Raw genomic sequence first — 56,948 nt, forward strand, 5'->3', positions numbered from 1 at the left:
CCGTGAGTGTGACGCCCAGATTGACGAGCAAGGCGGCCTGCCCACGCGCAACCCCGAAGAGCTTTTGGATGTGTTCACCTTGCTGACATGGGCCGCTGCGGCGCTTGCGGATGCGGGGCGCGGCACGCCGCAACCCCATCTGGCTGCCATTGAGCGGATTGCGCCAACGCTGCGCACGCTGCGGCATTCTGACGGCGGGTTGGCGCGGTTTCATGGTGGCGGGCGCGGGGCCGAGGGCTGGCTGGATCACGCACTTGCAGCCTCCGGGGTGCGCAGCATGCAGCCAAGCGGTTTGTCGATGGGCTATGCCCGCCTGTCTGCTGGCCGCACCAGCGTGATCATTGACGCAAGCCCGCCGCCGGATGGGGCGGCGTCGGCCAATGCGCACGCGTCCACATTGGCGTTCGAACTTACTTCGGGGCGCAGGCCGCTGATCGTGAATTGCGGCTCGGGCGCATCTTTTGGTCTGGATTGGCGGCGGGCGGGCCGTGCGACACCTTCGCATTCCGCGCTAAGCCTTGGCGGCTATTCCAGCGCGCGGCTGGATTTGGCGGACAAGCGCACAGGGGTCGAGACACTGATCGACGGGCCGACGCATGTACCGGTCGAAATCATACCGGTCAGCGACGGGATCAAGTTTCAGGGGGGGCATGACGCCTATGTGCTGACCCATGGCCTGACCCATGCGCGTTCGATCGAATTGACGCTAGATGGGCGCGCTGTTGCGGGCGAAGATATGCTGCTGGCGCTGGAGGATGTGGAGAAACGGCGTTTTGACCGCGCTCTGGACCGCACAAAACTAAGTGGCATCCGGTTCGAGATCCGCTTCCATCTTCATCCTGAGGTCGACGCCACGCTCGATCTGGGCGGGGCGGCTGTTTCTATGGCGCTAAAGTCTGGCGAAATATGGGTTTTCCGCCATGATTGCAGTGCCGAATTGACGCTTGAGGCGGGTGCCTATCTTGAAGCAACACGCTTGAAACCACGGGCATCCAGCCAGATTGTCCTGACCGGCCGTGCGATAAATCCTGCCACTCGGGTGCGCTGGTCCTTGTCCAAAGCGCAGGAAACTGCGATTGGCGTGCGTGATCTGGAACGGGATGACCCGTACCTTGACGACGATACCTGACCAAAGGAGCCCTGCCATGGCTGATCTGTACCCCGTTAAACGCGCCCTTCTTTCTGTGTCCGACAAAACCGGACTGCTGGATTTCGGCAAATCGCTGGCCGCTGCCGGTGTTGAGCTGCTGTCGACAGGCGGGACCGCCAAGGCGCTGCGCGATGCGGGGCTCGAGGTAAAAGACGTGGCCGAGGTCACAGGCTTTCCCGAGATGATGGATGGCCGCGTCAAAACGCTGCATCCGGTTGTACATGGCGGCCTGCTGGCGCTGCGCGACGATGCGGGGCATGTCGCCTCGATGGATGAACACGGGATCGGCGGGATCGATCTGGTGGTGGTGAACCTTTATCCGTTTGAAGAAACCGTGGCCAAAGGCGCGGAATACGCCGAGGTGATCGAGAATATCGACATCGGCGGTCCTGCGATGATCCGCTCTGCCGCGAAAAACCACGGCTTTGTCAGCGTGATTGTCGATGTAGAAGATTACGCCCCCTATATTGCCGAGCTTGAGGCGAATAACTGCCAGACCACCTATGCGATGCGCCAGAAGCTGGCCCAGATCGCTTATGCGCGCACGGCGGCTTATGACACCGCAGTGAGCACGTGGATGGCCGAAGCCGTTGGCGGCACACCGCGCCGCCGCACCTTTGGCGGAACGCTGACGCAAACCCTGCGCTATGGTGAGAACCCGCACCAATCTGCGGCGTTCTATTCCGATGGCAGCAGCCGCGCAGGCGTAGCCACAGCCAAGCAGCACCAAGGCAAAGAGCTGAGCTATAACAACATCAACGACACAGATGCCGCGTTCGAGCTGGTGTCGGAGTTCGACCCTGTAAACGGCCCCGCAGTGGCGATCATCAAACACGCCAACCCTTGCGGCGTGGCGACAGGTGCCACCATGGCCGAGGCCTATACCCGCGCATTTGATTGCGACCGCACCTCTGCCTTTGGCGGGATCATCGCGTTGAACCAAACGCTGGACCTGCCCACCGCCGAAGCAATCTCCGAGATCTTTACCGAAGTCGTCATCGCGCCAAATGCTGACGCCGATGCGATCGAGCTGTTCCAGAAGAAAAAGAACCTGCGTTTGCTGACAACAGGCGGTCTGGCCGACACACGCATGGCCCGTCTGGCCCCGCGTCAGGTGGCCGGTGGCTGGCTGGTGCAGGACCGCGACATTGGCCGTATCAGCATGGATGATCTGAAAGTCGTGACCAAGCGTCAGCCGACCGAGCAGGAACTGAGCGATATGCTGTTTGCGTGGACTGTCGCCAAACACGTCAAATCCAACGCCATTATTTATGTCAAAGATGGCGCAACAGTCGGCGTTGGCGCAGGCCAAATGAGCCGCGTTGACAGCACGCGCATTGCGGCGCGCAAAGCGATTGATATGGCCGAGGCGATGGGCCTGCCGGCGCCACTCACCCAAGGGTCGGTTGTGGCATCTGATGCCTTCTTCCCCTTTGCCGATGGTCTGGTCACCGCAGCAGAGGCAGGGGCCACGGCCCTGATCCAGCCGGGTGGCTCTATACGCGACGATGAAGTGATTGCAGCGGCTGACGAGGCCGGCCTCGCAATGGTCTTTACCGGCATGCGCCACTTTAGGCACTAACAGAGGCGGTTGTGGGCATGCGTTTGATTTTCTGGGCCGGTTTCGGGGCCTTTGTCATTGACCAGATCAGCAAATATGTGGTGATCCACATGATGGAGCTTGCCCGCATCCGCAGCATTGATGTCCTGCCACCGCTGGTGAATTTCCGGTATGGTGAAAATCGGGGCATCAATTTCGGCCTATTCGGGGACGGATCCGAGGCAAGCCGCTGGATATTGATTGCGCTTGCGATTGTTATCTGCGGCTTTGTCCTTTGGTGGGCGCGCAAGAATGTGCAAACGCGGCTGGCCGCAATCAGCGCGGGCATGTTGGTGGGCGGTGCGCTGGCGAATGTGGTGGATCGCTTGATCTATGGCTATGTCCTTGATTTTCTGAACATGTCTTGCTGCGGGATCAATAACCCCTTCGTGTTCAACCTTGCAGATGTGTTCATTTTTGCAGGTGCGCTGGGCCTTGTACTGTTTACAGATGACCCAAAAGCCAAGCCCGCTGCGAAGGGCGGGAAAAGGCCGCGAAAGACCACAGGCAAAAAAGCTGGGTGACAATGCGGCCTTGCCTGCGATATTGAGAGAAAACGGCGCTGTGGAGGCCTGAATGCGTAAACTTGCTTTGATGTTTGTACTGTCCGCCTTTACCGCGGGGTGTGCTGATGTAGGCCTTCGTGATTTGCGTAGCGATTCAGAGGGCCCCGATGAATTCGGAATCGCACCGGTAGCGAGCCTTCAGGAACCCGAAAACTATACGGAACTCCCCACGCCAACGCCCGGGGGCGTTAACCGTGCAGACCGCTCTGCCCTGAGTGAAGGGGCCGCAGCCTTTGGTGGCCGTTTGAGTGATCCGAACGCACCGATCCCTGCAGCGGACGGTGCATTGGTTCAATACGCAAGCCGTCTGGGGGTGAGCCCGGGTATCCGTGAAACGCTGGCGCAAGCAGATGCCGAGTTCCGCCGCCGTAGATCGCGCCTGACCCGCATCCGTATTGTTCCGGTGGACCGCTACCGCGAAGTGTACAGCCGTGAGGCATTGGACCCGCAAGCTGAACGTGAACGCTGGCGTAATGTCGGTGCGCGCACGCCGTCCGCGCCGCCAGCAGGCCAGTAAACCCGCATTACAAATCTGTGATATTGCGCCGTGCGGCTTGAACCTGCGCGTGGCGGACGTACCTATGTGTTATCCGCTCAACTGCGATGTCTCTTGAGTGTCTGACCCAAAAAGGACCCGCCCTATGTTGCGATACGCCCGAAACGCGGCTTTGTTTGCTTTACTGTTGCCCGCCGCTGCCCAAGCCGAAACAAGCGGTAAGGTCACCGATTTCAAGCTTGATAACGGGATGCAGGTGGTTGTCGTTGAAGATCATCGCGCACCGGTTGTGCAACATATGCTGTGGTATCGCGCTGGCTCGGCGGATGAGCCAAAGGGATCGTCCGGCGTGGCGCATTTTCTAGAGCATTTGTTGTTCAAGGCCACCGATACATTGGAAGCGGGCGAGTTTTCCGCGGTTGTGGCGGCGAACGGCGGGCGCGACAATGCTTTTACCAGCTACGATTACACCGCCTATTTCCAGCGCATCGCAGCAGACCGGCTTGGTCTGATGATGACGATGGAAGCAGACCGGATGAAGAATATCCAGCTGACGCCCGAAAACATCGCGACAGAGCGTGACGTAATCATCGAAGAGCGTAACCAACGCACTGAAAACAACCCTCAGGCCCTGTTCGGAGAGCAGATCAGCGCGGCGCAATATCTCAACCACCGCTATGGCACGCCGGTCATCGGCTGGATGCACGAGATGCAAGAGCTCGACCTTGACGATGCGCTTGGCTTTTACGAGCTATATTATTCGCCCAATAATACGGTTTTGGTGGTGTCCGGCGATGTAACTCCCGAAGAAGTTCGCGCATTGGCCGAAGAACACTATGGCCCGATCCCGTTGAACCCTGACCTGCCCGAGCGTCTGCGCACCGAAGAGCCGCGCCAGAACGCAGAACGGCGCGTGATTTTCCGCGATGCGCGTGTGGCACAACCCTATGTCTACCGCAGCTATCTGGTCCCTGAACGTGACAGCGGCGCACAGGAAACGGCAGCGGCGCTGACGATACTGGCGGAAATCCTCGGCGGTGGGACAACCTCTTTTCTGGCCGAGAAGCTCCAATTCGATACGCAGACTGCCACCTACACCACCGCTGGCTATTCCGGCGTGTCACTGGATGACACGACCTTTCGCATGATTGTCGTCCCCACCCCGGGGGTGAGCCTTGAGGACGGCGAAGCAGCGCTGGACGGGGCATTGGCGGAATTCATGGAGGCCGGTGTGGATACGGATCAGCTTGAGCGGATCAAGCTCCAGCTACGGGCCTCTGAAATTTATGCGCAGGATAACGTAGACGGGATCGCCAACCGCTATGGTCGTGCGCTGACTTCAGGACTGACGATCCAGGATGTGGAGGCGTGGCCTGACATTCTTGATGCTGTGACTGCCGATGACATCATGCAAGCCGCAACCCTGCTGCGCCGTGAGGCCTCTGTCACCGGCTGGTTGATGCGCCCCGAAGGAGTTTCCCAATGATCCGTTTTGCAACTGCCCTGTTTTTGGGAGCCACAGCAGCTTTGCCTGCGCGTGCCGAAGTCGACATCCAGTCCGTAACCTCCCCCGGCGGGATCGAGGCATGGCTGGTCGAGGAACACTCACTGCCATTCGTGGCAATTGATATCGCTTTCCTTGGCGGCACCTCATTGGATGTGGCCGGCAAGCGCGGCGCGGTTCATCTGATGACGGGTCTGCTAGAGGAAGGATCAGGGGATCTGGACGCCCGCGGGTTTGCCCGCGCAACCGAAGCCTTGGCAACGGATTTTGGCTTTAGCTCCAGCCCGGAAGAAGTATCCATATCGGCGCGCTTCCTGACCGAGAACTTTGATGAATCTGTCGCCTTGATGCGTGATGCAATCCAGAAACCGCGATTTGATGCGGCCGACATAGAGCGGGTGCGTGCGCAGGTTCTGTCGGGTCTGTCCTATAGCGAAAATGATCCTAACGACATCGCGTCCAAGACATTCGCTGCAATGGCCTATGGTGATCACCCCTACGGCACCGCAGAAGAAGGCACGCCCGAAAGCGTCGCTGCCCTGACTCGCGATGACCTGCTTGAGGCGCATAAGAATGTGCTGGTGAAAGACCGCGTGCTGGTTGGTGCGGTGGGTGACATCACTCCAGAGCAATTGGGCAAGCTACTCGATGCGGTTCTGGGTGATCTGCCACAGAGCGGCCCCGCGCTTCCGCCTGAGGTAGAGCCGAAGATCGCAGGCGGCACAACCGTGGTCGAGTTTGACACGCCACAATCCGTGGCGCTGTTCGGGCAGCGGGGTATCTCGTTTGATGATGAGGACTATTTTGCCGCTGTGCTGCTCAATCAGGTATTGGGCGGCGGCGGTTTTGAAAGCCGTCTGATGCAGGAGGTTCGCGAAAAGCGTGGGCTGACCTACGGGGTTTATTCTTCGTTGCAATCGCGCGATCTGTCTTCGGCTTACATGGGCTCTGTCAGTTCCGGCAATGACCGGATCGGCAAGGCAATCGAGGTCATCCGCGACCAATGGCGCATGACCGCCGAGCAGGGCATCACCCAAGAAGAGCTGGACGGAGCCAAAACCTATCTGACCGGCGCCTATCCGCTGCGTTTTGATGGCAACAGCACCATCGCAGGCATCCTTGTAGGGATGCAGACGATCGGGCTGGATATTGATTATGTAAAGACCCGCAATGAGCGGGTCGAGAAGGTAACACTCGATGACGTCAAGCGCGTCGCGGGTGAGTTGCTTGATCCTGACCACTTGCATTTTGTTGTGGTGGGCAAGCCGACCGGTGTTGTTAACGAGTGACTTGTTCTTGGATCACCGCTCCTTTAAGGGGCGGTGATCATTGTATTTTTAGGTGCTATTCCCCGTAGGGAACCCAGATATTTTTGACTTCCGTCGCATGGCGCAGGAAGGTTTTGCTGTCTGGTGCGTGCCAATCCACCGCGGCACCGTTTTGCACCCATGTGCGTTTGAGATTGCCCGCCGAGGCATGTTCGATCTGTTGATCCAATGCCGGATCGCCAAAACTCCACACTGCATCTACATCCAGATGGCCTGCGAGTGCAGCGGCCACATCGACATGGGGCCCTGTCAGGATATTGACTACGCCAGCAGGCACATCCGAGGTTTCCAGAACCTGCATAAAGTCGGTTGCCGCCAGCGGGAAAGGCTCTGACGCGCACAGCACGGTGCGGTTGCCCATCGCAATGGCGGGGGCCATGACGCCAACCAGACCCGCCAGCGGTGCCGTGGCCGCACAAAGCGCACCGATGACACCCACGGGTTCTTTCATCGCCAAGGCGACGCCGCGAATGGGCACGCCATGGGTTTGGCCATCGTATTTGTCGGCCCATGCGGCATAGGTGAACAGGGTATTTACCGCCGCTTCGACCTCTTGTTTGCCGGATTTGCCGCCCTGCATGGCGTCCAGTGTGCTGGCGAATTCGGCACCGCGGGCAGAGAGGTTCTCTGCGATATAATAAAGAATTTGTGCGCGCAGGTGGCCGGTGGTTTTGCTCCACCCTTTGGCGGCATGGGCCGCCTCAACGGCATTGCGCACATCCTTGCGTGAGGATTGCGGCACATGGCCCAGCAAGGCACCGCTTTTGCCCCAGACGGGTGCGGAATAGCCGCTATCGGGGCGGGCCTGTTTACCGCCGATATAAAGCTTGGCCGTGCGGTCGATCCCTTCTGCGGGAGCGCCGTTGCCGGTCATGGCTTTGACCGCTTTCAGCGCCTTGGGTTTTGCCTTGGGCTTGGTATAGGCGCTTAGGCCTTCCCATCCGCCTTCGCGGCCAAAGCCGCTCATCCGGACGCCGCCAAATCCTGCTGCTGCATCCAGCATGTTGGTGCCGTTGATCCAGACCACGCCCGCCGCCAGCTTTGGCGCGATGTCGAGCGCGAGGTTGATGTTCTCGCTCCAGATCGTGGCGGCAAGGCCATAGCGGGTGTTATTGGCGATGCTCACCGCCTCTTCGGGCGTGCGGAAGGTGGTGGAGACCAGAACGGGACCAAAGATTTCTTCCTGCATCAGCGTATCGGCAGGATTGAGATCGGTGATGAGCGTGGGAGGGTAAAACGAGCCGCCCGTAGGCATGTCACAGGCGGCGACATGGGTTTGCCCCGCGCTATTGGCGTCGACCATGCGCGCAATGGTGTCGCGCTGAACGGGGTCGACGATGGCACCGATGTCGATGCTTTTGTCCATAGGCGCGCCCACGCGCAGCTTATCCATGCGCGCGCGCAGCTTGGCATAGAACATATCGGCGATGGGTTCATGCACCAACAGGCGCGAACCGGCACAACAGACCTGGCCCTGATTGAACCAGATCGCATCAATCAGCCCCTCAATAGCGGAATCGATATCGGCGTCGTCAAAGACGATATAGGGCGATTTGCCCCCCAGCTCGAGCGAGAGCGCCTTGCCGCTGCCAGCGGTCTGTTCGCGGATGCGTTGGCCCACGGCGGTGGAGCCGGTAAAGGCGATTTTGTCGACGTCAGCAGCCACAATCATTTCGCCCACGGCACCATCACCGGTCACGATATTGACCACGCCCTTTGGCACGCCGGCCTCGGTGCAGATCTGTGCAAACAGCAGTGCGGTGAGGGACGTATATTCGGCAGGCTTGAGAACAACTGTGTTGCCCATCGCCAGCGCAGGCGCGACTTTCCACGCGAGCATCAGCAGCGGGAAGTTCCACGGAATGATCTGGCCACACACACCAAGAGCGGCGGCATCTGGGAGCTCGGAGTGCATGAGCTGCGCCATGCCCGCGTGGTAATAGAAGTGGCGTTGTGCGAGCGGCACGTCGATATCACGGGCTTCGCGGATGGGTTTGCCGTTGTCGAGGCACTCCAGCACGGCAAACAGGCGGCTGTGTTTTTGCAACAAGCGCGCCAAAGCATAAAGGACGCGCGCGCGGGCGGCGCCGCCTGCGGCTTCCCATGGGCCTTGGGCGCTGCGGGCGGCCTTCACGGCGCTGTCCACATCGGCTTGGGTGGCTTGGCTTAGATCGGCCAGTACTTCCCCCGTGGCGGGGTTGCGGCTTTGGAAGACATCGGCGGGTTCGGTCATTTTGCCATTGATGAAGTGGCCAAAGCGCCCGCCCTGATCGACAATCCATGCCAGCGCTTGCGCGGCGGATTCGGGGGCTGTGCCATAGTCCATGGACTCGAAAATTTCGGATACGGTCATGTGTGTCGCCTTTTGGCTCAGGAAATGGGGTGGCGGTGGCCAGCGGAGTAGCTTCCGGTCACGTGATGCTCTAGCTGCCGCTCGATGTCGCCCAGCAGTGAGGACGCGCCAAAACGGAACAGATCGGGCTGCAACCAACGGTCGCCCAGCTCTTCCTTGATCAGCGCCAGATAGGTGATCGCGTCTTTGGCTTTGGAGATGCCGCCGGCGGGTTTATAGCCCACGCGGTAGCCTGTGCGGGCGTAATAGTCGCGGATCGCGCGGATCATCACCAGTGTAACGGGCAGGGTTGCGTTCACGGTTTCCTTGCCGGTGGAGGTTTTGATGAAATCGGCCCCTGCCATCATGCACACCAGACTGGCGCGCGCGACATTGCGCAGGCTGCCCAGCTCCCCCGTGGCGAGGATCGCTTTGACGTGGGCCTCACCGCACGCGGCGCGGAAGGCGCGCATCTCGTCATAAAGCGCCTGCCAGTTGCCCTCGAGTACGTGACGGCGCGAGATGACGATGTCGATCTCGGCGGCACCGGCAGCGACGCTTTGCTCGATCTCGGCGATGCGCAGGGGCAGGGGTGACAGGCCTGCGGGAAAACCGGTGGAGACAGCAGCAACGGGAATGCCTGTCCCTTGAAGGGCTTGGACCGCGGGGGCGATCATCTCGTGATAGACGCAGACGGCGCCGGTGGTGAGCGGGGCGTCCCATCCCAGCGCGTCCAATGTGGAGGCGGCAACGGGTTGGCGTGCCTTGGCGCAGAGCCGCCCGACACGGCGCGCCGTGTCGTCACCGGACAGGGTGGTCAGATCAATGCAGGTCACTGCCTTGAGCAGCCAAGCGGCCTGATGCTCTTTTTTCACCGACCGGCGCGCGGGCAGGGATGCGGCGCGGCGTTCAATCGCCGAGGTATTGGCTTGGGCACCAAGAACCCAGTTCAGATCGAGCGGCATGCCTGCATTGCGCGGCTCGGTCACTTGGGGCAGCTGCGTTGCAGTAGCGAGGGATTGGGCGCGTGTATCGACAGACATGGGCGGACCTTTCGGGAAGACTTTGCGTCAAACTCGCATGCACTGGGGGGCAGGTGCAAGATGTGCCGCCGCGTCGGAAGGTTAGCTGCCGCGGTAGGTGGAATAGCCGAAGGGCGAAAGCAAAAGCGGCACGTGGTAATGCGCGCTTGGGTCCGAGATGCCGAAACGGATCGGTATCTCATCCAGAAAGCGGGGGTTTTCAGCCGCAACACCGCTGGCATCAAGATATGCACCCGCCTCAAAGACCAGCTCGTAAGTGCCAAGGGCGAACCCGTCGCACGGGAGGATTGGCGTGTCTGTGCGCCCATCCGCATTGGTCTGCATCCGGCCAAGTGACTGACGTGAGGCACCATCAATGCGGAAGAGGCTGATCCAAAGGCCCGCAGCAGGGCGGCCCAAAGCGGTGTCCAGAACATGTGTGGTCAGGTATCCTTCAGGCATCTGGATGCTCCTATCTGATTTGTCACGAGAGACGGTTTCTCTCCTAGGTATATCAGTCATGTCTGAATGCAAAAGGACAAGCGAATCATCGCGCGCCTGAATTTGCCTCCGAAACGACTCACATGGATAAAATCTGCGAATCGATTCGTTTTTACTTTGACCTGCGTTAACCTATCGGCCTATATCTTGGTCCAAATTCTCCGAACGGCCGTTTTTGTGGCAGCAAAAACTAAATGTGGTGTTCGGGGGCTGGGGGACAACATGAAGTCATTTGTAGCGATTTTCGCGACAGCGATGGTGTTCAACATAACGAGTGCACAGGCCCGGGACGCAATGTCCGAAACACAGGCCGAATTGGTTTTTGGTGGGGCAAAATTGAACATCCAAACCGGATCTGAGGCGGCGGTATTTGCGGCGCGCTTTGAGGGAATTATGCCCGTCTGTAACCTGCTGTGCATTGCGCCTCATGGGGCGGTTGCCGGTGCCCAAACATTGAACGAGTCCGATGTCGGTGTTTTGCGTATTTGGCCTTACAATTCAGGAATAATTCATTGAACCGGTCTTCTCCGAAAATCTCATTTGATGTGCAACAACGGGTGATCCCGAAAACAGCCAAAGCTGACCGTGATGCTGCGGTAGAGCCGGGTGCACGCGCTGATGTTGATGGCGATGTTGATAAGGTGACAAAGAACCTGCCTTTGCCGCCGGTTTTTTCATCCACCGATACGAAGCCCGCAGCGAAAGTTGCGCCACAGCCGAAGATTGACGCGCAAGCGGCCGATGATGCACCCAAGGCATTTCGTCCGCCGACACCCAAGCCGCCGCTTTTTGCAGCGACAGGCCTGATGGGGCCGCAGCAAGCGGGTTTTTTCCGCCGTCATGCAAAGCCGCTTGGTTTGGCGGGCAGCGTTGCATTGGTATTTGTGTTGGGTTTGATGACGGTCTCTTCCTTGGTGGATGATGAAGCGCCACAGTCATTTTCTGCTGCGGCCGCATTGCCCGTTCAGGATACGCCAACCCGCAGTGTGGTTGCCGACCTGACCGACGTGAGCGCGGCCACCGATACGATCGTCGCGACCGACGAGATCGTTGAGGGCGACACCGCTGGGCAGGCGGTATTGGCCGGACTGCGACCACAAGCCCGGCAGGCAAGGCCGCAGGCCGAGGCCCCCCGACAGGTTGAGGGCGAAACACTGCTGAGTGCGAACAAGTTGCGCCAACTGCGCGAGGGCGTGTTGGGTGGTGTATACAGTGTGGTTGTCGTCGAGAATGATGGTGCGCGCCGCGTCGAGCTTGTGACGCATAACATTGAAATGGACGCGGGCTATGAGGAAGAGCTGTTAGTTGAGGCCGCCCAGAACGGCCTGCTTGAGCTGTCGGGAGCCTTGCGGACACCCGAGGGTAAGCTGGACAGCAAAACCATGATTTTTGATGTGGTCCAGCGGTCCTTGTTGGCCGATGAAACAAGCGAAAGCTCGAAGGCCGCTCTTGATATGTCGCGCAAGGTTTTTGCGGCATCTGTGGCGCGTACCCAGTTTGTGGACGGGCAGCGCATCTACACGGTTCAACCCGGCGACAGCCTTGCTTATATCGCCCTTCAATTCTTCGGAATGCCGACAGAATACACTCGTATTCTTGAGGAAAACCGGAGCACGCTACAATCGCCCGATAAGATCCAGATAGGCCAGCGGTTAATCATACCCAGCTGATATAATAATAAAAAGCAACGTCTCAGTGACATTCGGGCGAGCGGCGGGCTGGACAGAAATGTCCGGCCCGACTGTATTTTCGGGGGTGATAAATTGTGCAGCATGCAGGTAGCGAGGGTTTGTAAATTGCGGTGGTATGGCCAATGTGTAAGGTGGATCAAATGATCGCCCGTAAAGGACATTGCATGAACCGCTATCCCAGAGATTTTTCCGGCTATGGAGCGACGCCACCGGATGCCTGTTGGCCGAATGCTGCGCGCATTGCTGTGCAGTTTGTGGTGAACTACGAAGAAGGTGGCGAAAATAATATCCTGCATGGTGACGCGGCATCAGAGGCGTTTTTATCCGAAATCGTGGGCGCAGCCCCATGGCCCGGGCAGCGACATTGGAACATGGAAAGCATTTATGACTACGGTGCGCGGGCGGGGTTCTGGCGGCTGCACCGTCTGTTCACCGATGCGGATGTGCCGGTCACGGTCTACGGTGTGGCCAGCGCACTTGCCCGCGCGCCCGAGCAGGTCGAGGCGATGCAAGTGGCGGGGTGGGAGATTGCAAGCCACGGCTTGAAATGGATCGACTACCGCGACCACAGCGAGGCAGACGAGGCCCGCGATATGGCCGAGGCGATCCGCTTGCACACCGAGGTTACGGGCGAAGCACCGCGGGGGTGGTACTGTGGTCGTACCAGCGTCAATACGGTGCGCATGGCGGCGCAAACCGGCGCGTTTGATTATATCTCAGATACCTATGACGATGATCTGCCTTATTGGTCGGACATCGCAGGCACGCAGCAGTTGATCATTCCCTACACGCTGGATTGCAACGACATGCGCTTTGCCACGCCGCAGGGGTTCAATTCGGGCGACCAGTTTTACACCTATCTGCGCGACACATTTGATGCGCTTTATGCCGAAGGGCAGGCGGGCAGTGCCAAGATGATGAGCGTGGGGCTTCATTGCCGTCTGATCGGGCGACCAGGGCGAATTCAGGCGCTCAAGCGGTTTGTGGAATATATTAAGGGTTTTGAGGGTGTTTGGACGCCGCGCCGGATTGATATTGCGGAGCATTGGAAGGCGGCTCATCCTAGCGGTGCGCAGGGTCTTCGGCCCAGCCGGATGGGACGGGAAGAATTCGTCGACCGGTTTGGCGGCGTTTTCGAGCATTCGCCGTGGGTTGCCGAACGGGCCTTTGAGTTGGAGCTGGGGCCGGCCCATGACAGTGCGGCAGGGATGCACAATGCGCTGTGCCGGATGTTCCGCTCGGCCAGCGCAACCGAGCGTCACGGCGTGCTCACGGCGCACCCCGATCTGGCGGGGAAGCTGGCGGCAGCGGAGCGGCTGACCGCCGAAAGCACGGCAGAGCAGGCAAGCGCGGGGCTTGATGCGCTCACCGATGCGGAGCGCGCGCGGTTCACCGAGTTGAACACCGCCTATGTGGCCAAACACGGCTTTCCTTTCATCATTGCGGTGAAAGATCACAGCAAGGACGGTATTCTGCGCGCGTTTGAGGCGCGGATTGCCAATGACACCGACAGCGAATTCGCCACAGCCTGCAATCAGGTTGAACGGATCGCACGCATCAGATTGGAACAAATCCTATGAGCTATGCCTTCCCTACAGGCGGCCTGCCCGACCAAAGCGGCGATCCGGAGAGTGCTGCGGTGATGACGCCCGCCTATGCGGTGATCCCTGCATCGGTGCAGCGCGATATTGTCACCAGCTTCCTGCCCGGTTGGAAGGGCATGCGCATGTGGGTGCTGGCGCGCCCCATGTCCGGCTTTGCCGAGACATTCAGCCAATACGCGGTTGAGCTAGCCGCAGGCGGCGGATCGGACAGGCCGGAAGTGGATGAAGAGGCACAATCGGTGATTTTTGTCGCTGCTGGGCAAATCACGCTGCACATCGACGGCGCGCGCCATGTGCTCGAGGCGGGGGGCTATGCCTATATCCCGCCGGATACGCTTTGGACCATCTGGAATGACAGCGACAGCGTGAGTCAGTTTCACTGGATCCGAAAACGCTATGTCGGGGCCGAGGGTGTTGACCTGCCGGAGGCGTTTGTGACCTCTGATCAGGCGGTCGATCCGATCCCGATGCCTGATTGTAACGGTGTTTGGGCCACTACGCGTTTTGTGGAGCCCGATGATTTGCGCCATGACATGCATGTCAATATCGTTACCTTCCAGCCCGGCGGGCGCATTCCATTTGCCGAAACCCATGTGATGGAGCATGGGCTTTACGTCCTGCAAGGCACCGCTGATTATCTGCTGAACAAGGATTGGGTACCGGTTGAGCCGGGTGATTTCATGTGGCTGCGCGCCTTTTGTCCGCAGGCCTGTATCGCCACAGGCGACGCGCCGTTCCGCTATTTGCTGTATAAGGACGTGAACCGTCATATGCCGTTGTGAGTGTCGAGATCAGATCAGAGACATTGACCGCTGCGGCCTTTGCCCCCTTCGGGGATGTGTTAGAGGCTGCGGGCCCTGCGGATAAGATCATCAATGCGGGCCTGTGCGGGCGCTTTCATGACCGTGCGCAGATGGATTTTGGCGCAGGCGGTCGTGCGGGCATCAGCATCTTTAACGCCGAGGCGCGCAGCCTGCCTTACAGTTTTGATCTGATGGAACGGCATCCCGACGGCTCCCAAGCGTTCCTGCCAATGACGCAGCATCCGTTTCTGGTGATTGTGGCACCCGACGAGGGAGGTGCCCCCGGTGCGCCGCGTGCGTTTTTGACGGCACCGCATCAGGGGGTGAATTTTCACCGTGGTACATGGCACGGTGTTCTGACGCCTCTTTTTTCGCCCGGTCTGTTTGCGGTTGTCGACAGAATTGGCGCAACGCCCAACCTCGAAGAGGTAACGCTTGCCAAGGTGCATACAGTTATCCCTTAATAAACCCAAGGTTGCCGGGCACACGGCACGTGGACGAAGGGACGAATTGAATGACAGCTACACAAATCTATGCGGACCCGAATGAGACGCCGCCACTGGCTCAAGCCATCCCGTTGGGATTACAGCATGTATTGGCGATGTTCGCGTCCAATGTGACCCCGTCGATCATCGTGGCGGGTGCTGCGGGGCTTGCGTTTGGTGGGCCCGAGCAGGTGTATCTGATCCAGATGGCGATGTTGTTTGCCGGTGTGGCCACTTTGTTTCAGACGGTCGGATTTGGGCCTGTAGGCGCGCGACTGCCGATCATGCAGGGCACCAGTTTTGCCTTTGTCGGTGTGCTGGCGGGGATTGCGGCGACGATGGGTTTGAACGTGGCGTTGAGCGCGTGCATCATCGCGGGCGTTATCCACTTCTGCCTTGGTGCGGTGATCCAGCATTTACGTTGGCTGTTTCCGCCGCTGGTGACGGGGCTCGTGATCCTTGCGATTGGTCTGTACCTGATCCCTGTTGCGATTAAATACGCCGCAGGCGGTGCTGCGACATTCCAGATGGAGGCAGAGAGCTTTGGCTCGCTCATGCATTGGAGCGTGGCGTTAACGGTTGTGGTTGTCTCGCTTGTGCTCAAGTTTTTCACCAAAGGCGCACTGAGCAATTCGGCCATTCTGATTGGCTTGATCGCAGGCTACCTGCTGGCGCTGGCCTTTGGGATGGTGAATTTTGGGGCGGTCAGCAATGCAGGCTGGTTTACCGCGATTGCGCCGCTGCCCTACGGGTTTGAGTTCAACCTTGGCGCTGTGATTGCGGTCACGTTAATTTCTGTTGTGTCGGCCATTGAGACGGTCGGCGATGCCTCGGCCACGACCAAAGCGGGCGCAGGCCGTCAGGCCACAGACCGCGAAGTCGCGGGGGCAACTTATGCAGATGGGTTGGGCACAGCTGTGGCCGGTGTATTTGGCGGGCTGCCCAATACTTCCTTTAGCCAGAATGTCGGCATCGTTGGTATGACCGGCATCATGAGCCGCCATGTGGTGACCATTGGCGGGTTGATCCTGATCCTATGCGGGCTGGTTCCGAAAATCGGTGCCGTGATTGCGTCCATGCCGCTGCCTGTGCTGGGCGGCGGGGTGATTGTGATGTTTGGTATGGTGGCCGCTGCGGGGCTGAATATGTTGACCGAGGTCGACATGAATCGCCGCAACATGGTGATCATCGCTGTCTCATTGGCGGCTGGGCTGGGCCTTAATCTGGTGCCGGAGGCGGTGCAGTATCTGCCCGGTGTTATCAAAACGCTTGCCACTTCGGCGGTGGCACCCACCGCATTGGTGGGGATTGTTCTCAACCTCGTCTTGCCAGACGAAGTTTAATCTGCAAACCAGAGGTGCGCCGATACATATCCAGCGCGCCCACCCCTCAGCGTCGGAGCCTTCATGTACGATTTTGCCGCCCTTTCCTCATGGCTCGAATTTGCGGTGCGCTGGGTGCATGTGATCACGGCAATCGCGTGGATCGGCAGTTCGTTCTATTTCATTGCGCTGGATCTGGGGCTGCACCGTGATCGCAATCTGGAATCAGGGGCGGACGGGGAAGAGTGGCAGGTCCATGGCGGCGGTTTCTACCACGTGCAGAAATACCTCGTGGCGCCTGACCAAATGCCCGGCGATCTTATTTGGTTTAAATGGGAGAGCTATGCGACGTGGCTGTCCGGCTTTGCGATGCTCATCCTCGTTTATTATCTGGGGGCAGAGTTTTATCTGGTGGACCCTGCGGTGGCCGATCTGGCGATCTGGCAGGCGGTGCTTATCTCGCTTGGTTCCTTGGCCTTTGGCTGGGTGGCTTATGACCGCATTTGCAAAAGCCGCTTTGGCGATGACAATACGCGGTTGATGCTGTTGCTATATGTCATCCTTGTGGGGATGGCGTATTTTTACACCCATGTGTTTTCGGGGCGCGCGGCGCTGCTGCATCTGGGGGCCTTCACCGGCACCATCATGAGCGCGAATGTGTTTTTCATTATCATGCCGAACCAGCGCATCGTGGTGGCGGACCTCAAGGCGGGGCGCACGCCGGATGCGAAATACGGCAAGATCGCCAAACAGCGCAGCACGCATAACAATTACCTGACGCCGCCGGTGATTTTCCTGATGTTGAGCAACCACTACCCGCTCGCTTTTGCCAGCGAGATGAATTGGCTGATCGCGTCTTTGGTTTTCTTGATGGGCGTCACGATCCGGCATTATTTCAACAGCCTGCACGCGCGCCAAGGTAACAAGCACTGGACGTGGCTGGCGACGGCGTTGTTGTTTATCGCCATCATCTGGCTGTCCACTGCGCCGATGTTCCGCGCGGATGAGCCGCAAGAGGCGCAAGGCCCTGCGTTGCGCTTTGCTCAGGCCGAAGGCTTTGGCGAGGTGCAGGATATTGTGATGGGGCGTTGCTCGATGTGCCATGCCTCTGAGCCTGCTTGGGAGGGGCTTCATTGGGCCCCCAAAGGGGTGCGGTTGGAGACAGAGCACCAGATCGCGCTGGCGGCCAAGCAGATCTACCTTCAGGCTGGCCTGACCCATGCCATGCCGCCCGCCAACCTCAGCTTTATGCAGCCGCAAGAGCGCGCAAAGATTGTCGCGTGGTACCGCGCGGCCACAGGCGGCTGATCCGCTCAATTAGCCTGCGCCGCCGCTTTTAGAATCGCCGCTTGCTATGCTAGGTATTGCGGCATGACACAGCCGAACCCCAATATACGCGCCACACAGCCGGTAATCCGCCAGTTGGACGAAACCGCCATCAACCGCATCGCTGCGGGGGAGGTGGTCGAGCGTCCGGCCTCGGCTGTTAAGGAACTGGTTGAGAACGCGATTGACGCAGGTGCCACACGTATCACCGTGGAATATGCCGATGGGGGCAAGACGATGATCCGCGTCACGGATGATGGCTGTGGCATTGCTGGCGGTGATTTGCCGCTGGCCCTATCGCGCCATGCGACCTCCAAGATTGACGGAACCGACCTGCTCAACATCCATTCGTTTGGCTTTCGCGGAGAGGCTTTGCCCTCGCTTGGGGCTGTTGGGCGTTTGACAATCACCAGCCGCGCGGAGGGGCATGAAGGTGCCGAGATTTCCGTAACCGGCGGCAAACATGCGGCGGTCAAGCCAGCGGGTTTGAGTGCAGGCACTGTTGTGACCTTGCGTGACCTATTTTTTGCGACCCCTGCGCGGCTCAAGTTTATGCGCACGGACCGCGCTGAGGCGCAGGCGATCTCGGATGTGATCAAGCGGCTGGCCATGGCGGAACCTTTTGTGCGGTTTGTGCTGCGCGATGTATCTGGCGAAGGTGCGGGCCGCGAGGTGTTTCGCGCGGATGCCCAGCAGGGCGATTTGTTCGACGCGCTGCACGGACGGCTGCGGCAGGTATTGGGCCGCGAATTTGCCGAGAACTCCCTGCCGATTGATACAGAGCGGGACGGATTTCACCTGACCGGCTTTGCCGCCTTGCCGACCTATTCGCGCGGTTCTGCGGTGTCGCAGTATCTGTTCGTGAATGGCCGCCCTGTGAAAGATAAAATGCTGACGGGCGCGCTGCGCGGCGCGTATTTCGATTTTCTCAGCCGTGATCGCCATCCAGCGGCGGCGCTGTTTGTGGATTGTGATCCCAATTTGGTGGATGTGAACGTTCACCCCGCAAAATCCGAAGTCCGGTTTCGCGAGCCAGGTGTAGTGCGTGGCTTGATCGTATCGGGCTTGCGCCATGCGCTGGCCAATGCAGGCCACCGCGCCTCTAGCACTGTGGCGGATGCCACGTTGGGCGCGATGCGACCTGAGCCTGTGGGCGAGGCGCGGGTCTATCAAATGGACCGTCCCTCTTTGGGGGCGCGCACCGCTGCCTATACGGGCCAAGCCCCGCAAGGCTTTGCCGAGACCGCAGGCATGTGGGCGCGGGTCGAAACCCCTAGCGAAGAGCCACCAAAAGTGCCCGAAGAGCGGACCGAGTACCCGCTTGGCACCGCGCGGGGGCAGGTGCATGAGAATTACATCATTGCGCAAACCGCCACGGGCATGGTCATCGTTGATCAACATGCCGCTCACGAACGCCTGGTCTATGAAAAGCTCAAGAACCAGATGGCGGCCAATGGCGTGGCATCCCAAGCCTTGCTGATCCCTGAAATCGTCGAGCTGACCTCAAGCGCGCGTGCCGCAATCCTTGCGGTTGCCGATGATCTGGCGCGTTTTGGTCTGGGGGTTGAGGCCTTTGGCGGTGATGCCATCGCTGTGCGCGAAACCCCTGCGATATTGGGTGAGGTTAACGCGGCAGCCATGATCCGCGACATCGCGGATGAGCTGGAGGGCGAGGGCGAAAGCCTGTTGGTGCAGGCCCGCATCGAAGCCATTCTGAGCCGTGTTGCCTGCCATGGTTCTATCCGTTCGGGACGCTGGATGCGTGCCGAAGAGATGAACGCATTGCTGCGCGAAATGGAGACGACGCCGCATTCCGGCCAGTGCAACCATGGCCGCCCGACCTATGTGGAGCTGAAGCTCTCTGATATTGAACGGTTGTTTGGCCGTACATGATCCAGCTTGGTGGCGTTCAAATAGATTTCTCCAATCCAGTGATGCTGGCCCTCGCGGTTTGTGCGGGGGTGTTGGTGCTGATCTTGGTGGCCCTGATTGCGTTGCTGTTCCGTCCTGCCCGTATTCCGGCACCTTTGGCGCATCAGCTACACGGGTTGAGCAGTGGCCAAGAGCGTTTGCGCGGCAATCTGCAAACCGTATCTGAAACGCAGGCCCACGCGCAAACGCAATTGGTGCAAAGCCTTGAGACCCGCCTTGCCACGGTACAGTTACAGATGCAGCAGCAATTGGCCCAGATGCAGGAACGCACAAATCAGAGCCTGCATGGCTCGGCCCAGCGGACCACGACCAGCCTGACACAATTGCAAGAACGGCTTGCCGCCATCGACAAGGCGCAGAACAACATCACCAAACTGTCGGGGGATGTGCTGTCGCTCCAAGACATCCTGAGCAACAAGCAAACGCGTGGCGCATTTGGTGAAATCCAGCTGAACGATATTGTCTCCAAGGCGCTGCCCAAAGACAGCTATACGATGCAACACACACTGAGCAACGGGCGACGGGCCGATTGCCTGATCCATCTGCCTAACCCGCCCGGCCCGATTGTGATTGATGCCAAATTCCCGTTGGAAGCCTATGAGGCGCTGCACCGTGCGGGCACTGATTGGGAGCTGAAGTCGGCCGTGACCAACATGCGGACCTCGGTGCGTAAACACATCCGCGATATTTCAGAAAAATACATTCTGGATGGGGAAACTGCCGATGGCGCGTTGATGTTCCTACCATCCGAGGCCGTTTACGCCGAGTTGCACGGGAATTTTCCCGAATTGGTGCGCGAGGGTTTTGATGCGCGGGTCTGGATCGTTTCTCCGACCACTTGCATGGCGACGCTCAACACTATGCGAGCGATCCTGAAAGATGCGCGTATGCGCGAACAGGCAGGCGAAATTCGCAAGACCCTGCGCCTGTTGCACCGCGATGTGGAGCTGGTGGTCGCACGGGTGGGTAAGCTCGACACACATTTTCGGCAGGCACGCGAAGATCTCGAAGGGATCGGGACAGCGGCAGAGCGTGCGGGCAAACGCGCGGCGCGGCTTGATAATTTCGATTTTGAAGAGGTCGCGCCAGAGGATACCCCCTTGCCTTTGGCACCGGCAAACGGGCGCGTGCCCTCGTGAAGTCACAGCTCTGAGCAAAAGTTTTTTGAAACTCGGGGGCATCCACCTAAGTAGACTGGGAAGGGTGCCCGACATCGCCATCGACCTATCAAGGAACCGACCACTTCATGACTTCTCCTACATCCGTAGCTCCTGTCCCCGGCACACCGCGCCGTATTGCGGTTGTGGGGGCAGGTATTTCAGGCATGGGGGCTGCGCATAAGCTTGCTGCCGCGAACCACGTTACGTTGTTTGAGGGCGGTGCGCGTCTTGGTGGTCATGCGCGCACTGTTATGGCGGGCAAGAACGGGGACCAGCCGGTAGATACCGGATTTATCGTCTTCAATTATGCGAATTACCCCCATCTGGCTGCCCTGTTCAAAGAGCTGGAGGTGCCGGTTATCCCCTCTAATATGAGCTTTGGCGCGTCTTTTGATGGCGGGCGGTTGGAATATGCGCTGACCAGTCTGAACGCGATTTTTGCGCAGCGGCGCAATCTGGTGAACCCGGCGTTTCTGGGCATGATCCGCGATATCGTAAAGTTTAATAAACATGCCTTGCGGCTGGCCGAAGATAAATCGCTCAGCTTGGGTGATTTTCTGGCCAAGCTCGGGACCGGCGATTACTTCCGCGACCATTATCTGCTGCCTTTTTCGGGGGCGATCTGGTCGACGCCGACTGACAAGATTATGGATTTCCCCGCCCATGCGCTGATCAAGTTTTTCGAGAACCACGCGCTGTTGGGCTATTCGGGCCAGCATCAGTGGTACACGGTGCAGGGTGGTTCGATTTCTTATGTGAACCGGCTTGAGGCCGCCATGCGCGCGAATGGTGTGGATATCCGTCTTAATGCGGCGATTAGCGGCGTGCGCCGCGATGTTGGGGGTGTATTGCTGCGGACGCAAGGCGGCGAATGGGAGCGGTTTGACGAGATCGTTTTGGCCACTCACTCTGACGATACTTTGGCCATGTTGTCGGATGCGACACCGGCAGAGGCAGCGGCGCTGGGCGCTGTGGCGTATCAGCCCAACGACATCGTGTTGCATGCAGATACCTCCATTATGCCAAAGCGCCGCGCGACATGGGCATCGTGGGTTTATACCGAGGATGCGCGCGCCAGATCTGACCGGATTGATCTGACCTATTGGATGAACTCCCTGCAGGATATTCCGCAGGATGATCCGCATTTTGTCACGCTCAATACCAAACGCCGAATCCGCGAAGACCTGATTTATGATCAGGTCACGCTGCGGCATCCGGTTTATGATTTGCCCGCCTTGGCAGCGCAGGACGATATTCGCGCGATGAACGGGCAGAACCACACATGGTTCTGCGGTGCATGGATGCGCAACGGCTTCCACGAAGACGGGCTGGCCACGGCGGTGGATGTGGTAAACGGGATCAATGCTTCGGGTATCAAGGCCTTGGCCGCAGAGTGACCGGACGCGTCGATCATATCGTCGGCGAGACCTATCATGGCCGCAAGGGAGCGGTTCAGAACAGCTTTCGCTACTCGGTCGATTATATGCTGTTGGATGCCGAAGCTGAATTGGACACGCCGGCACTGTTCGCGCGCAATGCGTCCGGGCTGACTTCGTTGCATGATGTGGATCATGGCGGTGCGCCCAAAAAGGGCCGCGGTGCCGCTTGGGTGCGCGATGTGCTGGCGCGCCACGAGATTGCTGGCATCTCGCAGGTTCAGCTTTTGACCCAACCGCGGGTGTTGGGCCATGTCTTCAATCCGGTGAGCTTTTGGCTGTGTCGCAGTGCAGACGGAGCGTTGCGGGCTGTGATTGCCGAGGTGAATAATACCTTCGGTGACCGCCACAGCTATTTGTGCCATCACCCCGATCAGCGCCCGATCACGCGGAGTGACCAGCTGGGCGCGACTAAGCTCATGCATGTCTCACCCTTTCAGCCCATCGAGGGGGGCTATACTTTCCGCTTTGATATTACGGATACGCGTGTCGGCATCTGGATCGACTATGGCCGTGATGCGGGAGGGATATTGGCGACGCTGACAGGAAGGCGGCAGCCGCTAACCAACGCCGGTATCTTGCGCAGCATGTTGCGCAGACCCTTTGGGGCACGGCGGGTATTGGCATTGATCCATTGGCAGGCGCTCAAGCTGTGGATCAAAGGTGCCACGTTCCGCAGTCACACTGAAGCACCGCAAGACGAGATCTCGAAGGGATGAGGGATCGGTTGTGGTCTTACGCGCTGTTTGCGGCATTGCTCGCTTGCGCAGGGCTACCGATCTATATTCATGCGCCAAAATTCTATGTCGATGAATATGGCGTATCGCTTAGCGCGCTGGGGGCTGTGTTGTTTGGTCTGAGGCTGCTGGATGTGGTGCAGGACCCGCTGTTGGGGCGTTTGTCAGAGCGGCTTCGTGATCAGCGGGGGCAGGCTGTTGGGATCGCCTGTGCAGTGATCGCCTTGGCGATGGTGGGGCTTTTTGCGGTGCCGCCGCTTGCGGCACCGTTGGTCTGGTTCGCGCTTATGCTGACGTTGGTTTTCTCGGCCTATAGTTTCCTGACGATCTGTTTTTATGCCCAAGGCGTGGCCAAGGCCGACCGTTTGCAGGGGCAGGGACATCTGCAGCTGGCGCGCTGGCGCGAGACCGGCGGGCTGTTAGGGGTCTGTGTGGCCTCGGTTGCACCTGTGGCATTAGGTTTGTTTACGGGGGCGGCTTTTGCGGGGTTTGCAGTCGGTTTTTCGATATTGGCAGTGGCGGCAGCGCTGGCCATGCGTGGCGAATGGCTGTCGGTTGATGTGCCTGAAGGAACCGGTTTTGGCACGGTGCTGCGCGACCGCCTGGCGCGGCGGTTGCTGTTTATTGCCTTGCTCAACGCGGCGCCTGTCGCGGTCAGCTCGACCTTGTTTTTATTTTATGTCGAAAGCGCGCTAGGCGCGTCGGGATTTGAAGGGCCGCTGCTGCTTTTGTTCTTTTTGTCTGCGGCGGCAGCAGCCCCTGCCTGGGGGGGCTTGGCCGAACGATTTGGTCCCAAACAGGTCTTGTTGTCCGCCATGATATTGGCGATCTTTGCCTTTGGCGGCGCATTGTTTTTAGGGCAGGGGGATCAATGGTGGTTCGCTCTGGTTTGTATCGCTTCTGGGGCGGCTATGGGGGCTGATCTCACGTTGTTGCCAGCGCTATTTGCCACGCGGATGGCACAGATTTCGCCCTCGGCCGCAGAAGGGTTTGGCCTGTGGTCTTTTGTTTCGAAATTCACCTTGGCCTTGTCTGCGGCCATACTACTCCCCATGCTGCAGCATGCCGGATATTCAGGCACGGCACAGGGGCAGTCGCCGGAGGCGGCAGTTGATCTGTTGCGATTGCTTTACGCCGGTGTGCCATGTGTTCTAAAACTGGCCGCGATTTTCCTATTGTGGCGAACCAAACTTGATCGAGGTACTCAATGAGTGACGCAGTCTTTTTCTTCCTGCTGGGTGCAGGGATCGTCACAAGTTTTGTTGTGCTACGACGGCGGTTTGCGGATTTTTCCAGCCAGTCGGCGGATGACTATACCGAAGATTATCCACAGTTCAATATACGCGAGCATCTGGATGGCCAGATGCAATGTGATGGTGTGATTTTTGGCCCGTTGGGCCGCGTGACCAGTACCTTTGAGGCGGATTTTGATATCCGTTGGGAAGGGGATATCTGCACAATGAACGAGGAATTCCACTATCATGACGGCTCGACGCAGGTGCGATCGTGGCGGATAGAGCTGGAGGGCGGTGGCCGGTTTGAAGCCACGGCCGATGACGTCCCCGGCAAGGGACGCGGCGAGATGGCGGGGCCGGCGGTGTTGTTCAACTATCTGATTACGCTGCCCGAAGACGCTGGCGGCTACACGCTGCGCGCGTTCGATTGTATGTATTTGACAAAAAACGGAACCATCGTGAACCGAAGCCAATTTCGCAAGTTTGGTTTCAGGGTAGCAGAGTTGGTTGCAACCATTCGTAAAAAGGAAACGACATGACGCAGTGGCAAGGCAAAAAATATTGGTTGGTAGGTGCAAGCGACGGTTTAGGCGCTGCATTGGCGCATAAGCTGAGCCGGGCAGGGGCCGAGGTCATTGTGTCCGCGCGGTCGGAAGACAAGCTGGAAGCACTCGCCGCGAGCCTTCCTGCCAAGGCTCGTGTTGTTCCGCTTGATGTTACAGACGCCCAAAGCGTGGCGGCGGCGGCCAAATCTGTGGGTGAGATTGACGGGGTTGTGTATCTTGCCGGTGCGTATTGGCCGTTCGGTGCAAAAGACTGGAACGCCGAGCAAGCCGTTGCCATGGTTGATGTGAACTTGACGGGTCTCATGCGGGTGATGGGCGAAGTTGTGCCCGGCTTTGTGGCACGTGACGCAGGACATATTGTCATTACCTCAAGCCTGACAGGGTTTCGCGGCTTGCCGGGGTCGATCGGTTATACGGCCTCTAAGGCGGGGACAATGTCATTGGCGGAATGCATGTATGCGGATTTACGCAAGACGGGTGTGCAGGTGCAGGTGGTCAATCCGGGCTTTATCAAGACCCAGCTTACGGACAAAAACAATTTCAAAATGCCATTCCTCATGGAGCCGGAGAATGCCGCGCGTGAAGTGTTCGAGCATATGAACACGGACAAATTCAAAAAGAGCTTTCCGTTTCCCTTTTCATTGCTGTTTCGCAGCAGCCAGTTCTTGCCCGATTGGCTTTACTACCGGCTGTTCAGCTAAAGCCGCCTAAACCATGCCCTGTGCGGCCGCGGATTTCACGCTGTCGCGCAGGGCCATGCGGTCCATAAACGCCGCGATCTTCGGGAAGTCGGATACAGCGACACCGTCGCCATCAAGCCACGTGCAGACGAGGTACAGATAGGCATCTGCAAGGCTGAACATCTCTCCGCAAACATAAGTGCCGCGCAGGCATTCCGCCTCGACGTAGGCCGCGCAGCTGCGCATGGTTTGGGGCACTTTGGCTGTCATATCTGCATGGCTGCTTGGCGCGTCGGCCCAACGGTTACCGCGCATTTTATGTGCATGAGCCACATGCATGGTCGAGGCGAGGTAATACATCACGCTGCGCATGTGCGCGGCGAGGGCAGGGTCGTCGGGGACCAGATCCGCCTTGGGCGCGAGAGCCGCGATATATTCAAGGATTGCGCCGACTTCGGTCAGGACGGCACCATTGTCGATCACCAGTGCAGGCACGCGGCCTTTTGGGTTCACGGCCAGATAACCGGGCTTTGTTTGCTCGGCGCTGCCAAAATCGACGCGGGTTAGATCATGCGCCAGCTTGGCTTCATTCAGGGCGATAACGGCTGCGATGGCAATGGTGCGGTCGGCGTAGAAAAGCTGCATGGGGGGCTCCTTAGATATTTGTGCGCGATAATTGACGCGCGGGGGTATCCAGATGCGGCGTTGCGTTGAACAGCACCGGCGACAGGTGCCCGCCGATGGGGTGGAACTGGTGCAAGGATGTGTGGAAAATCGCAATGGCCGTGCGGGCGGTGGCCGTGAGGCTAAGCTCCATCTGCTGGCCGATCAGATTGGCGATCACCCCGCCAGAGGTCACCACCAATGCGGGGCCATGCCCTTGGGCGATATCGGCCAGTGCATCGCGGATACGGGCCTGAAAGTCGAAATAAGTCTCGGGGGCGCCTTCCAGTTTGCCGTCTTTCCAATGCTGGAAAACGGCGGGCAGGTGATGGGCAAACTCGGATTGTTCGGTCGGAAAGGGGATGGCGTGCTGGTCTTTCATCAGCTGGGCCAACGTGAAATATTCCAGCTCGTTCAACCCGTCGTCGCGGATAGGGTCCAACCCTGTTGTCATGCCATCGGCGGTCTCGATATGGCGGCGCAGTGTGCCCGTATAGAGCCGCGTATGGGTCGCGGCCTGCGCACGTAGATGCGCGCCAAGCCAATTTGCCTGCTCATGGCCCAGATCGCTGAGCCGGTCATAGCTGGCTTCGTCCTGTGCGGTTGAATTGGCCTGCCCGTGACGGATAAGGGTAATGGTGGACATGTGCGCTCCTGCTGTTGGGTTGGTGATACGTGAGCGCTGTGCCGTGCGAAAGGGGCCTATCGGAAACTTGCGCGCTTTGGCATGGCGGAAATGTGGGCAGGGGGGTCGGGAACGACCTTTTGGGAACGCCCCGGCGCGGATAGAGTTTTACAAGCACGCAGCTAGGAGGTCGCCATGACACAGAAAGTCACATTCACGCTCGACGGTGAAACGGTTGAGGCTGGCGCGGGTATGACGATCTGGGAAGTGGCAAACGGTCGGGGGCTGAAGATTCCGCATCTGTGCCACAAACCGGCACCGGGGTATCGCCCTGATGGCAACTGTCGCGCCTGTATGGTCGAGATCGAGGGCGAGAGGACGCTGGCAGCATCGTGTATCCGCGAACCTGAAGAAGGCATGGTCGTCACGACCAACAGCGCCCGCGCCGAGAATGCGCGTAAGATGGTGGTCGAACTGCTGTTGGCGGATATGCCTGCGCAGGAGGTGTCACACGATAAATCCAGCCACCTGTGGGACATGGCTGAGCAGAACGAGCTCGACTCTAGCCGCTTTCCCAAGCTGGAAGAAGGCCGTATTCCGCTGCTTGATGACAGCCATGTGGCGATGAGTGTCAATCTGGACGCCTGCATTCAATGCGGTCTGTGTGTGCGGGCTTGTCGTGAGGTACAGGTCAACGATGTGATCGGCATGTCGGGACGTGGCCACGACAGCTACCCCACGTTTGATATGGCCGATCCGATGGGGGCATCAAGCTGTGTCGCCTGTGGCGAATGTGTGCAGGCCTGTCCGACCGGTGCCTTGATGCCGTCAACGGTGGTGGATGACAATCAGGTGGGCGACAGTATGGATTTCGACAAAGAAGTCGAAAGCATCTGTCCTTTCTGCGGCGTGGGGTGCCAGATATCGCTCAAGATCAAGGATGATAAAATCAAATATGTCGAGGGCATCAATGGTCCTGCAAATGAGGGGCGGCTTTGTGTCAAAGGCCGCTTTGGGTTTGACTATATCCACCATGACCACCGCCTGATCAAGCCGCTGATCCGTCGTGATGATGCACCGGCCAAAGGGTTGAACGTCGATCCGTCCAATTATCTCGAGGTCTTCCGCGAGGTCACATGGGACGAGGCGCTGGATGCGGCGGCCGGGGGGCTCAAGGGCATTGGCGGCACCGGGGTGGCGGGCTTTGGATCGGCTAAATGCACCAATGAAGAAGCCTATCTGTTCCAAAAAATCATCCGGCAGGGGTTTGGCCACAACAACGTCGATCACTGTACGCGGCTGTGCCATGCGTCGTCGGTTTCCGCCTTGATCGAAAATGTAGGCTCGGGTGCGGTGACGGTGAGCTTTAACGAGATCGAAAATGCGGATGTGGCCATTGCCATCGGCTGTAACCCGATCGAGAACCACCCTGTTGCGGCGACCTATTTCAAGCAGTTTACGAAACGGGGCGGCAAGCTGATCGTGATGGACCCGCGGGGCCAGGCGCTCAAGCGGTTCTCGAGCCATATGCTGCAATTCCGTCCTGGCACTGACGTGAGCATGTTGAATGCAATCATGCATGTGATCGTCGAGGAAGAATTATACGACAAGCAATATATCGAGGCCTATACCGAGAACTGGGAGGCCGAAAAGGCGCATCTGAAAGATTTCACGCCCGAGAAGATGGCCGAGATTTGCGGCATCGATGCCGAGACCCTGCGCGATGTGGCCCGCACTTTTGCCGGTGCCAAATCCGCGATGATTTTCTGGGGTATGGGGGTCAGCCAGCACATCCATGGCACGGATAATTCCCGCTGTCTGATCAGTCTGGCGCTGATGACAGGGCAAATTGGTCGCCCGGGCACGGGCCTGCACCCGTTGCGGGGACAAAACAACGTACAAGGGGCGTCTGATGCAGGGCTGATCCCGATGTTCCTGCCCGACTATCAGACGGTCACCGATGACGGGGTGCGCTCTGCCTTTACGGATGTCTGGGAGAGCGGTGATTTCAGTGCTGAAAAAGGGCTGACTGTCACGGAAATTCTGGATGCTGTTCATGCGGGAGACATCAAGGGGATGTATGTGCTGGGTGAAAACCCTGCCATGTCGGATCCCGATGTAGAGCATGCCCGCGCGGCATTGGCCAAGCTTGAGTGTCTGGTGGTGCAAGATATCTTTATCACCGAGACTGCGAATTACGCGGATGTGATCCTGCCAGCCAGCGCGTTTGCCGAAAAGACGGGTACGGTGACGAATACCAACCGTCAGGTGCAAATGGGGCGACAGGCCGTGACCCCGCCCGGTGACGCACGTGAGGATTGGTGGATCGAGGTCGAGCTTGCAAAGCGGTTGGGGCTGAATTGGACCTATAGCTCTCCTGCGGAAGTATTTGCCGAGATGAAGCTCAATATGCAGACGCTCGACAATATCACATGGGATCGCCTTGAGACGCAAAACGCGGTGACTTATCCGTCGCTAAGCCCGGAAGATCCCGGGCAGGCGATTATGTTTGCCGATGGCTTCCCGCGTGCCGATGGTCGTGCGCGGTTTACCCCCGCGAGCATTATTGCGCCCGATGATACGCCGGATGAAGCCTATCCAATGATCCTCACCACGGGGCGCCAGTTGGAGCATTGGCACACCGGATCCATGACCCGCCGCGCCACGGTGCTGGATGGGTTGGAGCCCGAGGCGAATTGTTCCTTGCATCCTTCGACCCTGCGCAAGCTGGGCATCGAGGCGGGGGATCATGTGCGCCTGACCACAAAGCGCGGCAGCATCGTGATCATGGCCCGTATGGACCGTGCTGTCTCGCCGGATATGGTGTTCTTGCCCTTTGCCTATGTAGAGGCTGCGGCGAATATCCTGACCAATCCGGCGGTGGACCCCTATGGCAAAATCCCTGAATTCAAATTTTCGGCTGTCAGAGTGGAAGCTGTGGGTGTCGCCGTTGCGGCGCAATAGGTGCGGGGTCCTTGTGGCCTGTGTTGTCATTGAGGGGCTAGCCCCTCAAACTCCCCAGAGTATTTGTGGCTAGAGAAAATAGGGAAGTTTTATGCGGGTAAACGGGGCGCGGTTATTAGCGGATTTGCACGCACTTCGGGAGTTCGGTGCGGCCGGTGTTGGCAAGGGAGTTGTGCGCCCCGCCTATAGCGAGGCCGATATGGCGGCGCGCGCATGGATCGCGCAGCAGATGCGCGATGCCGGGCTTCGGGTTGAGGTTGACGCCATGGGCAATCTGTTTGGCTTGGCGGAGGGGCCTTCCGTGCTTGTTGGGTCGCATAGTGACAGTCAACCCGAGGGTGGGTGGCTGGATGGGGCGCTGGGCGTAATTGCGGGGCTTGAAGTGGCACGGGCGGCTAGGGATGGGGGTGGGCCCGCGGTTTCGGTTGTATCGTTTCAGGATGAAGAGGGCCGGTTTGGTGTGACAACCGGCAGTGCCGTGTGGTCGGGGCATTTGAGCCAAGAGGCGGCGGATAAATTGCGTGACCACAGTGGTGTCGCGCTGGGAGATGCCCGCAAGGTTGTGCCGGTAACGGGGCAAATTGATCCCGCGCGGTTTACCGGATTTATCGAGATGCATATCGAGCAGGGGCCGGTGCTTGATACTTCGGGTGAGCGGATCGGCGTTGTCTCGGATATCGTGGGCATACGGGATATGAAGATTACCTTCGAGGGGCAGCAGAACCATGCAGGCACGACGCCGATGTCTTTGCGCCGTGATGCGTTTCAGGCGGTCAGTGCTTTTAATCATGCGCTGGAGGAACGGTTTGCGAATGTGGTGACGCCTTCGACGGTCTGGACGATCGGGCATCTGTCCTTGCATCCAAATGCGTCGTCTATTGTTCCGGGGCGGGCGGTGTTTTCGATGCAGTGGCGTGACGGGGATAGCGACCGGTTGAACCGGATGGAGCAGATCATTCGGAGTGTTGCGCAAGAGACTGCACAGGCACGGGGGATGGCGTTGTCATTTGGGGAGATGTTGGGGCTTGAGCCGGTCGCGATGGATGCAGGTTTGCGCGGGGCATTGGAGCAGAGCGCACAAAAGCATGTGCCGGGCGCGTGGCGTCTGATGCCCTCGGGGGCGCTGCATGACGCAACGAATGTGTCACGTCTGATGTCGGTGGCGATGTTGTTTGTGCCATCAATTGACGGGATCAGCCACGCCTTTGAAGAAGACACGGCCGAGGCTGATCTGGTGATGGGCGTGCAGGTTTTGGCAGATGCGGTCGCCACGCTGGGTGCTAGATCCAGCTGACCTCGCCCAGAAAGATATAGCCTGCGCCGTAGATTGTTTTGATGAGCTGTGGGTTTTTGGGGTCTTCGCGCAGCTTGGTGCGCAGGCGCGAGATACGCACGTCCATTGCGCGATCAAAGCTTTCGGAGGCGGCCCCGCCAAGGCTGCTTTGCATTTGGGCACGGCTGATCAGGCGTTTGGGGGCGTCGAGAAACAGGCGCAGGACTTCGCCCTCGGCATGGCTGAAAGGGGTTTGCGTGCCGTCTTCGTCTTCTAATGTGTAGCTTTCGAAATGCGCGATCCAGCCGGAGAAGCGGGCGGTGTTGCTGGCACGGGTGGCGGGGCGTGCTCCGCGCAGGCGTGCACGGATGCGTGCGACTACCTCTGCGGGGTCAAAAGGCTTGCTGATGTAATCGTCGGCTCCGAGCTCTAGCCCTGTCACGCGGTCCTGAACTTGAGCGCGGCCCGAGATAATGATGACCACGGCCCCCTGTTCCAGCGCAAGGCGGTGCACCAGCGTCAGCCCGTCGGTGTCGGGTAGAGAGAGATCCACAAGGCAAACATCCGGCGTGCGTTGTTTGAGGGCTGCTTCAAATGCGCTGGCGCGGCCAAAGCTCATGGTTTCAAACCCCGCCTCTTGCAGGACATCCGACAGCAGGGTGCGGATTTCGGGCTCGTCATCAAGGATCGTGACAAAGGGTTTTGTCATGTGGCGCGCTCCTGTGTCGGGGTGATCAGCGCGGCAAGCTCCTGCGCGGTGAAGGGTTTGCGCAGCACGGGCGCGTGTTTTTGGGCCTGTGCAAACAGGGCGGTATCAGGCGGGAGCGATGTCATCAGGATCAGCGGCGGGCTTTGGCCGCCCAGCCGCTTTGCCAGATCAATGCCGGTGCTGTCGCCTTCGAGCTGGATATCAGAAAGTATCAAGGCGATGTCGGGTAGATCAGCCAGCAGGGCCGTTGCCTCATCCGCGCTGGTTGCCTCGATGACGGAGTGGCCCTGTTCGATCAGCATATCACGCAGCAATGCGCGCAGATCATCACGGTCTTCGACGAGCAGGGCAAGGCCTGTGGTGCTGCGTAGGGCCGCGCGGTAGGGCAGGCGCAGGGTCACACAGGCACCGTCCGCTGTGTTGGCCAGCTGCAAATCGCCCCCTGCAAGTTTGGTCATGTCATAGACCATTGGAAGCCCAAGCCCCGACCCTTCGCCGCCCTTGGTGGTAAAGAATGGATCAAGGCCCTTTTCCAATGCGAGGTCTGAAAACCCTCCGCCGTTATCTTGAACGGTGAATTCGATCCAGATGTCGTGGACGCGGCGCGCAGCCAGTTTGATCTTGCCTTGTGTACCCATGGCGTCGCGGGCGTTGAGTACGAGGTTCAGCAGTGCGTCTTGCAGCATTCCGGGGTCCAGCAGGGCAGGGCCGACTTCGGACAGCTCCAACTGGATTTGCATGTTGTCGGGCAGTGTCGGTTGCGCAAGTGTGACCAGATCTTGCATCAGGGCGGGGATGTCTGTTGCGCTGGGTCGTAGGCTGCGTGGGCCTGTGATTTGTGCGATCGAAGCGAGCAAGGTGCCGCCCCGCCTTGCCGCAGCGAGGGTGCCGTCGATCAGGGGTGCGGCGCCCGATGGCAGGGCAGGCAACCGGTCCAGACGGGATTGCAGGCCCAGAATGATTGTCAGCAGGTTCGAGAAATCATGGGCCAGACCCGAGGTGATCTGCGCCGCCAGTGCGCGGCGACTGCTTTGATGCAGGGCGGCGCGGGTTTGTGTTTCTTCGGTGACATCCATCGACAGGATATAGACACCGCCGGCCTGATCAGGGGTGAATGCGGTGCGGATGCGCCGCGCGCTTGCTTCGTCAGTGAACTCTTGCACCGCTGCTGTGCCGGCAAAGGCCTGCGCCAGCGCACCTTTGAGTTTGCTGAAAATGCTGGCACCGAGGACCTCCTGGATGGGGCGTCCCAGAATATGAGCAGGGCGCAGGGGGATCACTTCGGCGAGGCGTTGGTTGGAGTAGGTATAGCAGCCTGTAGCATCCACATGGGCGATATGGGCGGGCAACATTTCGGTGGTGAGCCGCGCGCGGGCCTCGGACGCGGTGAGTTGGCGTTTGGTCTCTTCCAGGGCTGTGATCATGGCGGCCAGTTCGCGGTTGGTCTGGGCCAGTTGTTCGGTATGTGACAGCACCTGATCGCTTAGGGCATCTGAATGTGCACGCAAAAGTGCCTCTTGCGCTTTGGCGGCTGAAATATCGGTATAGACGGTAACCCAGCCCCCATCGGGTAGCGGCGAGCCTTCGACGCTGATGGTGCGGCCATTGGCGCGGGTGCGTTCCATATAGTGGGGTTGGAAGGCGCGGGCCTGTCGGGTTCTTTCTTCGACAAAGGCGGCAATGTCGGTAACTTCACCGTATTCCCCGCGGCTGGCCAGATGGGTGACAGTATCGCGAAAGGTTGCACCGGGTGTGACAAGAGCCTTGGGCAGATCAAATATGGTTTGGAATGGCGTGTTGCAGACCACCAGACGCAGGTCGCTGTCATAGATCGAAAGGGCCTGACCAATCAGATTGAGCCCTGCCATTGTCATGGATGTCGCGTGGTTGCTGTCGTCCTGCATGGGCCCAGTTTGCACCGCAGGTCGGGGCTGTCAAAGGGTGACTGCGCCTTGTTACAATTCGTAAGGATTGGGAAATCATCAGGAAAAAGTTGACCCAGAGGATAAGCGTGCCATGCTCGGCACCATATTGAATCGCGAAAAGCGATCTACCTGCCGCAAAAGGCAGGATCTGGGAGGATACAATTTGGCTTTGATCTCATGCCCTTTGGGGCAGCCCGCTTCTATTCCTGCATTGTTGCATCGCAACGCAACGCAATTTGCGGATGCACCTGCATACCGTGAAAAGGAATTCGGGATATGGCAAAGCTGGACATGGAAGCAGACCCGCAGCGAGGTTGAAGCGCTGGCATTGGGTCTATTGGATCTGGGGCTGGCCGAGGGCGATTTCGTTGCCATCATCGGGCGCAACCGCCCCTATCTATATTGGGCGATGATGGCCGCCGAGATGTGCGGCGCGGTGCCTGTGCCTTTGTATCAGGACGCCAATGCCGAAGAGATGGCCTATGTGATGAACCACTGTGGCGCGCGCTTTGCTGTGGTGGGCGATCAGGAGCAGGTCGACAAGATCATCGACGTGCAAGAGCAGCTGCCGCAGTTCGAGCGGATGATCTATCTCGACCCACGCGGTCTGCGCAAATATGATCACGGGGCGCTGCACCAGTATCAAGAGGTGCAGGAACAAGGCCGCAAGAGCCGCGACCGGCACTTTGCAGAGCTTGAAGCACGCCAAGCCAAACTGGATTACGACAGCACAGGCGTGATGCTTTATACCTCTGGCACCACGGGAAAGCCCAAGGGCGTCGTATTGAGCAACCGCAATGTGATCGAAACGGCCAAATCCTCCTCTGCCTTTGACAGCTTACGCCAGAGTGATGAGATTTTAGCCTATCTGCCGATGGCTTGGGTGGGTGATTTCATCTTTTCTGTGGGGCAGGCGCTGTGGACGGGCTTTTGCACGAACTGCCCCGAAAGCGCGGATACCATGCACGTGGACCTGCGTGAGATCGGGCCAACCTATTACTTTGCCCCGCCGCGCGTATTCGAGACGCAGTTGACCAATGTGATGATCCGCATGGAAGACGCGGGCCGGTTCAAGAAAAAGCTGTTTGATTTCTATATGGCGCATGCGCGCAAAGTCGGACCGGATATTCTGGATGGGAAGAAAGTAAGCTTTGCCGACCGGATGCAATACCGTCTGGGAGAGCTGTTCATCTATGGCCCGTTGAAGAATACGCTTGGGTTCAGCCGCGTGCGCGTGGGCTATACGGCGGGCGAGGCAATCGGGCCGGAGATTTTTGATTTCTACCGCAGCCTCGGGATTAATCTGAAGCAGCTTTATGGGCAGACCGAGGCGACGGTGTTCATCACCGCGCAGCCCGATGGCCAAGTGCGTAGCGACACGGTGGGGGTGACCTGTCCGGGGGTGGAGCTGAAGGTCTCGGACGCGGGCGAGGTTTTCTACCGCTCGCCGGGGGTGTTTGTAGAGTATTACAAGAACGCCGAAAGCACGGCTGACACCAAGGATGCTGAGGGCTGGGTTGCCACAGGGGATGCGGGATTTGTCGAACCGGATACGGGCCATTTGCGCATTATCGACCGCGCGAAAGATGTGGGTAAAATGGCCAGCGGGGCGTTATTCGCACCGAAATACGTAGAGAATAAGCTCAAATTCTTCCCGAATATTCTGGAGGCGGTTGTGTTTGGCAATGGCCGCAATGAATGCACGGCCTTTATCAATATTGATCTGACCGCAGTGGGCAATTGGGCCGAGCGCAACAATATCGGTTATGCTTCGTATCAGGAGCTGGCGCGGCACCCGCAAGTGATGGCTCAGGTGCAGGAACATGTGAAAGCGGTGAATGCATCGGTGGCCGAGGATGAAATGCTGTCGGGCTGCCAGCTGCACCGTTTTGTTGTGCTGCACAAGGAACTGGATGCCGATGACGGGGAGCTGACCCGCACGCGCAAGGTCCGCCGCCGGATCATTGAAGACAAATATCAAGATATCATCACGGCGCTTTATGACGGCTCGGCACAGGTGAGCACCGAGACAGAAGTGACCTATGAGGACGGGCGCAAAGGCGCGATCAAGGCGACGCTGGAGGTGCGCAGCGCCAAGGTATTTGCGGATAGTCGCCAGATGGCGGCGGAATGATGGGGGGCCACGCGTGAAAGATAGCGTCGAAAGTTACGTGACCGAGGATGGCCGCACAATTGGCGCGGTGGTCATGGAAATGAAGAATATCACCCTGCGGTTTGGCGGGGTGGAGGCCATCAAGGATATCTCGTTCGATATTCGCGAAGGCGAAATTCGCGCGATCATTGGACCGAACGGGGCGGGAAAGTCCTCGATGTTGAATGTCATCTCGGGGTTCTACGTGCCGCAGGATGGCGAGGTGTGGTACAAGGGCGCGCGGCGGCCTGCGATGAAGCCCTTTGAGGTGGCCGAGCAGGGAATTGCGCGCACGTTCCAAAATATCGCGCTGTTTGAAGGCATGTCGGTGCTCGATAATGTGATGACGGGGCGGCTGACACATATGAAAACCGGCCTGCTGGGCCAGATGCTGTGGCGCGGCGCGGCCGAGCGTGAGGAAATTGCGAACCGCGAAGTGGCCGAGAGAATCATTGATTTCCTCGAGATTCAGGCAATCCGCAAAACGCCCGTATCGCGGCTGCCTTATGGTTTGAAAAAGCGGGTCGAGCTGGCGCGCGCGCTGGCGGCTGAGCCGTCAATCTTACTGTTGGATGAACCTATGGCGGGCATGAACGTCGAGGAAAAAGAGGACATGAGCCGCTTTATCCTATCGGTGAACGATGAGTTCGGCACCACGATTGCGCTGATTGAGCACGACATGGGCGTTGTGATGGATCTGAGCGACCGTGTGGTTGTGATGGATTACGGCAAGAAGATTGGCGATGGCACGCCTCATGAGGTGCGCAACAATCAAGCGGTGATTGATGCCTATCTTGGTGTGGCCCATGAGTGAGGGAGATGTGAGATGAACGAACAACTGGCCTTCACGATTGAAGTATTTGCCAACGGGCTGATGGCGGGGGTGCTTTATGCGCTGGTCGCTCTTGGTTTTGTGCTGATCTACAAAGCATCGGGTATCTTCAATTATGCCCAAGGGGTTATGGCGTTATTCGCGGCGATGACGTTGGTGGGTATCCAGAACGGGCAGGTGCCGTTTGCCCATCTGATCAATGCGATCTTTGGGACTGATATTCACAAGTTTGGCTGGTCTGTTCCATCCTTCTTTGCCATCGTTTTAACAGTGTTTGTGATGATTGCGCTGGCTTGGGCCGTGCAGCGGTATGTATTCCGTCATTTGGTGGGGCAAGAGCCGATCATTCTGTTCATGGCGACGATTGGCTTGGCTTACTTCCTCGAAGGGGTGGCCGATCTGATGTGGGGCTCCGAGCTGAAGGCGTTGAACGTTTGTGCGGGTGATTTGTGCTTGCCACAGGGGATGAACGTCTGGCTTGAGGGGACAACCTATGAAGCTTTCGGCTATGGGTTTTTCATCGACAATCTGGACATTGTAGCCAGCATCATTGCCGCGCTGCTGGTCATCGGGCTGGTGTTATTTGCGCAATATACCAAGCAGGGGCGCGCGATGCGGGCTGTGGCAGATGACCATCAGGCGGCCTTGTCGGTGGGTGTGTCGCTGAATTTTATCTGGGTGTTCGTTTGGTCGCTGGCAGGGTTCGTCGCCTTGGTCGCAGGGATCATGTGGGGGGCGAAATCGGGCGTGCAGTTTTCACTGTCGTTGATCGCGTTGAAAGCCTTGCCGGTGTTGATGCTGGGCGGCTTCACCTCGATCCCCGGTGCCATCGTGGGCGGGTTGATCATCGGTGTGGGCGAGAAGCTGTTCGAATTCCTGATTGGTGCGCCTTTCCTTGGGGGGGCGACCGAGAACTGGTTTGCCTACATGCTGGCGCTGGTTTTCCTTGTGTTTCGTCCGCAGGGTCTGTTCGGGGAGAGGATGATTGAGCGTGTTTGAGTGTTGCAAACCTAGGCTGGGGCTAGCCCCCTTGGCCCTTTGGGCCAATTCCCCCAGAGTATTTCGGGCTAGAGAAAATAGGGGGCCGGTATGCGGCGCAGGCCCTGTGATGATAAGCAGGGGGTACTGAGATGTTCTACCGAGAAGCAGGTGATTTCAGCACGACCTATGCGGAGGATCAGCAGACATTTCCGATCAAGTTTGACCGGTATCGTTATTATGTGGTGCTGTTTTTTGCTGTCGTCGTCGTGCCGTTTGTTGTCAATGATTATTGGGTCAATTCGCTTTTGTTGCCCTTCCTGATCTATGCGATTGCGGCGCTGGGGCTGAATATCCTTGTGGGGTATTGCGGGCAGGTGAGCCTTGGGACCGGCGGGTTTATGGCTGTGGGAGCGTATAGCTGCTATAAGTTCATGACGGGTGTGGACATATGGTGGGGCGGTGAGCTGCTTTTCCGTTTGCCGGAGCTCAACATCTTTTTCAGCGTCATTATGGGCGGCGTGATGACGGCCTTTGTTGGTGTGTTGTTCGGGCTGCCGAGCCTACGGATCAAGGGGTTTTACCTTGCTGTGGCAACGCTGGCTGCGCAGTTTTTCTTGGTCTGGTTGTTCAACCGTGTGGCCTGGTTCTATAATTATTCTGCTTCGGGCCAGATCAGCGCGCCCGAGCGTGATTTATTGGGGGTTCTGATCACAGGCCCCTCAACAGAGCCTTGGGCGGCTTATCTGTTCTGTCTCTTTTTCACGATTATCAGTGCTTATATTGCGCGCAATCTGACGCGGGGATCTGCGGGGCGTAAGTGGATGGCCATCCGCGATATGGATATCGCGGCCGAGATCATTGGCGTGAACCCATTAAAGGCAAAGTTGACTGCTTTCATGATGTCTTCGTTCTTTATCGGCATTTCGGGAGCGTTGTTTTTCGCGATTTATTTAGGGGCTGTGGAAGTGGGCGAGGCCTTTGGCATTACCAAGTCATTCCTTGTGTTATTCATGATTATCATCGGCGGGTTGGGTAGCATTTTTGGCAGTTTTGCCGGCGCTGCATTTCTGGTGCTTTTGCCGGTCGCGCTGAAGGTGGTGGGGGTCGATTGGTTTGGCTGGCCCACTGATATTGTCGCGCATTTGCAGCTGGTGATCGTAGGGCTGCTGATCATCGTATTCCTGATCGCAGAGCCACACGGGATTGCCCAATTGTGGCGCGTGGCCAAAGAGAAATTAAGGCTGTGGCCCTTTCCGCATTGATGGATAGGGGCATGATAAAACAGCGGGGAAAACCCTGCGTACGACCAATCGGATGAAATCCAAGGGAGGAAACGACTGATGAAATATAGATTAGGTACATATGCCGTCGCTGCCATGATGGCGGCGAGCCCCGTGATGGCGGACCTTGTGTTCCCCTCGTTGAGCTATCGCACTGGCCCATATGCGGCGGGCGGTATCCCGTTTGCGGATGGCTATGCGGATTATTTCAAGATGCTGAATGCCCGTGACGGTGGCATTGGCGGAGTGATGACTTCGGTGCCGGAATGCGAGACGGGTTATAACACCGAAAAAGGTGTGGAGTGTTACGAGTCGCTCAAGGGCGGTGGCGGGTTGGTGTATCAACCGCTTTCCACGGGTATCACCTATCAGTTGATCCCGAAAACAACGGCGGATGATATTCCGATGCACACGATGGGCTATGGCCGCACGTCTGCAAAGAGCGGTGAAGTGTTCAGCCACACATTCAACTACCCTGCAAACTATTGGGATGGCGCGTCGGGTGCGATCAATTACTTGCTGGAGGAGAACGGCGGGGATTTGAAAGGCAAGAAAATCGCGCTGGTCTATCACAACTCGGCATACGGCAAGGAGCCGATCCGCACCTTGACCGATCTGAGCGAAACGCATGGTTTCGAGTTCAAGGAAGTGCCTGTTGACCATCCCGGTCAGGAGCAGAAATCCCAGTGGTTGCAAATTCGCCGTGATAAGCCGGACTATGTGATCATGTACGGCTGGGGTGTGATGAATCAGGTGGCCATTCAGGAGGCGGCCAACATCCGATTCCCGATGGAAAATTTCATTGGCGTCTGGTGGTCAGGTTCAGAGAATGACGTGCTTGCAGCGGGCGCTGCGGCCAATGGGTATAAGGCGCTTACCTTCCACGGTGTGGGGGATGACTTCCCCGTTTTTGACGACATTCAAAAGTATGTTGTTGATGCCGGCAATGCCTCGGGTGCGGGGGATCAGATCGGTACTGTTCTGTACAACCGTGGTCTTTATGCTGCGATGCTTGCCGCTGAGGCTGCTAAAACTGCGCAGGAAATCCATGGCACGGCGGATATCAACCCCAGTCAAATGCGCGATGGCATGGAAGCGTTGGAGATCACCGAAGCAAAGATGGAGGCCCTTGGCCTGCCGAATTTCGGGCCTTCGTTCAAAGTGTCGTGCCAGAACCATGGCGGCGATGGCCTTGTGGGAGTGACCCAATGGGATGCATCGGCCAAGACATGGAGCCTGATTTCGGATTTTTCGCCTACAGATAAGGCGCTAATCGACTCATTGGTTTCCGAGGATGCCGCGTCTTATGCTGCGGAAAACAAAATCACGCCAGGCTGTAACTAAGTCAGGTGTTCTCTGGCCGGGCATCTGTGTCGCGGCCAGAGGTTTACCCATTCAAAAAGGATCGAGGGACATGTTGGACACCACCACCCCCGCCGCGGTTGAGGTCGAGAACCTGCTCGAAGTGAACAACATCGAGGTGATCTATAATCACGTGATCCTTGTGCTCAAAGGCGTCAGCCTGAATGTGCCCAAAGGCGGTATTACCGCGCTGCTGGGCGGTAATGGTGCTGGCAAGACGACAACGCTCAAGGCGATTTCGGGGCTGCTTGCCTCGGAGCGGGGCGAGGTGACGAAGGGCTCGATCAAGTATCGTGGCCAGTCGATTGCAGCCCAAGATCCTGCCGAGACGGTGAAAAATGGCGTGGTTCAGGTGATGGAGGGCCGTCATTGTTTTGAGCATCTGACGATCGAGGAGAACCTGCTCACCGGCTCCTACACCCGCACGGATGGCAAGGGCGCAATCGCGGCGGACCTCGAGATGGTGTATAACTATTTTCCGCGTCTGCGCGAACGGCGCAAATCGCAGGCGGGGTATACTTCGGGCGGTGAGCAGCAGATGTGTGCGGTGGGCCGCGCGCTGATGAGCCGCCCCGAGACGATCCTGCTGGATGAGCCGTCCATGGGGTTGGCCCCGCAGTTGGTGGAACAGATTTTCCAGATTGTTAAAGAAATTAATGAAAAGGAAGGCGTGACCTTTCTGCTTGCAGAGCAGAACACCAATGTCGCGCTGAGATTTGCGCATTATGGATACATCCTTGAGAGTGGCCGCGTGGTGATGGATGGCCCTGCCGCTGACCTGCGGGAAAATCAGGATGTGAAAGAGTTCTACCTTGGCATGTCAGACGAAGGGCGAAAGAGCTTTCGGGACGTGCGTAGCTATCGCCGCCGCAAGCGTTGGTTGAGCTGACATGGAGCCCTCAGCACATAGTGATGACCCACATCTTGTGGATCGGGTCGCGTGGTTGCGCGCCGCCGTGATGGGGGCAAACGACGGGATTGTATCGGTTGCCTCGATCATCGTGGGCGTTGCGGCAGCTGATCCAAATCCGCGTGCGGTTTTGATCGCCGGTGCGGCGGGGCTGGCTGCGGGTGCCATGTCGATGGCGGCGGGCGAATATGTCAGCGTATCGTCGCAGGCGGATCTCGAAGATGCAGATGTTGAGCGGGAGCGGCAGGCCCTTCTTGATGATCCGGCTGGCGAAGAGGCCGAGCTGGCCGATATTTACAGGTCGCGCGGATTGTCCGATGCCACGGCCCAGTTGGTGGCCCGCGAGCTGACGGAGAAAGGCGCATTGGTGGCGCATGTGCGCGACGAGCTCGGCCTGACAGAGGTGCAAGCCGCGCAGCCGCTGCTGGCAGCGGTCACATCCGCTGTCACCTTTAGTGTTTTTGCATCGGTGCCATTGATCGCGGCCTTCTTTGCGCCTGTTGGGGCTGTGATCCCCGTTGTTGTAATTGTCACCCTGATTGCTTTGGCAGGCCTGGGTGGGTTGGGCGCTGTTGCTGGCGGTGCGGCCGTTGGGCCTGCGGCTTTGCGGGTGGTTTTCTGGGGCGGGCTGGCGATGGCGGTGACCGCTGCGGTTGGCCGGTTGTTTGGCGTCGCGGTGTAGCTGTGGCGCAATGAATGGATGAATGATTGATATGAGCAACTTTGACGATCTTGAAACCCGCAGCCGACAAGAGCGTACGGCGGCTTATGCCAATGGGCTGCCCCAGCAGGTTGCACGCGCGCAAAAACTGTCAGGTTACGCGGGGCATTTGGACGGGATCGATCCAGCCGTCGTGACAAGCATTGAGGCCTTGGCCGCGCTGCCGGTTTTGCGCAAATCCGATCTGGGTCGCGCGCAGGCCGCGGATGCTCCGTTTGGCGGTTTCACGACCAGACCTGCAAATGGTTTTAGCCATGTCTTCCAATCCCCCGGCCCGATTTATGAGCCTTCGTCTGACGCGCATGACTGGTGGCGTATGGGGCGCTTTCTGCATGCGGTAGGCATTGGGAAAGAGGACATCGTACACAATTGTTTTGGCTATCACCTTACCCCTGCGGGTATGATTTTCGAAAGTGGCGCACGGGCAGTCGGTGCGACGATCCTGCCTGCGGGCACGGGCCAGACGGAGCTGCAAGTCATCGCCGCGCGCGATGTTGGGTCGACGGCCTATGCAGGCACGCCAGATTACCTGAAGGTGATTTTGGAAAAGGCGGACGAGATGGGTGTGACCCTTGGCATCACCAAGGCTGCCGTGGGCGGTGGTGCGCTGTTTCCGTCCTTGCGTGATTGGTATGCGGCGCGGGGTATCACCTGTTTGCAAAGCTATGCCACGGCCGATCTGGGCAATATCGCCTATGAGACGCCCGCAATGGAGGGGTTGATCGTTGATGAGGGCGTGATTGTTGAAATCGTGACGCCGGGCACCGGTATTCCCGTGCCCGAGGGTGAGGTTGGCGAGGTCGTCGTGACCACGCTTAACCCCGATTATCCGTTGATCCGCTTGGCGACCGGAGATTTGAGCGCTGTCATGGCGGGCGTGTCCCCTTGCGGGCGTACCAACACGCGCATCAAGGGGTGGATGGGCCGTGCGGATCAGACAACCAAGATCAAAGGCATGTTTGTGCGCCCTGAACAGGTGGCCCAAGTGGTCGCACAGCATCCCGAAATCATCCGTGTGCGGGTAGTTGCTTCGCGTGCGGAAGAGCAGGACGTGATGACTGTGCAAATCGAAAGCGCACAGCCTGATGTCGAGGCGTATTCCAGAACGGTGGCGTCGTTGCTCAAGCTCAAAGGGACGGTAGAGGTCGTCGCGCCAGACAGCCTGCCCAAGGACGGGTTGGTGATCGAAGATCAACGAAGTTATGATGGCTAGCTACGCAGCCAGTGGCTTTTCTTTCCGACTAAAATAGTCGACATAGGGCCATGGCCCATGTTCAAGTTCAAATTCCCAAAAAGCGCAGCGATGGCGCGCGTCCTCTTTCGGTTGTGGCGCTGGTGGTGGCTGTCATTTGCGCGTTGCCGATGGTTGCGGTGCTTTTGGCATCGCTGTCGGGCGGCACAGATACGGTTCAGCATTTGGCGCAAACAGTGCTGGGACGCTATATTGGCACCACGCTTGCGTTGGTTGTGCTGGTGGCAACAGGGACGTTTGCCATCGGTGTCGGCGCGGCATGGTTAGTGACGATGACCCGTTTCCCGGGGGTGCGATTCTTCGAAATCGCGCTGGTGCTGCCGTTGGCTTTTCCGGCCTATGTGCTGGCCTATGCCTATACTCATGTGCTTGACCATCCGGGCATCGTGCAGACCACGCTGCGTGATTTAACGGGGTGGGGGCCGCGTGATTATTGGTTCCCCGAAATCCGATCGCTGGGCGGCGCGGCCTGTATGTTGGTTCTGGTATTGTATCCGTACGTTTACCTGCTGGCCCGGGCGGCATTTCTACAACAAAGCGGTAGCACATTTCTAGCGGCGCGCGCGCTGGGCTCTTCTCCTTGGGCTGCGTTTTTCAAGGTGAGCCTCCCTCTCGCCCGTCCGGCAATTGCGGGGGGCGTTCTGCTGACCGTTATGGAAACCATCGCGGATTTCGGCACGGTGGCCTATTTCGGTGTGCAAACCTTTGCCACGGGTATCTACACCAGCTGGTTCTCGCTTTTTGACCGTGTGGGGGCGGCGCAGCTTGCGCTGTGTTTGCTCAGCTTTGCCTTGCTGTTGGCTATGTTGGAGCGGGCGCAACGGGGCAAGGCACGCTACCATGATCCGGCACGCCAGACGCAAACCGCACCCGCTGCGGTTTTAAAGGGTTGGCGATCTGTGGCGGCGATGCTGCTGTGTGGATTGCCGGTGGTGTTTGGTGCGATTCTGCCCGTTATCGTTTTGTTCTTTATGGGCATCGGATCCGAGCAGAACCTGTTGAGCGCGCGTTATGTCGGATTCATCAAGAATTCGGCCACATTGGCATCGGTGGCCGCTGTGGTGACAGTAACGGCTGCGATTTGCGTGGGGTATTTCCAGCGTATGAAAGTTGGTCGTTTGTCCCAATCGACGGCCTATGTCGCGCGTTTGGGTTATGCGGTGCCTGGTGGCGTGATTGCCGTTGGCCTTATGGTGCCCTTTGCGGCCTTTGATAACGCGCTGGACGCGTGGATGCGTGCGACATTTGATATCTCGACCGGGCTGTTGATCACCGGCTCCATCTGGCTGTTGGTGATCGCTTATATGGTCCGGTTCCTCGCGGCTGCTTTGGGGGCCTATGAGGGCGGACAGGCGATGGTGCATGTGAATATGGATGCGGCGTCGCGCTCATTGGGGCAGGGGCCGTTTGGCACGTTGCGCCGTGTGCATTTGCCGATCCTTGCGCCCAGTCTGCTGACAGCGCTGTTGATCGTTTTCGTGGATGTGATGAAAGAACTGCCCGCGACCTTGATCATGCGTCCGTTCAACTTTGACACATTGGCAGTGCAAGCCTATCAGCTCGCCAGTGACGAGCGGTTAGAGGGCGCGGCGGTGCCCAGCCTTGTGATTGTGGCGATGGGGTTGTTGCCAGTGATCCTGATTTGCCGGCAGGTCGGCCGGCGCTAGGCGCGCGCCACAATGGGAGTGGCGCGCGCCAGCAGGTTACTCTTTGGCGATCTTGTCTTGTGTCTTTGTCTCGAAATCCGAGGCGTCGTGGCGTTCATGCAGCTGCATCTCGGGCTCACCAAACGGGCGGTTGACCATGCGGCCGCGCAGAACGGCAGGACGTGCATCAATTGCCTTGGCCCAACGCATGACGTTTGTGTAGCTTTCTACGTCAAGGAATTCGGCGGCGTCATACAAGCGACCCAGCACCAATTGGCCATACCATGACCAGATCGCGATATCCGCGATGGAATAATCGCCTGCAAAATATTCATTCTCGGCCAGATGGCGGTCCATCACATCAAGCTGGCGCTTGGTTTCCATCGTGAAGCGATTGATTGGATATTCGAATTTCTCAGGCGCATAGGCATAAAAGTGACCAAAGCCGCCGCCAAGGTAGGGCGCAGAGCCCATTTGCCAGAACAGCCAATTCATCATTTCGGTTTTAAGGGCGGGATCGGTGGGCATGAAGGCACCGAATTTCTCGGCCAGATACAGCAGGATAGAGCCGGATTCGAAAACGCGCTGCGGCGCGCCGTCAGAATGATCCATAAGCGCGGGAATTTTCGAGTTGGGGTTTACCTCAACAAAGCCCGAACCGAATTGATCACCGTCGCTGATGTTGATCAGCCATGCGTCATATTCTGCTCCGGTGTGGCCTGCGGCCAGCAGCTCTTCGAGCAGGACTGTGACCTTTACGCCATTGGGTGTAGCCAACGAGTAAAGCTGGATCGGGTGTTTGCCGACGGGGCGCTCTTTGTCGTGGGTGGCACCCGCGATGGGACGGTTGATTGATGCGAATTTTCCGCCGCTTTCCGCGTCCCATGTCCAGACTTTTGGTGGGGTGTATTCGGCCATGGTTGTATCCTTTATGTGTTAGATGTGGCTTGCAGGTATACTGTGTGCTGCACTTGGCAAGGTCCAGCGCATTCACCTGCCCGTGTTTGGTGCTGTGGGGTTTTTCAGTTAGGCTAGCGGCCGAGGCACCTGTAGGGAGGCCTGATATGCGGTTGAGATATGTATCCCTATGGGGGGCTCTGTTTTTAATGCTGTGCGCAGTAATGGCGCAGGCACAGGGCGATGGGCCGCGACCGGGCTTGATGTGGAACCGCACCGGATTGCCAGCCGTATTCCCGCTTCAGGTTAAAACCCGGTCCGGCCAGAACTATGTTTTGTTGTTGTCAGATGAACAAACCGATGCGGATGTATTGGCGGCCTACATCACGGGCGGGGCGTTTTTCCGCGTGTTGGTCCCGCCGGGGACTTTTCGTGTGCGCTTTGCTTCGGGGATAACATGGCAGGGGGAGGAGGCGATGTTTGGCCGTCATGGACAGACCAAAGTGATCGAGATGCCCGAGGCTTTGACATTTGAGGTCATCGGGTTGCGCCGCAAAGCGGGTCATTTGATTGATCTGACGAAAGTGGATTTAGGGGATCAGGTCCAGGCAGAGGCGCGTTCGCTGCAGATTTGTCACTATTTGGGGCTCGGCAAAGATGCTTTTGCCGGAAGGTTGCCGAAACAGTCGGGCCTGCGACACGAGGATCCGCATCTGGGACTGACAATCAGGTCGCGCTACTGCTTTGCAGGATAACGGGATTGGGCAACGGAAAAGGCTGCCCCCGTTAAGGAGCAGCCTTTGTTTCGCCAAATGCGATTCGATTAACCCTGACGGGCTTTGAAACGCTTCTGGGTTTTGTTGATCACGTAGACGCGGCCTTTGCGACGCACAACACGGCAGTCGCGGTGCCGATTCTTGAGCGAGCGGAGTGAATTGCGAACTTTCATTAGTCCATTCCTTCCTATTATCGTGGCGCGGGCCAGCGCCGGGGTTACGGGCAGCACATCCGCGCAACGGGACGTGCCAGTGAATACATGGTGGGCGATACTGGGATCGAACCAGTGACCCCTTCGATGTCAACGAAGTGCTCTACCGCTGAGCTAATCACCCACTATATGAGCGCGCGTCCCATGCCCCGAACAAAAACGGGGCGCGAAAACATCGCGCCGTTTGGGTGCTATAAAAGGAGTCGAGCAGGTGATCAAGGGCTTTTGGCTTCGATATAAACTGCGCTATGTCTTTTGTTGAACAGGAGACAATTATGCCCGCTGCTGCTTTTGATGTTTTGCGCCCCAGTACACCTGATTCTTGCGTCGTATTTGCCTCGCCGCATTCGGGGCGGGATTATTCGTGGTCCTTCCTGCGAAAGACAGTTTTAAACGAACATGCGATCCGGTCATCCGAGGATGCGTTTGTGGATCAACTGTTTGAATGCGCGCCTGAATACGGCGCAGTTTTCATAAAAGCAGGGGCTCCGCGTGCATATGTTGACCTTAATCGCGCACGTGATGAGCTTGACCCCGCTCTTATCGAAGGCGCGCGGCGTTTGGCGCATAACCCGCGGGTGGCGTCCGGTTTGGGGGTAATCCCACGTGTGGTGGCCAACGGGCGCGCGATTTACCGTGGTAAAATTACACTGGCCGAGGCTCAGGATCGCATCGCCCGTTATTGGGAACCCTATCACGAAAAACTGCAATCGCTGCTTGATGCGGCTCATGCGCGGCATGGCCAAACCGTGCTGATTGATTGCCATTCGATGCCGCATGAAGCGATGGATAGCGTGGCGCGGGGGGGCATGCGCCGCCCTGATGTGGTTCTTGGTGACCGATTCGGTGCAGCCGCCAGTGGTGAGGTCGTGGACCGGATCGAAGCCGCGTTCGAGCAGGCCGGTTTTAGCGTTACGCGCAATGTGCCCTTTGCAGGGGCTTATATCACGCAGGCCTATGGTAAACCGTCCAAAGGGCAGCACGCTGTTCAAGTCGAAATCGACCGTTCGCTTTATATGAATGAGCAGCTTATTCGTCCGAACGGAGATTTCGAATCGGTCCGGGCGGCGTTGCGCAAGGTTGTCGCAGATGTGGCCGATATCGGTCAGGGACGAACCTCGCTCGCGGCGGAATAAAACCGGTGCCCCGATGGACCTTCAGCGCAAAGTGCGGCCTTTGACGATCGCATCCGAGCCAAAGCGGTCGCGGATCGCGTCTGTTGCGCGCTCAGCCCGAGAACGTTTTGTTGCATCTGGGTCCAGCAAATCACCAAGTTTATCGGCTTCCTCGGCATCGGAAAGCTCTGCCAACCCGCAGCCCAACAGGCGGTAGGGCCCTTTTTCTTTTACCTGATCAAACAGGCCGCGGGTCGTTCGGTAAATCCGGTCCGCCAACTGTGTCGGATCGCTAAGTGCGACGCGCCGCGACAGTAGTGTGTGATCCGCGCGCTTGAGTTTGAGCGTGACCACGCGGCCGGCGAGGTTCTTGGCCTTGGCGCGGTCGGCGACTTTTTCTGCCATGCGCCAGATATGGCCATCCAATATATCCGGATCAGAGGTGTCTTGGCTAAAGGTTGTTTCGTTTGTGATGGATTTCATGGGGCTATGCGCGGAAACACGTCGACGATCCTGACCGCGGGCCAGATGCCACAGGCGGTCACCCATGCTCCCGAAGCGGGCGATCAGATCGGCCTGTTCCCAGCGCAAAAGGTCTGTAAATGTCCGAATTCCCGCCTTTTCCAGTGATGCTTGGGCCGCCGCCCCCACACCCCAGATCATGCGCACGGGCTTATCACTTAGAAAATCCATCGTCTCAGCCTGACCGATAACGGAAAACCCGTGAGGTTTGTCGAGGTCCGAGGCGACTTTGGCCAGAAACTTGTTATGGCTTAGCCCGATTGAACCGGTCAGCCCTAATTCGGTTTTCATGCGCCGGACCAGTCGCGCCAGCATCACGGCAGGAGGCGCGCCATGCAGGCGGGCGGTGCCGCTCATATCCAGAAATGCCTCGTCCAGTGAAAGCGGTTCGATCGCGGGGGTGAGTTCTTCCATCATGGCGCGGATGGCGCGGGAGGCTTTGACGTATTCATCCATCCTTGGCCGGATAACCACGGCCTCGGGGCATAGTTTGAGTGCTTGAAACATTGGCATGGCCGAACGGACGCCGCGGATGCGCGCGACATAGCACGCGGTCGATACAACACCGCGTTGACCGCCGCCAATGATCACGGGCTTGCCTTCCAGTGACGGATCATCGCGTTTCTCGACCGAGGCGTAAAAGGCATCGCAATCCATATGGGCCACGCTCAGATCCCACAGCTCGGGATGGCGTGCCACACGCGGACTGGCGCAGGCGGGGCACCGACGCGCGTCTTCAAATTGGGTCAGGCAATCGCGGCAAAGGGCGGGCATAACGGCCATTGTGCTGTGGATCTGGATGATTGATCATAGGGGCAACACGGCTGGAGAGCTATGCAATTCGACATTGAACCTTATGACGGCGCGCCCTTTGGCGGGGCCAAGCTTGCCCTGTATCTGGGAGAGGAGCTGTGCGTGATTTTGCGGGATGCCACGCCGGGTCTGATTTTTGCCGATCATTGGGACCTGCCGGGCGGTGGTCGGGAGGGCGATGAGACGCCACAGGATTGTGCGCTGCGTGAATGCCGCGAAGAGCTGGGTATTGTCGTGCCGCCTGCGGCGCTGTGTTGGGGGCGCCGCTTTTTCGAAGGCGTACAGGCGAAATGGTTCTTTGTTGCGCAGATGCCGCATGAGTTTCAGGATCGTGTTGTATTCGGAGACGAGGGGCAAGAGTGGCGCATGATGTCAGAGCACAGGTTTCTGACGCACCCCAAAGCGGTGCCTGCCTTTCAGGAGCGGTTGGCCATATGGGTCGCTCAGCGGGATGCAACTATTTGAAAAACTGATTTTTTCTGAAAATCCCCCCGCTTCGCTTAGCGGGGGGGAGTTGACGAACATTGAGAATAACCAGTTCGTCGGGGAGTATCACCACCTATTGCTTAACATAAAACCAATGTATGCCATAGCGAGGCAGAGGTTTACCTATGGTCAATTTGCTCTGATGTGGCGAATTTGGCACACGGCTAAGTTGTCGGGGATACAGATGCGATGTCGCGCAAGACGTCGTGGGCGGCTGCGACAGGATCTGTTGCGGCGTGAATGGGGCGGCCTACGACGACATGATCGGCCCCGTTCTGGATGGCCTGAGCGGGGGTTGCCACACGCTTTTGATCGCCCAAGGCTGCACCGGTCGGACGTACGCCGGGGGTGATGATCAATTTGCCTGCGGCCTCTGGCAGGGCGCGGATCAGCGCGGCCTCTTGTGGAGAGGCGATGATGCCGTCCGCACCTGCATCAAATGCGCGGCCTGCGCGCGTTACAACCAGATCGGGCAGGTCGCCTGCGCAGATCAGGCTTGCATCCAGATCTGCACGGTCAAGCGACGTTAGGATCGTCACGCCGAGAATTTTCATATTGCTGCCGGCGGCCCCTTGCTTGGCCGCGCGCACAACGTGAGGGTCGCCATGCACGGTCAGGAAATCCAGATCAAACTGGGCTAGCCCCCGCACGGCGGCCTCAACCGTGGCGCCTATGTCGAATAGTTTCATATCAAGGAAAATGCGTTTTCCCTGCTCTTGCTTGAGCTCGTTGGCGAGGGCCAAGCCGCCACCTGTCAGCATCCCGAGGCCGATTTTATAGAAGTTCACGGACTCGCCTAGACGTTCAGCAAGATCGAGCCCTGCAACAGCGTTCGGAACATCGAGGGCAACAATCAGGCGGTCGTCGGATTTGGGGGCAGTCATCGGTGAGTCTCCATCAGGGCCAAGGGGTGGGCAAACGTCTTGTGGCATATGGTACTGGAGGAGCGCTGTACATAAAAAAAGGCCCGATCGCGTAATCGCGGATCGGGCCTGAGTATCACAGACAGTGCAGGCAGGCGCTCGTCTGTGGTTTTGCGCGGTGCTCCGGAGTGCAGGGACAGTTGCACGCATCGGAGGGGTAGGTCGCGCAAAGGCGGAAAACTGTGTTGGCCTTAGGCCGCGCTATCAAGCGATCCAAAGCCGAGTTGTGCCAGCCAGCTGCGCGGGTCAAACCGTTGGCGACCAGCGCGTACCGTCGCCACGTGGTGACGCATCTGGGAATGCATGCCGTCGCGGGATTTGTGGCGGCGCAATGCTTGGGTGGTGAGGCCTTTGGTGGCTTGCTCAAAGCTCATGGTGATGGGAGCGTCGATTGAGCAGGGGTATTTGATCATCTTGTTGCCGGTGTCGACGCTGACCAACGCCTCAAAGCACTGGTTCGCAGCGTTATAAACAACTTCGCTGATCTGAATCTTTTGCTTGCTCATTTTCGTTTCCTCATTCGCGTCCGTGTGTCCAGCTTTTTTTCTGCCGTTATGTTATAAATGACTACTGCTGTTGAAATTATAACCTTTTATAACGCAAAAAGTTCCTGTTGGTGTGGTAAAAAGCGATCACGGCTTCGTTAAATGCATAAAATGCATATATTTTATTGACATAAATTTACACGGCTGATCCGCGAATTTTCTTCGATTCGGGAATTGATTCGACGCGAAATCACGCCTGAGAGTGCTCGAACGGGTCCCGATTTGATGTGATCGACATCTTGATCCGCACCAGATTGTTCCCACATAACGTGTACAGGCCCAGACATGATGTATGCCGCCAAGCGGGTGCAGCGACGATTGGGCGCTTATCAAAAAGGAGAAGGCCATGGACTTGAGTAAGTTCACGGAGCGGTCGCGCGGGTTCGTGCAGGCTGCCCAGACAATTGCGACGCGCGATAGCCACCAACGGCTGGCGCCCGAGCACATTCTAAAAGCATTGATGGACGACGATGAGGGGCTGGCAAGTAACCTCATTAATGCGTCAGGCGGAGATGCCGCCGCGGTAAAGCAGGCGGTTGATATTGCGCTTGGCAAGATGCCAAAGGTGACTGGCGAGGCGGCCCAGACATATCTGGACGGTGCGACCACGCGCGTTTTGGCCGAAGCGGAAGCACTGGCCAAGAAGGCAGGTGACAGTTTCGTCCCTGTGGAGCGCATTTTGATGGCGCTTTGCATGGTTAAATCCGGTGCCAAGACGGCGCTGGACGCCGGTAAGGTGACGGCGCAATCGCTCAACGCTGCGATCAACGATCTGCGCAAGGGGCGCACGGCAGACAGTGCCAGTGCCGAAGATGGCTATGACGCGCTCAAGAAATACGCGCAGGATCTGACTGCACGGGCTGAGGAGGGCAAGATTGACCCGATCATTGGCCGTGACGAGGAAATTCGCCGTGCCATGCAGGTGCTGAGCCGCCGGACGAAAAACAACCCGGTTTTGATCGGGGAGCCGGGCGTGGGTAAGACCGCGATTGCCGAAGGTCTTGCCTTGCGCATCGTCAATGGCGACGTGCCAGAGAGCTTGCGGCGTAAGAAGCTGCTCGCGCTGGACATGGGGGCGCTGATTGCGGGCGCCAAATACCGTGGTGAGTTCGAAGAGCGGCTGAAGGCGGTGCTGACCGAGGTCACACAGGCCGCAGGTGAGATCATTTTGTTCATCGACGAGATGCACACGCTTGTTGGTGCGGGTAAGGCGGATGGCGCTATGGATGCGGCTAACCTGATCAAACCTGCACTTGCCCGGGGTGAGCTACACTGTATCGGTGCCACGACGTTGGAAGAATACCGTAAGTATGTAGAGAAGGACGCGGCCCTTGCGCGGCGGTTCCAGCCTGTGATGGTTCTGGAGCCTACGGTTGAGGACACGATCAGCATTCTGCGCGGTATTAAAGAGAAGTACGAGCTGCATCACGGCGTGCGTATCACGGACAGTGCGCTTGTGGCGGCGGCAACGCTCAGCCACCGTTATATCACGGACCGGTTCCTGCCGGATAAGGCGATCGACCTTATGGATGAGGCAGGCAGCCGTTTGCGCATGGAGGTCGACAGCAAGCCCGAAGAGCTGGATGCGTTGGACCGCCAGGTGATGCAGTTGCAGATCGAGGAAGAGGCGCTCAAGCTTGAGGATGATCAGGCGTCGAAGGATCGTCTTGAGGTTTTGCAGAAGGATGTGGCTGACCTGAAAGAACGCAGCGCGCAGATGACCGCGAGCTGGCAGGCCGAGCGTGACAAGCTGGAAGGCACACGCGTCATCAAAGAGCAGCTGGATCACGCCCGCGCCGCATTAGACATCGCCAAGCGCGATGGCAACCTCGCTAAGGCGGGTGAGCTGTCTTACGGTGTGATTCCCGATCTTGAACGCCAGTTGGACGAGGCGGAATCTCGTGATGATGGCATGATGGTGGAAGAGGCTGTACGCCCCGACCAGATCGCCAGCGTGGTTGAGCGGTGGACGGGTATCCCTGCCGGTAAAATGCTGGAAGGTGAGCGTGACAAGCTGCTGCGCATGGAAGAGCAATTGCACAGCCGCGTCATCGGTCAGGATCAGGCGGTCAAAGCAGTCGCCAACGCTGTGCGCCGGTCGCGTGCAGGTCTGAATGATGAAGACCGTCCGCTGGGTAGCTTCTTGTTCCTTGGGCCAACAGGCGTGGGTAAGACCGAGCTGACCAAGGCCGTGGCCGAGTTCATGTTTGACGATGACAGCGCCATGGTGCGCATCGACATGTCGGAGTTCATGGAGAAACACGCGGTGGCGCGTCTGATCGGGGCCCCTCCCGGATATGTCGGCTATGACGAAGGTGGTGTGCTGACCGAAGCTGTACGCAGGCGCCCCTATCAGGTGGTCCTGTTCGATGAGGTTGAGAAGGCGCATCCCGATGTGTTCAACGTGCTGTTGCAGGTGTTGGATGATGGTGTGCTGACAGACGGGCAGGGGCGGACCGTGGATTTCAAGCAAACGCTGATCATCCTGACGTCTAACCTTGGGGCGCAAGCGCTCAGCAATGCACCCGAAGGCAGCGACATGGCCGATGCCAAGCGTAATGTGATGGATGCGGTGCGGGCGCACTTCCGCCCCGAATTCCTCAACCGTCTGGATGAGACGATCATCTTTGACCGCCTCAACCGTGCGGATATGGACGGCATCGTTACGATCCAGATGGCGCGGCTGCTTAAACGGCTTGCGGCTCGCAAGATCGAGCTGGCGCTTGACGATGATGCGCGCAAGTGGCTTGCGGATGAGGGGTATGATCCTGTGTTCGGCGCGCGCCCGCTGAAACGGGTGATCCAGTCGTCGCTGCAAAACCCGCTGGCAGAGATGTTGTTGTCCGGTGATGTGGCGGATGGCGACACTATTCCGGTCACTGCGGAGGCTGACGGGTTGATCATCGGGGATCGCGTATCGCCGAGCAACAGACCCAAGCCGGATGAGGCGACAGTCCACTAAGCAAATGGCGTGCCGATGTATGTTCGGCACGCCCCATGATATCGACACTTAAATTCGCCTGCCGACCTTAATGGCCGGCAGGCTTTGCTTTTTGTCGTTGGCAGGTCTTAAACGTCTGGCAGGATTACTGTGTCGATGACGTGGATCACACCGTTTGACGCTTCGATATCCGCTTGGGTCACGGTTGCATCGTCAATCATCACACCATTATCGAGGTCGATCATGATCGTATCGCCGTTCACGGTTATCGCTTCGCTATCATCAATCAGGTCAGTCGACATGATCTTGCCTGGTACGACGTGGTACGTCAGGATCGCGGCCAGCTGCTCTTTGTTCTCCGGAAGCAACAGTGTCTCTACAGTGCCTTCGGGTAGCGCGGCAAAAGCGGCGTCAGTTGGCGCAAAGACAGTATAGGGTCCGTCCCCCTTAAGTGCTTCCACAAGGTTTGCCGCCTCTGCGGCTGCTAACAGGGTCGAAAACTCTCCGGCGTTCGCGGCGGTATCTACAATGTCTTTGTTGTTGTCCGAAGCAAAGGCGGATGTGGTAAGTGCTGCGGCGGCCGTAAGTGACAGTATTGTTGTACGAAACATGTCAGTCTCCTTGGTTGTCGTAAATGCGTGTTTGCATTGCGACTACTACGCGCACGGCGGGCTTTGGTTCGCAGGTATTTTGGTGTAAATTTCCTTGACCGGTTAGAGCGGTGAGCTAGGCGGCCATGCTTGGGCGGTAAATTACCAATCGTTTGTAAATCAGGCACAAATCCGCCGTCAGATCCGCTTGGCTTGCGGCATTTTGACGATGCGCCTTGTCCCCTGCATTGCAGGCCATTGGGGGCGGTATGCTGTGGTTCGGCATTGGGGTGCTGGGGTGAATTCTAACAATCCGGTGTATATTGTGACATTTGCGCAAAAACAGTTTGGCGCATAGACCGGTGGCCCCTACCTATTCTGATAACAGATAAGGAGAGAGCCGATGGCACTGCGCTGGAAAAATACGCTCAAAGACCACCACGTGACGGATGAAGCCGCATTTCTGAACCGCCGACAATTGATGGGCGGGGCTGCCGCCGGTGTCGGCTTGGCGTCCATGGGTGCAGGTGCCGGTTTTGCTGCTGGTGAAACGCTCGAGCCGAGTGCCTATGAGGACATCACCCAGTATAACAACTTCTATGAGTTCGGAACGGGCAAGGATGATCCCGCCCGTTATGCCGGCGATCTGACGACAAAACCGTGGAGTGTCGAGATCGGCGGTATGGTTGATAAGCCCGGCCGCTATGCGTTCGAAGATATTCTGAAGGCAATGACTATCGAGGAGCGAATCTACCGTTTCCGTTGTGTTGAGGCATGGTCCATGGTTGTCCCGTGGAACGGCTTCGAGCTGGCCGATCTGCTTGATATGGCAGGGGTTCAGTCAGGTGCAAAATACGTAGCATTCGAGACCGCGGTTCTTCCCGACGAGATGCCGGGCGTGCGTTTTCCGGTTCTGGACTGGCCCTATGTAGAGGGTCTGCGGCTGGATGAGGCGATGCATCCGCTCACGATGATGGCGACGGGTATCTACGGCAAAGACATTCCAAACCAGAACGGCGCACCGCTGAGGCTGGTTGTGCCTTGGAAGTATGGCTTCAAATCTATCAAGTCGATTGTGAAGATCACGCTGACGGACACCCAGCCACCAACAAGCTGGAATAAAGCCAACGCCAGAGAATACGGGTTCTATAGTAATGTGAACCCCGAGCTGGATCATCCTCGCTGGAGTCAGGCGTCTGAGAGGGTGGTAGGCGGAGGTCTGTTTGCCAAACGTATCCCCACTCTCAAGCTGAACGGCTATGAGGAAGAAGTCGGCTCGCTTTATGCGGATATGACGCTGCAGGAAACTTTCTAAATACTTTACCATTAGGAACGGATCGGGCTTATAAAAGGTCCGGTCCGTTTTGTTTGGCAAATGCCTCTGGCCGTAAATGTCAGGAGAGCCACATGACCAACATCATTGACCGTATCAACAGCTTTATACGCCCTGTGCCGACATGGCTTGTCTATATCGTGTTTCTCCTGCCGGTGCCTTGGTTGCTTTATCTTGCCCAAACAGGCGGTTTGGGGCGCGAGCCGATCAAGGCGCTTGAGCATGAGCTTGGGCTTATCGCGCTGCAGTTATTGGTCGCGGGCCTATGTGTTACACCCTTGCGCAGGTATCTTGGTCTGAACCTACTTAAATTCCGCCGGACGCTTGGTGTGCTGGCATTCACCTATGTGGCCCTGCACCTTCTTGTGTGGGTTGTTCTGGATATGAGTTTGCTGTGGGGCCAGATGTGGGACGATATCTGGAAGAGACCCTACATCACTGTCGGCATGGCAAGCTTTGCCTTGCTGTTGCCGTTGGCTGTTACATCCAACAATCTTTCCATTCGCAAGCTGGGCGCGGCTTCATGGCGTAAGCTGCATAAGCTCACCTATGTGGCGGTTCTCCTCGGGGGGGTGCACTTCTTTTGGTTGGTTAAGGGAATCCAGATTGAGCCGATCCTCTACTTATTGGCCATTGTTGCGCTCCTGGCTTTGAGAGTGCTCCCCAAGCGGGGGCGGTGAGTCGGCCGATTCCGGTGGATTCGGGGCTCGTATTGCTTCGAATTGTGGGTAAGCCTGTGGATAACTGGCGATGTTCCCGTTTTGCGATTTTAGCAGGCTATTGATCGTGAGTTGATAACAGGGGCAAAACCGCATCCGGCGGAATGGCCCTTCCGTAACTCGCTGTAATTAAGTGATAAAATTTAAAACCAAAGAAAATCCAAAATTCCTGAAAAAACTGCTTGCGGGTTTGGTTCGTAGACCCTAGAACGCCTCTTACCGAAGCGCAGCAATGAGCGACGGGGCAGCGGACGGGACGGAGCGGAGACGCTAAGTTACTGAAGCGAAGTAGAAATTCAGAGGTT

Annotated in this window: 50 protein-coding genes and 1 tRNA gene (1 of these 51 cut by a window edge); 37 read left to right on the plus strand and 14 right to left on the minus strand. The window is 58.0% G+C overall.

Going from position 1 to position 56,948, the window contains the following annotated elements:
- The 6 genes from ABJM03_RS17255 to ABJM03_RS17280 all read left to right on the plus strand — a co-directional run.
- Window positions 1-1,129, plus strand: partial view of a heparinase II/III family protein gene (locus ABJM03_RS17255; protein ID WP_348419085.1) — the 3' portion only. 629 nt of this gene lie to the left of the window's left edge; 1,129 of the gene's 1,758 nt are visible here — the last part of the coding sequence; its start codon lies off the left edge, out of view; it ends in the stop codon at window positions 1,127-1,129.
- Window positions 1,130-1,145: 16 nt separating this feature from the next.
- Window positions 1,146-2,732 (plus strand): bifunctional phosphoribosylaminoimidazolecarboxamide formyltransferase/IMP cyclohydrolase, encoded by a 1,587-nt coding sequence (gene purH, locus ABJM03_RS17260; RefSeq protein WP_348419086.1) that lies wholly within the window; start codon window positions 1,146-1,148, stop codon window positions 2,730-2,732.
- Window positions 2,733-2,749: 17 nt separating this feature from the next.
- Window positions 2,750-3,274, plus strand: coding sequence for a signal peptidase II (gene lspA / locus ABJM03_RS17265; protein WP_348419087.1), 525 nt, complete (start codon window positions 2,750-2,752; stop codon window positions 3,272-3,274).
- A gap of 52 nt (window positions 3,275-3,326) precedes the next feature.
- Window positions 3,327-3,833 (plus strand): DUF3035 domain-containing protein, encoded by a 507-nt coding sequence (locus tag ABJM03_RS17270; protein WP_348419088.1) that lies wholly within the window; start codon window positions 3,327-3,329, stop codon window positions 3,831-3,833.
- Between the two features lie 124 nt (window positions 3,834-3,957).
- On the plus strand, window positions 3,958-5,298 hold the full coding sequence (locus ABJM03_RS17275; RefSeq protein WP_348419089.1) for a pitrilysin family protein: 1,341 nt from the start codon (window positions 3,958-3,960) through the stop codon (window positions 5,296-5,298).
- Window positions 5,295-6,605: a pitrilysin family protein gene (locus tag ABJM03_RS17280; protein WP_348419090.1), complete on the plus strand. Its 1,311-nt coding sequence runs from the start codon at window positions 5,295-5,297 to the stop codon at window positions 6,603-6,605. The genes ABJM03_RS17275 and ABJM03_RS17280 overlap by 4 nt, the downstream gene beginning before the upstream one ends.
- A 55-nt stretch (window positions 6,606-6,660) precedes the next feature.
- Here the strand turns inward: ABJM03_RS17280 and ABJM03_RS17285 are convergent, their stop codons facing one another.
- From ABJM03_RS17285 to uraH, 3 genes are all read right to left on the minus strand, one after another.
- Window positions 6,661-8,997, minus strand: coding sequence for an aldehyde dehydrogenase family protein (locus ABJM03_RS17285; protein ID WP_348419091.1), 2,337 nt, complete (start codon window positions 8,995-8,997; stop codon window positions 6,661-6,663).
- 17 nt (window positions 8,998-9,014) lie between these two features.
- The gene (deoC, locus tag ABJM03_RS17290; protein ID WP_348419092.1) at window positions 9,015-10,019 is read right to left on the minus strand and encodes a deoxyribose-phosphate aldolase; all 1,005 of its coding nucleotides are present in this window, start codon (window positions 10,017-10,019) and stop codon (window positions 9,015-9,017) included.
- Window positions 10,020-10,100: 81 nt separating this feature from the next.
- Window positions 10,101-10,460: a hydroxyisourate hydrolase gene (gene uraH, locus ABJM03_RS17295; RefSeq protein ID WP_348419093.1), complete on the minus strand. Its 360-nt coding sequence runs from the start codon at window positions 10,458-10,460 to the stop codon at window positions 10,101-10,103.
- A gap of 66 nt (window positions 10,461-10,526) precedes the next feature.
- Here uraH and ABJM03_RS17300 point away from each other — a divergent pair, with 66 nt between their 5' ends.
- The 14 genes from ABJM03_RS17300 (at window position 10,527) to ABJM03_RS17365 (ending at window position 25,497) form a co-directional block, all read left to right on the plus strand.
- Complete coding sequence (locus ABJM03_RS17300) at window positions 10,527-11,015, plus strand: hypothetical protein (protein WP_348419094.1); 489 nt, start codon at window positions 10,527-10,529, stop codon at window positions 11,013-11,015.
- On the plus strand, window positions 11,012-12,169 hold the full coding sequence (locus tag ABJM03_RS17305) for a LysM peptidoglycan-binding domain-containing protein (protein WP_348419095.1): 1,158 nt from the start codon (window positions 11,012-11,014) through the stop codon (window positions 12,167-12,169). Before ABJM03_RS17300 ends, ABJM03_RS17305 begins: the two co-directional genes overlap by 4 nt.
- A gap of 185 nt (window positions 12,170-12,354) precedes the next feature.
- Window positions 12,355-13,770: an allantoinase PuuE gene (gene puuE, locus ABJM03_RS17310; RefSeq protein ID WP_348419096.1), complete on the plus strand. Its 1,416-nt coding sequence runs from the start codon at window positions 12,355-12,357 to the stop codon at window positions 13,768-13,770.
- The gene (locus tag ABJM03_RS17315; RefSeq protein ID WP_348419097.1) at window positions 13,767-14,576 is read left to right on the plus strand and encodes a bifunctional allantoicase/(S)-ureidoglycine aminohydrolase; all 810 of its coding nucleotides are present in this window, start codon (window positions 13,767-13,769) and stop codon (window positions 14,574-14,576) included. Before puuE ends, ABJM03_RS17315 begins: the two co-directional genes overlap by 4 nt.
- Complete coding sequence (locus ABJM03_RS17320) at window positions 14,573-15,061, plus strand: ureidoglycolate lyase (RefSeq protein WP_348419098.1); 489 nt, start codon at window positions 14,573-14,575, stop codon at window positions 15,059-15,061. Before ABJM03_RS17315 ends, ABJM03_RS17320 begins: the two co-directional genes overlap by 4 nt.
- Window positions 15,062-15,111: 50 nt before the next feature.
- Window positions 15,112-16,425: a nucleobase:cation symporter-2 family protein gene (locus ABJM03_RS17325; RefSeq protein WP_348419099.1), complete on the plus strand. Its 1,314-nt coding sequence runs from the start codon at window positions 15,112-15,114 to the stop codon at window positions 16,423-16,425.
- Between the two features lie 63 nt (window positions 16,426-16,488).
- Window positions 16,489-17,712: a urate hydroxylase PuuD gene (locus ABJM03_RS17330; protein WP_348419100.1), complete on the plus strand. Its 1,224-nt coding sequence runs from the start codon at window positions 16,489-16,491 to the stop codon at window positions 17,710-17,712.
- Between the two features lie 63 nt (window positions 17,713-17,775).
- A complete protein-coding gene (gene mutL / locus ABJM03_RS17335) occupies window positions 17,776-19,623 on the plus strand; it encodes a DNA mismatch repair endonuclease MutL (RefSeq protein ID WP_348419101.1) in 1,848 nt (615 codons plus the stop codon).
- Complete coding sequence (gene rmuC / locus ABJM03_RS17340; RefSeq protein WP_348419102.1) at window positions 19,620-20,801, plus strand: DNA recombination protein RmuC; 1,182 nt, start codon at window positions 19,620-19,622, stop codon at window positions 20,799-20,801. Before mutL ends, rmuC begins: the two co-directional genes overlap by 4 nt.
- A 107-nt stretch (window positions 20,802-20,908) precedes the next feature.
- Window positions 20,909-22,219: an FAD-dependent oxidoreductase gene (locus tag ABJM03_RS17345; RefSeq protein ID WP_348419103.1), complete on the plus strand. Its 1,311-nt coding sequence runs from the start codon at window positions 20,909-20,911 to the stop codon at window positions 22,217-22,219.
- Window positions 22,216-22,977: a DUF1365 domain-containing protein gene (locus ABJM03_RS17350; RefSeq protein ID WP_348419104.1), complete on the plus strand. Its 762-nt coding sequence runs from the start codon at window positions 22,216-22,218 to the stop codon at window positions 22,975-22,977. The genes ABJM03_RS17345 and ABJM03_RS17350 overlap by 4 nt, the downstream gene beginning before the upstream one ends.
- On the plus strand, window positions 22,974-24,206 hold the full coding sequence (locus tag ABJM03_RS17355; RefSeq protein WP_348419105.1) for an MFS transporter: 1,233 nt from the start codon (window positions 22,974-22,976) through the stop codon (window positions 24,204-24,206). Before ABJM03_RS17350 ends, ABJM03_RS17355 begins: the two co-directional genes overlap by 4 nt.
- A complete protein-coding gene (locus ABJM03_RS17360; RefSeq protein WP_348419106.1) occupies window positions 24,203-24,769 on the plus strand; it encodes a DUF3833 family protein in 567 nt (188 codons plus the stop codon). The genes ABJM03_RS17355 and ABJM03_RS17360 overlap by 4 nt, the downstream gene beginning before the upstream one ends.
- On the plus strand, window positions 24,766-25,497 hold the full coding sequence (locus tag ABJM03_RS17365) for an SDR family NAD(P)-dependent oxidoreductase (protein ID WP_348419107.1): 732 nt from the start codon (window positions 24,766-24,768) through the stop codon (window positions 25,495-25,497). Before ABJM03_RS17360 ends, ABJM03_RS17365 begins: the two co-directional genes overlap by 4 nt.
- Before the next feature lie 6 nt (window positions 25,498-25,503).
- On the opposite strand, the gene ABJM03_RS17370 is transcribed toward ABJM03_RS17365, so the two are convergent.
- Window positions 25,504-26,121, minus strand: coding sequence for a glutathione S-transferase family protein (locus ABJM03_RS17370; RefSeq protein ID WP_348419108.1), 618 nt, complete (start codon window positions 26,119-26,121; stop codon window positions 25,504-25,506).
- 10 nt (window positions 26,122-26,131) lie between these two features.
- Window positions 26,132-26,785: a histidine phosphatase family protein gene (locus tag ABJM03_RS17375; protein ID WP_348419109.1), complete on the minus strand. Its 654-nt coding sequence runs from the start codon at window positions 26,783-26,785 to the stop codon at window positions 26,132-26,134.
- A 174-nt stretch (window positions 26,786-26,959) separates the two neighbouring features.
- Between ABJM03_RS17375 and fdhF the strand changes: the two genes are divergently transcribed.
- On the plus strand, window positions 26,960-29,728 hold the full coding sequence (fdhF, locus tag ABJM03_RS17380; protein ID WP_348419110.1) for a formate dehydrogenase subunit alpha: 2,769 nt from the start codon (window positions 26,960-26,962) through the stop codon (window positions 29,726-29,728).
- A gap of 91 nt (window positions 29,729-29,819) precedes the next feature.
- Complete coding sequence (locus ABJM03_RS17385) at window positions 29,820-31,022, plus strand: hydantoinase/carbamoylase family amidase (protein WP_348419111.1); 1,203 nt, start codon at window positions 29,820-29,822, stop codon at window positions 31,020-31,022.
- On the opposite strand, the gene ABJM03_RS17390 is transcribed toward ABJM03_RS17385, so the two are convergent.
- Complete coding sequence (locus tag ABJM03_RS17390; RefSeq protein WP_348419112.1) at window positions 31,009-31,710, minus strand: response regulator transcription factor; 702 nt, start codon at window positions 31,708-31,710, stop codon at window positions 31,009-31,011. The two genes, ABJM03_RS17385 and ABJM03_RS17390, sit on opposite strands and share 14 nt — an antisense overlap.
- Window positions 31,707-33,614, minus strand: a complete 1,908-nt coding sequence (locus ABJM03_RS17395) for a PAS-domain containing protein (RefSeq protein WP_348419113.1) — start codon at window positions 33,612-33,614, stop codon at window positions 31,707-31,709. Before ABJM03_RS17395 ends, ABJM03_RS17390 begins: the two co-directional genes overlap by 4 nt.
- 184 nt (window positions 33,615-33,798) lie before the next feature.
- On the opposite strand from ABJM03_RS17395, the gene ABJM03_RS17400 reads away from it, so the two are divergent.
- The 9 genes from ABJM03_RS17400 to ABJM03_RS17440 all read left to right on the plus strand — a co-directional run bounded on the left by ABJM03_RS17400 (window position 33,799) and on the right by ABJM03_RS17440 (window position 44,792).
- Window positions 33,799-35,769: an AMP-binding protein gene (locus ABJM03_RS17400; RefSeq protein ID WP_348419114.1), complete on the plus strand. Its 1,971-nt coding sequence runs from the start codon at window positions 33,799-33,801 to the stop codon at window positions 35,767-35,769.
- Between the two features lie 13 nt (window positions 35,770-35,782).
- Window positions 35,783-36,601 carry an ABC transporter ATP-binding protein gene (locus tag ABJM03_RS17405; RefSeq protein WP_348419115.1) on the plus strand — a complete coding sequence of 273 codons (819 nt, stop codon included), beginning with the start codon at window positions 35,783-35,785 and terminating at the stop codon, window positions 36,599-36,601.
- Between the two features lie 12 nt (window positions 36,602-36,613).
- Complete coding sequence (locus ABJM03_RS17410) at window positions 36,614-37,618, plus strand: branched-chain amino acid ABC transporter permease (RefSeq protein WP_348419116.1); 1,005 nt, start codon at window positions 36,614-36,616, stop codon at window positions 37,616-37,618.
- Between the two features lie 131 nt (window positions 37,619-37,749).
- The gene (locus ABJM03_RS17415) at window positions 37,750-38,862 is read left to right on the plus strand and encodes a branched-chain amino acid ABC transporter permease (protein WP_348419117.1); all 1,113 of its coding nucleotides are present in this window, start codon (window positions 37,750-37,752) and stop codon (window positions 38,860-38,862) included.
- A 78-nt stretch (window positions 38,863-38,940) separates the two neighbouring features.
- Window positions 38,941-40,224, plus strand: a complete 1,284-nt coding sequence (locus tag ABJM03_RS17420) for an ABC transporter substrate-binding protein (protein ID WP_348419118.1) — start codon at window positions 38,941-38,943, stop codon at window positions 40,222-40,224.
- 70 nt (window positions 40,225-40,294) lie between these two features.
- Complete coding sequence (locus ABJM03_RS17425; RefSeq protein WP_348419119.1) at window positions 40,295-41,131, plus strand: ABC transporter ATP-binding protein; 837 nt, start codon at window positions 40,295-40,297, stop codon at window positions 41,129-41,131.
- A gap of 1 nt (window position 41,132) precedes the next feature.
- Window positions 41,133-41,834, plus strand: coding sequence for a VIT family protein (locus ABJM03_RS17430; RefSeq protein WP_348419120.1), 702 nt, complete (start codon window positions 41,133-41,135; stop codon window positions 41,832-41,834).
- Between the two features lie 22 nt (window positions 41,835-41,856).
- The gene (locus tag ABJM03_RS17435) at window positions 41,857-43,086 is read left to right on the plus strand and encodes a phenylacetate--CoA ligase family protein (RefSeq protein WP_348419121.1); all 1,230 of its coding nucleotides are present in this window, start codon (window positions 41,857-41,859) and stop codon (window positions 43,084-43,086) included.
- A gap of 50 nt (window positions 43,087-43,136) precedes the next feature.
- Window positions 43,137-44,792 carry an iron ABC transporter permease gene (locus ABJM03_RS17440; protein ID WP_348419122.1) on the plus strand — a complete coding sequence of 552 codons (1,656 nt, stop codon included), beginning with the start codon at window positions 43,137-43,139 and terminating at the stop codon, window positions 44,790-44,792.
- A 36-nt stretch (window positions 44,793-44,828) separates the two neighbouring features.
- Here the strand turns inward: ABJM03_RS17440 and yghU are convergent, their stop codons facing one another.
- A complete protein-coding gene (gene yghU, locus ABJM03_RS17445; RefSeq protein ID WP_348419123.1) occupies window positions 44,829-45,689 on the minus strand; it encodes a glutathione-dependent disulfide-bond oxidoreductase in 861 nt (286 codons plus the stop codon).
- 146 nt (window positions 45,690-45,835) lie between these two features.
- Here yghU and ABJM03_RS17450 point away from each other — a divergent pair, with 146 nt between their 5' ends.
- Window positions 45,836-46,423: a hypothetical protein gene (locus ABJM03_RS17450; RefSeq protein WP_348419124.1), complete on the plus strand. Its 588-nt coding sequence runs from the start codon at window positions 45,836-45,838 to the stop codon at window positions 46,421-46,423.
- 68 nt (window positions 46,424-46,491) lie between these two features.
- Here ABJM03_RS17450 and ykgO read toward each other — a convergent pair whose 3' ends face one another.
- Window positions 46,492-46,617: a type B 50S ribosomal protein L36 gene (gene ykgO, locus ABJM03_RS17455; RefSeq protein WP_025058716.1), complete on the minus strand. Its 126-nt coding sequence runs from the start codon at window positions 46,615-46,617 to the stop codon at window positions 46,492-46,494.
- An 88-nt stretch (window positions 46,618-46,705) separates the two neighbouring features.
- A tRNA-Val gene (locus ABJM03_RS17460) sits at window positions 46,706-46,780 on the minus strand.
- Between the two features lie 151 nt (window positions 46,781-46,931).
- On the opposite strand from ABJM03_RS17460, the gene ABJM03_RS17465 reads away from it, so the two are divergent.
- Window positions 46,932-47,792, plus strand: a complete 861-nt coding sequence (locus ABJM03_RS17465) for an N-formylglutamate amidohydrolase (RefSeq protein ID WP_348419125.1) — start codon at window positions 46,932-46,934, stop codon at window positions 47,790-47,792.
- Window positions 47,793-47,813: 21 nt separating this feature from the next.
- Here the strand turns inward: ABJM03_RS17465 and ABJM03_RS17470 are convergent, their stop codons facing one another.
- Window positions 47,814-49,067, minus strand: a complete 1,254-nt coding sequence (locus tag ABJM03_RS17470; protein WP_348419164.1) for a DNA polymerase IV — start codon at window positions 49,065-49,067, stop codon at window positions 47,814-47,816.
- A 60-nt stretch (window positions 49,068-49,127) separates the two neighbouring features.
- Here ABJM03_RS17470 and ABJM03_RS17475 point away from each other — a divergent pair, with 60 nt between their 5' ends.
- Window positions 49,128-49,571: an NUDIX hydrolase gene (locus ABJM03_RS17475; RefSeq protein ID WP_348419126.1), complete on the plus strand. Its 444-nt coding sequence runs from the start codon at window positions 49,128-49,130 to the stop codon at window positions 49,569-49,571.
- Between the two features lie 185 nt (window positions 49,572-49,756).
- Here the strand turns inward: ABJM03_RS17475 and pyrF are convergent, their stop codons facing one another.
- The gene (gene pyrF / locus ABJM03_RS17480) at window positions 49,757-50,476 is read right to left on the minus strand and encodes an orotidine-5'-phosphate decarboxylase (RefSeq protein ID WP_348419127.1); all 720 of its coding nucleotides are present in this window, start codon (window positions 50,474-50,476) and stop codon (window positions 49,757-49,759) included.
- A 230-nt stretch (window positions 50,477-50,706) separates the two neighbouring features.
- Window positions 50,707-51,021 carry an orotidine 5-phosphate decarboxylase gene (locus tag ABJM03_RS17485; protein WP_348419128.1) on the minus strand — a complete coding sequence of 105 codons (315 nt, stop codon included), beginning with the start codon at window positions 51,019-51,021 and terminating at the stop codon, window positions 50,707-50,709.
- Window positions 51,022-51,406: 385 nt separating this feature from the next.
- On the opposite strand from ABJM03_RS17485, the gene clpB reads away from it, so the two are divergent.
- A complete protein-coding gene (gene clpB, locus ABJM03_RS17490; protein WP_348419129.1) occupies window positions 51,407-54,022 on the plus strand; it encodes an ATP-dependent chaperone ClpB in 2,616 nt (871 codons plus the stop codon).
- Window positions 54,023-54,129: 107 nt separating this feature from the next.
- On the opposite strand, the gene ABJM03_RS17495 is transcribed toward clpB, so the two are convergent.
- Entirely contained in the window at window positions 54,130-54,612 is a 483-nt protein-coding gene (locus ABJM03_RS17495; protein ID WP_348419130.1) for a fasciclin domain-containing protein, read from the minus strand.
- A gap of 382 nt (window positions 54,613-54,994) precedes the next feature.
- Between ABJM03_RS17495 and msrP the strand changes: the two genes are divergently transcribed.
- Both msrP and msrQ read left to right on the plus strand, forming a co-directional pair.
- Complete coding sequence (gene msrP / locus ABJM03_RS17500; protein WP_348419131.1) at window positions 54,995-55,906, plus strand: protein-methionine-sulfoxide reductase catalytic subunit MsrP; 912 nt, start codon at window positions 54,995-54,997, stop codon at window positions 55,904-55,906.
- Between the two features lie 92 nt (window positions 55,907-55,998).
- Window positions 55,999-56,604: a protein-methionine-sulfoxide reductase heme-binding subunit MsrQ gene (gene msrQ, locus ABJM03_RS17505; protein WP_348419132.1), complete on the plus strand. Its 606-nt coding sequence runs from the start codon at window positions 55,999-56,001 to the stop codon at window positions 56,602-56,604.
- Window positions 56,605-56,948 lie beyond the last annotated feature (344 nt).

The sequence above is a fragment of the Sulfitobacter sp. genome (genome assembly GCF_039977885.1).
GTDB lineage: Bacteria > Pseudomonadota > Alphaproteobacteria > Rhodobacterales > Rhodobacteraceae > Sulfitobacter.

Excerpts from the sequence above, each read along its gene's own strand:
- ABJM03_RS17360 (WP_348419106.1), top strand. The coding sequence starts at position 24,203 with ATGAGTGACGCAGTCTTTTTCTTCCTGCTGGGTGCAGGGATCGTCACA.
- ABJM03_RS17375 (WP_348419109.1), bottom strand. The coding sequence starts at position 26,785 with ATGTCCACCATTACCCTTATCCGTCACGGGCAGGCCAATTCAACCGCA.
- ABJM03_RS17275 (WP_348419089.1), top strand. The coding sequence starts at position 3,958 with ATGTTGCGATACGCCCGAAACGCGGCTTTGTTTGCTTTACTGTTGCCC.
- ABJM03_RS17325 (WP_348419099.1), top strand. The coding sequence starts at position 15,112 with ATGACAGCTACACAAATCTATGCGGACCCGAATGAGACGCCGCCACTG.
- ABJM03_RS17430 (WP_348419120.1), top strand. The coding sequence starts at position 41,133 with ATGGAGCCCTCAGCACATAGTGATGACCCACATCTTGTGGATCGGGTC.
- ABJM03_RS17345 (WP_348419103.1), top strand. The coding sequence starts at position 20,909 with ATGACTTCTCCTACATCCGTAGCTCCTGTCCCCGGCACACCGCGCCGT.
- rmuC (WP_348419102.1), top strand. The coding sequence starts at position 19,620 with ATGATCCAGCTTGGTGGCGTTCAAATAGATTTCTCCAATCCAGTGATG.
- ABJM03_RS17440 (WP_348419122.1), top strand. The coding sequence starts at position 43,137 with ATGGCCCATGTTCAAGTTCAAATTCCCAAAAAGCGCAGCGATGGCGCG.
- ABJM03_RS17385 (WP_348419111.1), top strand. The coding sequence starts at position 29,820 with ATGCGGGTAAACGGGGCGCGGTTATTAGCGGATTTGCACGCACTTCGG.
- puuE (WP_348419096.1), top strand. The coding sequence starts at position 12,355 with ATGAACCGCTATCCCAGAGATTTTTCCGGCTATGGAGCGACGCCACCG.
- ABJM03_RS17300 (WP_348419094.1), top strand. The coding sequence starts at position 10,527 with ATGCAAAAGGACAAGCGAATCATCGCGCGCCTGAATTTGCCTCCGAAA.
- ABJM03_RS17270 (WP_348419088.1), top strand. The coding sequence starts at position 3,327 with ATGCGTAAACTTGCTTTGATGTTTGTACTGTCCGCCTTTACCGCGGGG.
- ykgO (WP_025058716.1), bottom strand. The coding sequence starts at position 46,617 with ATGAAAGTTCGCAATTCACTCCGCTCGCTCAAGAATCGGCACCGCGAC.
- fdhF (WP_348419110.1), top strand. The coding sequence starts at position 26,960 with ATGACACAGAAAGTCACATTCACGCTCGACGGTGAAACGGTTGAGGCT.
- yghU (WP_348419123.1), bottom strand. The coding sequence starts at position 45,689 with ATGGCCGAATACACCCCACCAAAAGTCTGGACATGGGACGCGGAAAGC.
- ABJM03_RS17435 (WP_348419121.1), top strand. The coding sequence starts at position 41,857 with ATGATTGATATGAGCAACTTTGACGATCTTGAAACCCGCAGCCGACAA.
- purH (WP_348419086.1), top strand. The coding sequence starts at position 1,146 with ATGGCTGATCTGTACCCCGTTAAACGCGCCCTTCTTTCTGTGTCCGAC.
- msrP (WP_348419131.1), top strand. The coding sequence starts at position 54,995 with ATGGCACTGCGCTGGAAAAATACGCTCAAAGACCACCACGTGACGGAT.
- ABJM03_RS17395 (WP_348419113.1), bottom strand. The coding sequence starts at position 33,614 with ATGCAGGACGACAGCAACCACGCGACATCCATGACAATGGCAGGGCTC.
- msrQ (WP_348419132.1), top strand. The coding sequence starts at position 55,999 with ATGACCAACATCATTGACCGTATCAACAGCTTTATACGCCCTGTGCCG.
- uraH (WP_348419093.1), bottom strand. The coding sequence starts at position 10,460 with ATGCCTGAAGGATACCTGACCACACATGTTCTGGACACCGCTTTGGGC.
- ABJM03_RS17280 (WP_348419090.1), top strand. The coding sequence starts at position 5,295 with ATGATCCGTTTTGCAACTGCCCTGTTTTTGGGAGCCACAGCAGCTTTG.
- ABJM03_RS17330 (WP_348419100.1), top strand. The coding sequence starts at position 16,489 with ATGTACGATTTTGCCGCCCTTTCCTCATGGCTCGAATTTGCGGTGCGC.
- ABJM03_RS17365 (WP_348419107.1), top strand. The coding sequence starts at position 24,766 with ATGACGCAGTGGCAAGGCAAAAAATATTGGTTGGTAGGTGCAAGCGAC.
- ABJM03_RS17465 (WP_348419125.1), top strand. The coding sequence starts at position 46,932 with ATGCCCGCTGCTGCTTTTGATGTTTTGCGCCCCAGTACACCTGATTCT.
- ABJM03_RS17450 (WP_348419124.1), top strand. The coding sequence starts at position 45,836 with ATGCGGTTGAGATATGTATCCCTATGGGGGGCTCTGTTTTTAATGCTG.
- ABJM03_RS17315 (WP_348419097.1), top strand. The coding sequence starts at position 13,767 with ATGAGCTATGCCTTCCCTACAGGCGGCCTGCCCGACCAAAGCGGCGAT.
- pyrF (WP_348419127.1), bottom strand. The coding sequence starts at position 50,476 with ATGACTGCCCCCAAATCCGACGACCGCCTGATTGTTGCCCTCGATGTT.
- ABJM03_RS17390 (WP_348419112.1), bottom strand. The coding sequence starts at position 31,710 with ATGACAAAACCCTTTGTCACGATCCTTGATGACGAGCCCGAAATCCGC.
- ABJM03_RS17420 (WP_348419118.1), top strand. The coding sequence starts at position 38,941 with ATGAAATATAGATTAGGTACATATGCCGTCGCTGCCATGATGGCGGCG.
- deoC (WP_348419092.1), bottom strand. The coding sequence starts at position 10,019 with ATGTCTGTCGATACACGCGCCCAATCCCTCGCTACTGCAACGCAGCTG.
- ABJM03_RS17475 (WP_348419126.1), top strand. The coding sequence starts at position 49,128 with ATGCAATTCGACATTGAACCTTATGACGGCGCGCCCTTTGGCGGGGCC.
- ABJM03_RS17285 (WP_348419091.1), bottom strand. The coding sequence starts at position 8,997 with ATGACCGTATCCGAAATTTTCGAGTCCATGGACTATGGCACAGCCCCC.
- ABJM03_RS17410 (WP_348419116.1), top strand. The coding sequence starts at position 36,614 with ATGAACGAACAACTGGCCTTCACGATTGAAGTATTTGCCAACGGGCTG.
- ABJM03_RS17485 (WP_348419128.1), bottom strand. The coding sequence starts at position 51,021 with ATGAGCAAGCAAAAGATTCAGATCAGCGAAGTTGTTTATAACGCTGCG.
- mutL (WP_348419101.1), top strand. The coding sequence starts at position 17,776 with ATGACACAGCCGAACCCCAATATACGCGCCACACAGCCGGTAATCCGC.
- ABJM03_RS17415 (WP_348419117.1), top strand. The coding sequence starts at position 37,750 with ATGTTCTACCGAGAAGCAGGTGATTTCAGCACGACCTATGCGGAGGAT.
- lspA (WP_348419087.1), top strand. The coding sequence starts at position 2,750 with ATGCGTTTGATTTTCTGGGCCGGTTTCGGGGCCTTTGTCATTGACCAG.
- ABJM03_RS17425 (WP_348419119.1), top strand. The coding sequence starts at position 40,295 with ATGTTGGACACCACCACCCCCGCCGCGGTTGAGGTCGAGAACCTGCTC.
- ABJM03_RS17370 (WP_348419108.1), bottom strand. The coding sequence starts at position 26,121 with ATGCAGCTTTTCTACGCCGACCGCACCATTGCCATCGCAGCCGTTATC.
- clpB (WP_348419129.1), top strand. The coding sequence starts at position 51,407 with ATGGACTTGAGTAAGTTCACGGAGCGGTCGCGCGGGTTCGTGCAGGCT.
- ABJM03_RS17355 (WP_348419105.1), top strand. The coding sequence starts at position 22,974 with ATGAGGGATCGGTTGTGGTCTTACGCGCTGTTTGCGGCATTGCTCGCT.
- ABJM03_RS17495 (WP_348419130.1), bottom strand. The coding sequence starts at position 54,612 with ATGTTTCGTACAACAATACTGTCACTTACGGCCGCCGCAGCACTTACC.
- ABJM03_RS17470 (WP_348419164.1), bottom strand. The coding sequence starts at position 49,067 with ATGCCCGCCCTTTGCCGCGATTGCCTGACCCAATTTGAAGACGCGCGT.